The sequence below is a fragment of the Acidovorax sp. CCYZU-2555 genome (genome assembly GCF_018413525.1).
Lineage (GTDB): Bacteria > Pseudomonadota > Gammaproteobacteria > Burkholderiales > Burkholderiaceae_C > Comamonas.
The window spans coordinates 1-46,950 of record NZ_JAHCDD010000045.1; the positions used below are offsets into that span (position 1 = coordinate 1).

Annotated in this window: 40 protein-coding genes and 1 tRNA gene; 20 read left to right on the forward strand and 21 right to left on the reverse strand. The window is 66.5% G+C overall.

Going from position 1 to position 46,950, the window contains the following annotated elements; genetic code table 11:
- Positions 1 to 83: 83 nt before the first annotated feature.
- Positions 84 to 1,070 carry a Bug family tripartite tricarboxylate transporter substrate binding protein gene (locus tag KHY18_RS16150; RefSeq protein WP_213301950.1) on the reverse strand — a complete coding sequence of 329 codons (987 nt, stop codon included), beginning with the start codon at positions 1,068 to 1,070 and terminating at the stop codon, positions 84 to 86.
- A gap of 166 nt (positions 1,071 to 1,236) precedes the next feature.
- On the reverse strand, positions 1,237 to 2,142 hold the full coding sequence (locus KHY18_RS16155) for a LysR family transcriptional regulator (protein WP_213301953.1): 906 nt from the start codon (positions 2,140 to 2,142) through the stop codon (positions 1,237 to 1,239).
- Positions 2,143 to 2,353: 211 nt separating this feature from the next.
- On the opposite strand from KHY18_RS16155, the gene KHY18_RS16160 reads away from it, so the two are divergent.
- The 6 genes from KHY18_RS16160 to KHY18_RS16185 all read left to right on the forward strand — a co-directional run bounded on the left by KHY18_RS16160 (position 2,354) and on the right by KHY18_RS16185 (position 9,505).
- Positions 2,354 to 2,749 carry a Zn-ribbon domain-containing OB-fold protein gene (locus KHY18_RS16160; RefSeq protein WP_213301956.1) on the forward strand — a complete coding sequence of 132 codons (396 nt, stop codon included), beginning with the start codon at positions 2,354 to 2,356 and terminating at the stop codon, positions 2,747 to 2,749.
- Positions 2,746 to 3,939, forward strand: coding sequence for a thiolase family protein (locus tag KHY18_RS16165; RefSeq protein ID WP_213301959.1), 1,194 nt, complete (start codon positions 2,746 to 2,748; stop codon positions 3,937 to 3,939). The genes KHY18_RS16160 and KHY18_RS16165 overlap by 4 nt, the downstream gene beginning before the upstream one ends.
- 1 nt (position 3,940) lies before the next feature.
- Positions 3,941 to 5,545, forward strand: a complete 1,605-nt coding sequence (locus KHY18_RS16170; RefSeq protein ID WP_213301962.1) for a class I adenylate-forming enzyme family protein — start codon at positions 3,941 to 3,943, stop codon at positions 5,543 to 5,545.
- A gap of 100 nt (positions 5,546 to 5,645) precedes the next feature.
- Entirely contained in the window at positions 5,646 to 7,046 is a 1,401-nt protein-coding gene (locus KHY18_RS16175) for an MmgE/PrpD family protein (protein ID WP_213301965.1), read from the forward strand.
- Complete coding sequence (locus KHY18_RS16180; protein WP_213301968.1) at positions 7,043 to 8,197, forward strand: acyl-CoA dehydrogenase family protein; 1,155 nt, start codon at positions 7,043 to 7,045, stop codon at positions 8,195 to 8,197. Before KHY18_RS16175 ends, KHY18_RS16180 begins: the two co-directional genes overlap by 4 nt.
- 138 nt (positions 8,198 to 8,335) lie before the next feature.
- Positions 8,336 to 9,505 (forward strand): glycerophosphodiester phosphodiesterase, encoded by a 1,170-nt coding sequence (locus KHY18_RS16185; protein ID WP_213301970.1) that lies wholly within the window; start codon positions 8,336 to 8,338, stop codon positions 9,503 to 9,505.
- Between the two features lie 140 nt (positions 9,506 to 9,645).
- On the opposite strand, the gene KHY18_RS16190 is transcribed toward KHY18_RS16185, so the two are convergent.
- From KHY18_RS16190 to KHY18_RS16225, 8 genes are all read right to left on the reverse strand, one after another.
- Positions 9,646 to 9,721, reverse strand: a tRNA-Thr gene (locus tag KHY18_RS16190).
- 12 nt (positions 9,722 to 9,733) lie between these two features.
- On the reverse strand, positions 9,734 to 10,741 hold the full coding sequence (locus tag KHY18_RS16195; protein ID WP_213301972.1) for a class 1 fructose-bisphosphatase: 1,008 nt from the start codon (positions 10,739 to 10,741) through the stop codon (positions 9,734 to 9,736).
- Positions 10,742 to 10,805: 64 nt separating this feature from the next.
- The gene (gene pepN / locus KHY18_RS16200) at positions 10,806 to 13,538 is read right to left on the reverse strand and encodes an aminopeptidase N (RefSeq protein WP_213301974.1); all 2,733 of its coding nucleotides are present in this window, start codon (positions 13,536 to 13,538) and stop codon (positions 10,806 to 10,808) included.
- Between the two features lie 12 nt (positions 13,539 to 13,550).
- A protein-coding gene (gene prfB / locus KHY18_RS16205; RefSeq protein WP_213301976.1) for a peptide chain release factor 2 occupies positions 13,551 to 14,655 on the reverse strand; the annotation gives its coding sequence in 2 pieces (ribosomal slippage) (positions 13,551 to 14,573 and positions 14,575 to 14,655; 1,104 coding nt in all).
- A gap of 141 nt (positions 14,656 to 14,796) precedes the next feature.
- Positions 14,797 to 16,545 carry a methyl-accepting chemotaxis protein gene (locus tag KHY18_RS16210; protein ID WP_213301980.1) on the reverse strand — a complete coding sequence of 583 codons (1,749 nt, stop codon included), beginning with the start codon at positions 16,543 to 16,545 and terminating at the stop codon, positions 14,797 to 14,799.
- 250 nt (positions 16,546 to 16,795) lie between these two features.
- On the reverse strand, positions 16,796 to 18,070 hold the full coding sequence (locus KHY18_RS16215) for an acyl-CoA dehydrogenase family protein (protein ID WP_213301983.1): 1,275 nt from the start codon (positions 18,068 to 18,070) through the stop codon (positions 16,796 to 16,798).
- Positions 18,071 to 18,100: 30 nt separating this feature from the next.
- Positions 18,101 to 19,192, reverse strand: coding sequence for a phosphotransferase (locus tag KHY18_RS16220; protein WP_213301985.1), 1,092 nt, complete (start codon positions 19,190 to 19,192; stop codon positions 18,101 to 18,103).
- A 20-nt stretch (positions 19,193 to 19,212) separates the two neighbouring features.
- A complete protein-coding gene (locus tag KHY18_RS16225; RefSeq protein WP_213301987.1) occupies positions 19,213 to 19,932 on the reverse strand; it encodes a Crp/Fnr family transcriptional regulator in 720 nt (239 codons plus the stop codon).
- Between the two features lie 336 nt (positions 19,933 to 20,268).
- On the opposite strand from KHY18_RS16225, the gene KHY18_RS16230 reads away from it, so the two are divergent.
- Entirely contained in the window at positions 20,269 to 22,482 is a 2,214-nt protein-coding gene (locus KHY18_RS16230) for a hypothetical protein (RefSeq protein ID WP_213301989.1), read from the forward strand.
- Positions 22,483 to 22,499: 17 nt separating this feature from the next.
- Here KHY18_RS16230 and thiE read toward each other — a convergent pair whose 3' ends face one another.
- From thiE to KHY18_RS16250, 4 genes are read right to left on the reverse strand one after another with little or no spacing between them, the layout of a single operon-like run.
- Complete coding sequence (gene thiE, locus KHY18_RS16235) at positions 22,500 to 23,429, reverse strand: thiamine phosphate synthase (RefSeq protein WP_213301991.1); 930 nt, start codon at positions 23,427 to 23,429, stop codon at positions 22,500 to 22,502.
- 13 nt (positions 23,430 to 23,442) lie between these two features.
- Positions 23,443 to 24,270, reverse strand: a complete 828-nt coding sequence (locus KHY18_RS16240) for a thiazole synthase (protein WP_213301993.1) — start codon at positions 24,268 to 24,270, stop codon at positions 23,443 to 23,445.
- A 29-nt stretch (positions 24,271 to 24,299) separates the two neighbouring features.
- Positions 24,300 to 24,497 (reverse strand): sulfur carrier protein ThiS, encoded by a 198-nt coding sequence (thiS, locus tag KHY18_RS16245; protein ID WP_213301995.1) that lies wholly within the window; start codon positions 24,495 to 24,497, stop codon positions 24,300 to 24,302.
- 25 nt (positions 24,498 to 24,522) lie between these two features.
- A complete protein-coding gene (locus KHY18_RS16250; protein WP_213301997.1) occupies positions 24,523 to 25,614 on the reverse strand; it encodes an FAD-dependent oxidoreductase in 1,092 nt (363 codons plus the stop codon).
- A gap of 505 nt (positions 25,615 to 26,119) precedes the next feature.
- Here KHY18_RS16250 and KHY18_RS16255 point away from each other — a divergent pair.
- The 10 genes from KHY18_RS16255 (at position 26,120) to thiD (ending at position 37,390) form a co-directional block, all read left to right on the forward strand.
- Positions 26,120 to 26,773, forward strand: a complete 654-nt coding sequence (locus KHY18_RS16255; protein ID WP_213302000.1) for a GntR family transcriptional regulator — start codon at positions 26,120 to 26,122, stop codon at positions 26,771 to 26,773.
- Between the two features lie 35 nt (positions 26,774 to 26,808).
- Positions 26,809 to 28,398, forward strand: a complete 1,590-nt coding sequence (locus KHY18_RS16260; RefSeq protein WP_213302002.1) for a gamma-glutamyltransferase family protein — start codon at positions 26,809 to 26,811, stop codon at positions 28,396 to 28,398.
- A 205-nt stretch (positions 28,399 to 28,603) separates the two neighbouring features.
- Positions 28,604 to 30,247: an ABC transporter substrate-binding protein gene (locus KHY18_RS16265; protein WP_213302004.1), complete on the forward strand. Its 1,644-nt coding sequence runs from the start codon at positions 28,604 to 28,606 to the stop codon at positions 30,245 to 30,247.
- Positions 30,248 to 30,252: 5 nt separating this feature from the next.
- Positions 30,253 to 31,200, forward strand: a complete 948-nt coding sequence (locus KHY18_RS16270; protein WP_213302006.1) for an ABC transporter permease — start codon at positions 30,253 to 30,255, stop codon at positions 31,198 to 31,200.
- Positions 31,201 to 31,236: 36 nt separating this feature from the next.
- Positions 31,237 to 32,127 carry an ABC transporter permease gene (locus tag KHY18_RS16275; protein ID WP_213302008.1) on the forward strand — a complete coding sequence of 297 codons (891 nt, stop codon included), beginning with the start codon at positions 31,237 to 31,239 and terminating at the stop codon, positions 32,125 to 32,127.
- Between the two features lie 2 nt (positions 32,128 to 32,129).
- A complete protein-coding gene (locus KHY18_RS16280) occupies positions 32,130 to 33,161 on the forward strand; it encodes an ABC transporter ATP-binding protein (protein ID WP_213302010.1) in 1,032 nt (343 codons plus the stop codon).
- A complete protein-coding gene (locus KHY18_RS16285) occupies positions 33,158 to 34,198 on the forward strand; it encodes an oligopeptide/dipeptide ABC transporter ATP-binding protein (protein WP_213302012.1) in 1,041 nt (346 codons plus the stop codon). Before KHY18_RS16280 ends, KHY18_RS16285 begins: the two co-directional genes overlap by 4 nt.
- A gap of 11 nt (positions 34,199 to 34,209) precedes the next feature.
- Positions 34,210 to 35,610 carry an ethanolamine ammonia-lyase subunit EutB gene (locus tag KHY18_RS16290; RefSeq protein ID WP_213302014.1) on the forward strand — a complete coding sequence of 467 codons (1,401 nt, stop codon included), beginning with the start codon at positions 34,210 to 34,212 and terminating at the stop codon, positions 35,608 to 35,610.
- 14 nt (positions 35,611 to 35,624) lie between these two features.
- Positions 35,625 to 36,431 carry an ethanolamine ammonia-lyase subunit EutC gene (gene eutC, locus KHY18_RS16295; RefSeq protein ID WP_249729168.1) on the forward strand — a complete coding sequence of 269 codons (807 nt, stop codon included), beginning with the start codon at positions 35,625 to 35,627 and terminating at the stop codon, positions 36,429 to 36,431.
- 65 nt (positions 36,432 to 36,496) lie between these two features.
- A complete protein-coding gene (gene thiD / locus KHY18_RS16300) occupies positions 36,497 to 37,390 on the forward strand; it encodes a bifunctional hydroxymethylpyrimidine kinase/phosphomethylpyrimidine kinase (RefSeq protein WP_213302019.1) in 894 nt (297 codons plus the stop codon).
- A gap of 135 nt (positions 37,391 to 37,525) precedes the next feature.
- Here thiD and KHY18_RS16305 read toward each other — a convergent pair whose 3' ends face one another.
- Entirely contained in the window at positions 37,526 to 37,987 is a 462-nt protein-coding gene (locus KHY18_RS16305) for an SH3 domain-containing protein (protein ID WP_249729171.1), read from the reverse strand.
- A 774-nt stretch (positions 37,988 to 38,761) separates the two neighbouring features.
- Here KHY18_RS16305 and KHY18_RS16310 point away from each other — a divergent pair.
- Entirely contained in the window at positions 38,762 to 39,205 is a 444-nt protein-coding gene (locus tag KHY18_RS16310; RefSeq protein WP_213302022.1) for a hypothetical protein, read from the forward strand.
- Positions 39,206 to 39,228: 23 nt separating this feature from the next.
- On the opposite strand, the gene KHY18_RS16315 is transcribed toward KHY18_RS16310, so the two are convergent.
- Positions 39,229 to 40,017, reverse strand: coding sequence for an SDR family NAD(P)-dependent oxidoreductase (locus KHY18_RS16315; protein WP_213302025.1), 789 nt, complete (start codon positions 40,015 to 40,017; stop codon positions 39,229 to 39,231).
- 105 nt (positions 40,018 to 40,122) lie between these two features.
- Here KHY18_RS16315 and KHY18_RS16320 point away from each other — a divergent pair, with 105 nt between their 5' ends.
- A complete protein-coding gene (locus KHY18_RS16320) occupies positions 40,123 to 41,391 on the forward strand; it encodes an MFS transporter (protein ID WP_213302028.1) in 1,269 nt (422 codons plus the stop codon).
- 77 nt (positions 41,392 to 41,468) lie between these two features.
- Here KHY18_RS16320 and KHY18_RS16325 read toward each other — a convergent pair whose 3' ends face one another.
- From KHY18_RS16325 to KHY18_RS16345, 5 genes are all read right to left on the reverse strand, one after another.
- Positions 41,469 to 42,254, reverse strand: a complete 786-nt coding sequence (locus KHY18_RS16325; protein ID WP_213302030.1) for a peptidylprolyl isomerase — start codon at positions 42,252 to 42,254, stop codon at positions 41,469 to 41,471.
- Between the two features lie 73 nt (positions 42,255 to 42,327).
- Positions 42,328 to 42,600 carry a BolA family protein gene (locus tag KHY18_RS16330; protein WP_213302032.1) on the reverse strand — a complete coding sequence of 91 codons (273 nt, stop codon included), beginning with the start codon at positions 42,598 to 42,600 and terminating at the stop codon, positions 42,328 to 42,330.
- Entirely contained in the window at positions 42,597 to 43,160 is a 564-nt protein-coding gene (locus KHY18_RS16335) for a septation protein A (RefSeq protein ID WP_213302034.1), read from the reverse strand. Before KHY18_RS16335 ends, KHY18_RS16330 begins: the two co-directional genes overlap by 4 nt.
- Before the next feature lie 82 nt (positions 43,161 to 43,242).
- The gene (gene msrB, locus KHY18_RS16340; RefSeq protein ID WP_213302036.1) at positions 43,243 to 43,656 is read right to left on the reverse strand and encodes a peptide-methionine (R)-S-oxide reductase MsrB; all 414 of its coding nucleotides are present in this window, start codon (positions 43,654 to 43,656) and stop codon (positions 43,243 to 43,245) included.
- Positions 43,653 to 45,146 carry a protein adenylyltransferase SelO gene (locus KHY18_RS16345; RefSeq protein WP_213302038.1) on the reverse strand — a complete coding sequence of 498 codons (1,494 nt, stop codon included), beginning with the start codon at positions 45,144 to 45,146 and terminating at the stop codon, positions 43,653 to 43,655. Before KHY18_RS16345 ends, msrB begins: the two co-directional genes overlap by 4 nt.
- Positions 45,147 to 45,293: 147 nt before the next feature.
- On the opposite strand from KHY18_RS16345, the gene KHY18_RS16350 reads away from it, so the two are divergent.
- On the forward strand, positions 45,294 to 46,934 hold the full coding sequence (locus tag KHY18_RS16350; protein ID WP_213302040.1) for a 3-(methylthio)propionyl-CoA ligase: 1,641 nt from the start codon (positions 45,294 to 45,296) through the stop codon (positions 46,932 to 46,934).
- Positions 46,935 to 46,950: the final 16 nt, after the last annotated feature.

A 46,950-nucleotide genomic window follows, 5' to 3' on the forward strand; every position in this document is an offset into this window, starting at 1 on the left:
TGATTGTCGTTGCCGGCGATGCGGCCGGTGTGCGGCAGGCGGCGCGGCGCGGCCGGCTAGGCGCGGCCGGCTACCCTGCGGGATCACTCGAGCCGGATGTTGGCGTCGCGAATGATCTTCGCGTAAATCGCCGCGTCATCGCGCACCAGGCGCGCGAACTTCTCGGTGGGAATGCCGCCGGCCACCATGCCCAGGCCGTCGATCTTCTCGACCACATCCGGCAGGTGCAGGATGCGATTGCTTTCTTCGGCGAACTTCCTGGCGATGGGCGCGGGCACGCCGGCCGGCAGGAACAGCCCGAACCAGCCCACGGGCTCGAACTGCGGATATTTCAACTCGGCGAACGTCGGCACGTCGGGCAGCAGCTTGTTGCGCTGCGTTCCCGTGACCGCGAGCACGGTCAGCGAATCGAGGTGCGGGCGCACGGTCGCCATGTCGATCAGCGCCGCCGACAACTGGTTGCCGCGCAGGTCCTGCAGCAGCGGCGCCGCGCCCTTGTAAGGCACATGCACCAGGTCGAGCCCGGCCTGCAGGTTCAGCAGCGAGCCCTGGATATGCGAGGAGGTGCCCACACCGTACGAGCCGTAGTTGTACTTTCCGGGCGAGGCCTTCACCAGCGCGATGAACTCCTGCAGCGTCTTGGCGGGCGTCGATTTGGGCACGGCCAGAACCGAGTTGGTGCTGGCCACCAGCGCCGCGGGCTGCAGGTCCTTGAGCACGTCGTAAGGCAGTTTGGGCATCAGCGCCGGCACCTGGACGATGGCGGTGATCGCCAGCAGCACCGTATAGCCGTCGGGCGCGGCCTTGGCCACCATGTCGTTGCCTATGGTGCCCGAAGCGCCGGGCTTGTTTTCGACAATGACCGTCTGGCGCCATGCCTGTCCCAGCTTGGCCGCCATCATGCGACCGAGGATGTCGGTCGCGCCTCCGGCCGGGTACGGCACGATGAGGCGGATGACCTGCGAGGGGTAGGTGTCGGCCGGCGTCTGCGCCAGGGCGCGGTTGCCAGAGAGGCCTGCGGCAGCCGTGGCGGCGACGAAGGCGCGACGTGAAATGGCGCGTTGAGTCATGTTGTCTGTCTCCTGCTTTTTTGGACGTCATGCGGTGCACAACGCCGGCAGTTTGTGCCGCATGGCCCGCGCGCACCATGGCCGCAGCGTTGCGCGCCATTGGCAGAAAGTGACAAACCGCTTGCCGTGGGTGTTAACCCCGAGCCTGCTCCAGGCCCGCTGCAGACTACAGCAGGCGCTCTTCGAAATTGAAGTGTGCGAGGTGGGCGATCAGCGCCGTGGCGAGCTTGGGCATGGCCATGTTGGCCCGGCTCACGACCTTGCTTTCACGCCGTGCCCAGCTGTCGCTCAGCGCCACGACCTGCAGCTTCATGGTGCGTGCATGGCGCTGTGCCGACGAGCGCGGAATGATGCCTATGCCCACGCCCGCGGCCACAAGTTGGCAGATCGACTCGAAGCTGCTCACCTGGATGCGGAACTCGAGATTGCGGCCTATGGCTTTCGCCAGCGGCGGCAGGAAGTTCGCGAGCGCGCTTTCTTCGGCCAGCGAGATATGGTGCTCGTCCAGCGTCTCGGCAAAGGCCACGCAGGCCTTGGCGGCCAGCGCATGGCCTTGGGGCACGGCGACCACCAGGTCTTCGCCGACGAAGTCGTGTACGTCCAGGCCCTGGGTGTCGACATCGCCGGCAACGATGCCGATGTCGGCGCGCGCTTCGTGGATGTCGAGCACGATCTGCTGGCTCAGGCGCTCGCGCAGGTCGATCGCGACGTCGGGGTGGCGCTGCAGAAAGCTCGCCAGCGCCGCCGGCAGCGCGCTGCTGATCGCCGTGGTGTTGGCCAGGATGCGCACATGGCCCTTGACGCCGTTACCGTACTCGCGCAATTCGCTCTTGAGGTGATCGACCTGCTGCAGCACCAGCCGCGCATGGTGTTGCAGCGCTTCGCCGGCCGGGCTCAGCGCCACGCCTTGCGGGTTGCGGTACAGCAGCTTGCTGCCGACATTGTCTTCCAGTTGCTTGATGCGCGCGCTCGCCGCGGCCAGCGAAATGCAGGCGCGTTCCGCGCCCTGGCGCAGGCTGGAGGCCTCGGCGACAAAGACGAAGAGACGCAGGTCAAAGAGGTCGAAGTGCATGGAGGCAAACGTGGCCGGAAGTGCGCAGATTCTACGGCGAGGCAGCGGCCGCGCGCTGCGCGGCGCGATTCCGAACACCCCCTTCAGCAATCGCGAATTGCGCCGCGCGCAGCGCCTGGGCACGATGACTGCATGCCATCCACGCGGGCTTACAGACCGCCGATGCGAGCGCGTCCCGCCGATTCATTTTCCAACGCCAAAGCCACGCACCATGAACCCATCACCCTCTGCGCCCGCCACGGGCGTGCAATCCTGGCACCAGGCCGAACTCGACCAGGGCCGGTTCCTGATCCAGCGCGGCAGTGTCGACGGTCGCCATGTGTACTACCCGCGCGAGTTCAGTCCGTTCGACGCCAGCGTGCCCGAATGGGTCGCGCCGCGCGGCACGGGCACGGTGTATGCGGTGACCACGGTACGCCGCAAGGCCGAGGCGGGCGGCGACTACAACGTGTCCATCATCGAGCTCGACGAAGGCGTGCGCCTGATGAGCCGCGTCGAGAACATCGCGCCGGCCGACGTCAGGATAGGCCTGCGCGTCCAGGCCCGCGTGCAGCTGGCCGAGGGCCGCGGGCTGGTGGTGTTCGACCCCGCGGGAGACGCCGCATGAGCCGCGTTCACCTGCCTGACGGGCTCAAGGCCTTGCGCGGCAGCGCCGCGATCGCGGGCGTAGCCACTTTCGGCTGCGGCGAGACGCCGGGCTTCACGGACATGGAGCTGCTGGCCCAGGCCGCGCACCGCGCCGTGGCCGACGCCGGGCTGCGCATGAGCGATATCGACGGCCTCTGCACCGCGAGCGCCAGCTCGACCATGTGGCCCATGCCGGTCATCGAGTACCTGGGCCTGCGGCCGCGCTACATCGACGGCACCATGCTGGGCGGCAGCAGCTTCATCGCCCACCTGCTGCCGGCGATGATGGCGCTGCAGTCGGGCCAGTGCAACGCGGTGCTGGTCTGCTACGGCAGCGCGCAGCGCAGCGCGACGTTCGGCCGGCGCGAAGTCGTGGCCTCGCGCCGCTTTCTCGACCCCCAGCCCTACGAGATGCCTTACGAGCCCATGCTGCCGCTGTCGGCCTACGCGCTGGTGGCCTCGCGCCACATGCACCAATACGGGACCACGCGCCGCCATCTGGCCGAAGTGGCGGTGGCCGCGCGCGCCTGGGCCGCGCTCAACCCCGAGGCCTTTGTGCGCGACCCGCTGAGCATCGACGAGGTGCTCGCCAGCCGCATGGTCAGCGACCCGCTGAGCGTGCGCGACTGCTGTCTGGTGACCGACGGCGGCGGCGCCTATGTGCTGGTGCGCGCCGAGCGCGCGCGCGATCTGCGGCGCAAGCCGGTCTACGTGCTGGGCAATGCCACGGCCGTGTGGAATCGCCAGGTGTCGGCGATGCACGACCTGACCACCACCTGTGCCCAGGAGTCGGGCGCGCACGCCTTCGCCATGGCGGGGCTGGCGCCCAGGGACATCGACGTGGTGCAACTGTATGACGCCTTCACCATCAACACGCTGCTGTTCCTCGAAGACCTGGGCTTTTGCGCCAAGGGCGAGGCCGGCGCCTTTGTCGAGAACGGCGGCATCGCGCCCGGCGGGCGGCTGCCGGTGAACACCAACGGCGGCGGGCTGTCCTGCGTGCATCCGGGCATGTACGGCATCTTTGCGCTCATCGAGGCGGTGCGCCAGCTGCGCGGCGAAGGCGGCGCGCGCCAGGTGGCGGGCGCGACCACGGCGCTGGCGCATGGCAACGGCGGCACGCTGTCGAGCCAGGCCACGGCCGTGCTGGGCCTCGAAGAGGTGCTGTGAGATGAGCGCCGATACCGTGTCTGATCCTGTCGTCGGCTGGCCGGCGCCCTTGCGCCAGGCCTTGGCCGCGCCTTTTGGCAGCATCCCCGAGATGGTGGCGCTGAATGCGCGCCTGCGTGGCGATCATGCGGCGCTGGTGCTCGATGGCGCCCAGGGCTTGCAGGTGCTCGGCTACGCCGCGCTCGATCGCCAGGTCGAACGCGTGGCGGCCGCGCTGCGGCGCGACGGCTTGCGCGCGGGCGACTGCATCGCGCTGTGCGCCGCCACATCGCTGCCCTATGTGGTGACTTACCTCGGCGCCGCGCGTGCCGGCGTGGTGGTCGCGCCGCTGCCGCCCTCGGCCACGGCCGCGCAACTCGCGGGCCTGGCGGCGAACGCCGGCGCGCGCTGTCTGTTCACCGATGCCGAAGTCGCAGCGCTGTGGCCTGCCGACGCCGCGCTGGCGCGCGTGCTGCTCGACGACGGCGCGCCCGGCAAGCGCTGGTCTGACTGGCTGGCCGAGCCCGGCGCCGTGCCGGGTGCCGGCGCCGCGCAGCTCTCGCCGCAGGCGCCGTTCAATATCATCTATTCGTCGGGGACCACGGGCGTGCCCAAGGGCATAGTGCAGTCGTGCGGCATGCGCTGGGCGCAGCTGCAGCGCGCGCCGGCCAGCGGCTTCGGGCCCGACGCGGTCACGCTGCTGGCGTTGCCGCTGTACTCGAACCTCACGCTGACCAACCTGCTTGGCGCGCTGGGCCTGGGCGGCACCGTGGTGCTGCTCGCGCGCTTTGATGCGGGGCGCTATCTGGCGCTGGCCGCGCAGCAGCGCGCCACGCATTCGGTGCTGGTGCCGGTGCAGTTTCGGCGCCTGTTGGACCACACTGATTTTGCGCGCACCGATCTGTCGGCGCTGCGCCGCAAGTTCAGCGCCGGCGCGCCGTTCGCGGCCGCGCTCAAGGCCGAAGTGCTGCGCCGCTGGCCGGGCGAGCTGACCGAGTACTACGGCCTGACCGAAGGGGGCGGCCGCACCGAACTGCCTGCGCACCGCTTCCCCGACAAGCTGGGCACCATAGGCCGGCCCAGCGCCGGCAACGATATCCGCGTGATCGACGAGCAGGGCCGCGAACTCGGGCCGCATGCGGTCGGCGAACTCGTGGGCCACTCGGCCACCATGATGAGCGGCTACCACGGACTGCCCGAGCAGACGCGCGCCGCTGAATGGTTCGATGCCCAGGGCAAGCGCTTCATCCGCACCGGCGACATCGGCCGCTTCGACGCCGACGGCTTCGTGGTGCTGGTCGACAGACGCAAGGACATGGTGATCTCGGGCGGCTTCAATCTCTACCCCAGCGATCTCGAAGCCGTGCTGCAGCAGCACCCCGCCGTGGCTGAAGCGGCGGTGACCGGCGTGGCTTCGCTGCGCTGGGGCGAGACGCCCGTGGCCTTTGTCGTGCTGCGCCGCGGCGCGGACATCGACGCGCCGGCGCTGCGCGCCTGGGCCAATGAGCGGCTGGGCAAGTCGCAGCGCCTGGCCGATCTGGTGCTGGTTGCGCAACTGCCGCGCAGCGAAGTCGGCAAGGTGCTCAAGCGCCAGCTGCGCGACGGCTTCGACCGCCCGGTGCCCTGATCGGGGCACAAGAAATGAACAGTGCAGATGCCGACCTGACGCGGCGGCATCCGCCAATCCGATCCCGCGCTGCCCCTTCTGAAAAACAAAGGCTTCTGTAATGACCGATCACGACCATCCTTCGCGCACCCTGGCGGCGTTTGCCGCCGGCCTGGGCTTCGACGACATTCCGGCGCCGGTGCTGCGCCGCGCCGAAGACCTGTTTCTCGATTGGCTGGGATCGACGCTGGCGGGCAAGGGCGCGCGCCCGGTGGAGGCGATCGCGGCCTTCGCGCGCGCCATGGGCCCGTCCGATGGGCCCAGCGAAATACTTGTCTCGCGCACGCGCTCCAGCCCCATGTTCGCGGCCATGGTCAACGCCGCGGCCTCGCATGTGGCCGAGCAGGACGACGTGCACAACGGCTCGGTGTTCCATCCCGCGGCCGTGGTGTTCCCGCCGGCGCTGGCGGTGGCCCAGGCCATGGGGGCCTCGGGGCGAGATCTGTTGGTGGCCTGTGTCGCGGGCTACGAAGTCGGCATTCGCGTGGGCGAGTTCCTGGGGCGCTCGCATTACCGCATCTTCCACACCACGGCCACGGCCGGCACCATTGCGTCGGCCGCGGCCGTTGGCCGGCTGCTGGGGCTGGACGCGCAGCGCATGCTGCACGCATTTGGCTCGGCCGGCACGCAGGCCGCGGGCCTGTGGGAGTTTCTGCGCGACGCCGCCGACTCCAAGCAGCTGCACACCGCCAAGGCCGCGGCCGACGGCCTGGCGGCGGCCTACCTGGCGCGCGACGGCTTCACCGGGGCCAGGCGCATTCTCGAAGGCGCCCAGGGCATGGGCGCGGGCATGTCGCGCGACGCCGATCCCGCGCGGCTGACCGATCGCCTGGGCCAGCGCTGGGCGCTGGCCGAGACTTCATTCAAATTCCACGCCTCGTGCCGCCACACCCACCCCGCGGCCGATGCATTGCAGCAGGTGATGCGCACGCATGGCCTGCAGGCCAGCGACCTGCAGCAGGTGACGACGCTGGTGCACCAGGGGGCGCTCGACGTGCTGGGCCCGGTGGTCGAGCCGCTGTCGGTGCACCAGAGCAAGTTCTCCATGGGCACGGTGCTGGGGCTGATCGCGGTCTTCGACCGCGCCGGCCTGGCCGAGTTCGACGCCCACTTTCTCGATGCGCGCGTGGTCGAGGTGCGGCGCAAGGTCCGCATGCAGCTGGATGCCGAAGTCGACGCCGCGTATCCGCAGCGCTGGCTGGGCAAGGTCGAGGTGCTGACGCGCGACGGCCGCCACCTGCACGGTCGCGTCGATGAGCCCAAGGGCGACCCCGGCAACACGCTGCAGCGCGACGAGATCGAAGCCAAGGCGCGCCAGCTCGGCGCCTACGCCCAGGGTGCGAGCGCGGCCGAAATGGACGCGGCCGTCACCCGCGTGTGGCAACTGGCCGATTGGCCGCGCGTGGCGGCGCTGCTGCCGAGCCCCCCAATTTCCTTTCCACAGACCCAGGAGACCCCATGATCCGAGATCCAGAAACCCTCGATGCATTGCTTGATAGCGTGCGCCGCTTCGTCAAGGAGCAGCTTGTGCCGGCCGAGCAGCAAGTCGCCGACACCGACGAAATCCCCGCCGATATCGTTCGCGGCATGAAGGAGATGGGCCTGTTCGGCCTGACCGTGCCCGAAAACTATGGCGGCCTGGGCCTGACCATGGAAGAGGAGTCGCTGGTGATGTTCGAAATGGGCCGCACTTCACCGGCCTTTCGTTCGCTGTTCGGCACCACGGTGGGCATAGGCTCGCAAGGCATACTGATAGACGGCACGCCGGCGCAGAAGGACAAGTACCTGCCGCGGCTGGCCAGCGGCGATCTGATCGCATCCTTCGCCCTGACCGAGCCCGAAGCGGGCTCCGACGCCGCCTCGCTGCGCACCAGCGCCCGCCGCGATGGCGACCATTACGTGATCAACGGCACCAAGCGCTTCATCACCAACGCGCCGCATGCGGGCATCTTCACGCTGATGGCGCGCACCGACCCGGCCAACAAGGGGGCAGGGGGCGTATCGGCCTTCATCGTCGAGCGCAACACGCCCGGAATCACCATAGGCAAGCCCGACAAGAAGATGGGCCAGCGTGGCGCGCACACCGCCGACGTGATCTTCGACAACTGCCGCGTGCCCGCGGCCAACATCATCGGCGGCAAGGAAGGCATGGGCTTCAAGACCGCGATGAAAGTGCTGGAGAAAGGCCGGATCCACATCGCCGCGATCTGCGTGGGCGTGGCCGAACGCATGCTGGCCGACGCCCTGGCCTATGCCGTGGAGCGCCGCCAGTTCGGCCAGCCCATCGCCGAGTTCCAGCTGGTGCAGGCCATGCTGGCCGACAGCCGCATGGAAGTCTACGCCGCGCGCTGCATGGTGATAGACGCCGCGCGCCGGCGCGACAACGGCGAGAACGTCGCCACCGAAGCCTCATGCTGCAAGCTGTTCGCTTCTGAAATGTGCGGACGGGTCGCGGACCGCGCGGTGCAGATCTTCGGCGGTTCCGGCTATGTGGCCGATCACGGCATCGAGCGCTTCTACCGCGACGTGCGCCTGTTCCGGCTGTATGAAGGCACGAGCCAGATCCAGCAGCTGGTGATTGCGCGGAACATGATCCGGGAAGCGGCGGTCTGAGAATTGTTGGGCCCGGGCGCGGAGATCGCGCGGGAGAGCCGGGTCCCCTAGTGACTTACCCGTGGTCGGGTCTGCTGTCATGGACGCGTCACAGGTGTCGACCTACCATGCGTCCTTCTACAACGGAGGAGACACACCATGGCGATGAAACTGACGGTGCTGGCCCTGGCCACCACCACACTGCTTGCTGCCTGTGGCGGATCGGACGGCATCGACTACAACACGCTGAACGGCGAGCGTCCGCTGGTGGTGGGCCATCGTGGCGCCGCCGGCTACCGGCCTGATCACACACTTGAAGGTTACAAGCTGGCGATCGAGATGGGCGCCGACTTCATTGAACCCGATCTGGTGGCCACCAAGGACGGTGAGCTGATCGCGCGCCACGAGCCCAACATCACCGGCACGACGGACGTGTCCAGCCGCGCCGAATTTGCGAGCCGCAAGACCACGCGCATGGTGGACGGCGTGGCCGAGACCGGCTGGTTTGCCACCGACTTCACACTGGCCGAGATCAAGACGCTGCGCGCCATCCAGCCCCTGGCCGAGCGTGATGCGTCGTACAACGGGAAGTTCAGCATTCCCACGCTGAAGGAAGTGCTGGACCTGGCCAAGAGCGAAGGCACACGCGTGGGCCGCACCATCGGCGTATACCCCGAAACCAAGCACCCCACCTACCACGTGGACGCCGGCCTGAAACTCGAAGACCGCCTGCTGGCCATTCTTGCCAGCTACGGCTACACCCAGAAAAGCTCGCCGGTCATCATCCAATCGTTCGAAGTCTCGAACCTGAAGTACCTGCGCACCAAGACCCAGGTGCGTTTGTCGCAGCTGATCGACGGCGACGATGTGGCGCTGGGCGGGCAGGTCACTCTGGCCGCGCCCTTTGACAAGCCATATGACTTTGCCGTTGCGGGTGACAAGCGCAATTTCATCACCATGCTGACCCCTGCGGGCCTGGCCGAAATCAAGACCTACGCCGATGGCATTGGTCCCTGGAAGCCTTACCTGATCTCGTCCAAAGGCGTGGACGCCAACGGCGACGGCAAGGCCGATGACGTGAACAAGGACGGCGTGGTGGACGACCGCGACCGCACCATGCTGCCGGCCACGTCGGTGCTGAAAGACGCCCATGCCGCAGGCCTGGTGGTCCACCCCTTCACCTTCCGCAACGAAGCCAAACGCCTGGCATCGGACTTCAAGGGCGATCCTGCAGCGGAATACAAGCTGTTCTTCGAGCTGGGAGTGGACGCGGTGTTCAGCGACTTCCCTGACACCGCAGTCAAGGCGCGTACGAACTTGGGCCGCTGAGGATAAGGGAGGCTGGGCTTGGACCCAGCTGTTGCGCCAGGCCGCTGCCGTCCCTGCGGGGGAGATGGACGGCCGGTGCCCGCCACAGCGCGGCAGAAAAAAGAAAAGCCCCTGACTCTTGCGAATCAGGGGCTTCTATTTGGTGCCGGAGAGATGAATCGAACACCCGACCTTCTCATTACGAATGAGCTGCTCTACCGACTGAGCTACACCGGCTGAAGACTCAAATTATATACCAGAATGATAGCTGGTCACGCGATCGACTTCATTTTTTGAGCCAAGGATCACGCTCACGCGTTCGTGCAGCTGCGTGGGCTGCAGTTCGAGGATGCGTTGCTTGCCGTTGGTCGAGGCGCCGCCGGCCTGTTCGACGAGCCAGCTCATGGGGTTGGCTTCGTACATCAGGCGCAGCTTGCCGGCCTTGTTGGGCTCGCGCTGGTCCCAGGGGTACATGAAGATGCCGCCGCGCATCAGGATGCGGTGCACGTCGGCGACCATGGAGGCGATCCAGCGCATGTTGAAGTTCTTGCCGCGCGGGCCTTCTTCGCCGGCCAGGCATTCGTCGACATAGCGCTTCACCGGTGCATCCCAGTGGCGCATGTTCGACATGTTGATCGCGAATTCCTGGGTGTCGGCGGGAATGCGGATGTTTTCGCGCACCAGCACGAACGAACCCTGTTCGCGGTCCAGCGTGAACATGGCGACGCCGTCGCCGACCGTCAGCACCAGCGTGGTCTGCGGGCCGTAGATGCAGTAGCCGGCAGCGACCTGCTCGAGGCCGGGCTGCAGGAAGTCGGCGTCGTGCACGCCAGGGTGGCCTTCGGGCTTCTTGAGCACGCTGAAGATGGTGCCGATGGAGACGTTGACGTCGATGTTGGACGAGCCGTCGAGCGGATCGAACATCAGCAGGTATTCGCCCTGGGGATAGCGGTTGGGCACCACGTAGATGCCTTCCATTTCCTCGGAGGCCATGCCGGCGAGGTGACCGCCCCATTCATTGGCTTCGATCAGCACTTCGTTGGCGATGATGTCGAGCTTCTTTTGCACTTCACCTTGCACGTTCTCGGAGCCGGCCGAGCCCATCACGTCACCGAGTTCGCCCTTGTTGACGGCGAAGCTGATGCGCTTGCAGGCGCGTGCGACGACTTCGAGCAGCAGGCGCAGTTGGGGAGGGATGCGGCCGTCGACGCGTTGCTGTTCGACGAGGTAGCGGGTCAGGCTGGGACGTTTGCTCATGGCGGAAATCCAATAATTACAAAAAAAGGTGCGCCGCGGACGCCCGTGAGGCGTCCGCGGTCATTCAGTCTGCGAGTGCGCGCGTCACGACTTCGCGCACGTCATTGCTGAGGTCGGGGCGTGCGGCGACGCGCGCAATCGCTTCGCGCGCTGCCGTGCGGTAGGGCTCGGCGAGTTTCTTCCAGCGGTCCAGGGCGCGCGCCAGGCGGGCTGCGACCTGCGGGTTGATGGCGTCGAGCTCGATCACGCGCTCGCTCCAGAAACGGTAGCCCGCGGCGTCCAGGCGGTGGAAGGCGCCCGGGTTGCCGCTGCAGAAGCTGAAGATCACGCTGCGTGCGCGGTTCGGGTTCTGCAACTGGAAGTCGGGGTGCAGCATCAATTGCTTGACGGCCGGCAGTATCTGGCCGCCGCGGTCGGTGGCACCCGCTTGCAGCGCGAACCACTTGTCGAGCACCAGCGCCTCGGTCTTGAACAGCGCATGAAAGCGCGCGAGCGCGTCGCCGGCCAGCGGATGGCCGCTGTTGACCAGCGCCGAGAGCGCCGCCATGCGGTCGGTCATGTTGGCCGCGTCCTTGAACGCCTGGTAGGCGCGGCCGGGCCAGACAGCGTCGCCGGTCTGGCGCGCGTCGAGGCACAGCATGGACAGCGCCACGCCGGTCAGCGCGCGCCGGCCCGACGACACCGGGTCGGGCTTGTAGGCGCCGGTGTCCTGGTGGTTCTCCCAGGCCCAGGCCCAGTCGCCCTGCAAAGCGGCGGCCAGTTGCTGGCGCAGCGTTTCGCGCACTGCGTGCACGCGCTGCGGGTCGACCACATCGAGCTGTTCGGAGAGGTAGCTTTCCGAGGGCAGGCTCAGCACCAGTTCCTTGTACGCCGCATCCAGCGTGGGATGGCGCAGCACGTTGCGCATGGCATCGACGAAGGGCGCGGGCAGCAGGTTCTGCGCAATCTCGCCGTTGGCCTGGACGACCACCGCCGGATTGTTGATCGCGCCCAGCGCAATGCGCAGCGCCAGGCGCTGGCCGGCTTCCCAGCGGTTGAACGCATCGCTGTCCTGCGCGAGCAGGGTCAGCAGCGCGTCGTCGCTGTATTCATATTGCAGGCCCACGGGCGCGGTGAAGCCGCGCAGCAGCGAAGGCACGGGTGCTTGCGCGACGCCGCTGAACACGAAGTTCTGTTCGGTTTCGGTCAGCACCAGCAGGCGGCTGGTGGACGGGCTGCCGGCCATGCCGGCGGCGTCGAGCAGTTGCACGGTCTGGGCCGCGCCGTCCTCGGTCAGCAGGCCGACTTCGACGGGAATCACGAACGGCAGCTTTTCGGGCTGGCCGGGCGTGGGCGCGCAGCTTTGGCGCAGCGTGAGCGTATAGGTTTGGGCCGCGGCGTCGTAGACACCGCTGGCCGCGACCTGGGGCGTGCCCGCCTGGCTGTACCAGCGCTTGAATTGCTCCAGGCGCAGGCTCAGTTCGCTGCCCGGGTTGGCGTCGGCGATGGCCTGGGCGAAATCGTCGCAGGTCACGGCATGGCCGTCATGGCGCTCGAAATACAGCGCCATGCCCTTGGCAAAGCCTTCGCGGCCCACCAGGGTGTGCATCATGCGCACGACTTCCGCACCTTTTTCGTAGATCGTGACGGTGTAGAAGTTGTTGATCTCGAGGTAGCTGTCGGGCCGCACGGGGTGGGCCATGGGGCCTGCGTCCTCGGCGAACTGAACGGTGCGCAGCACGCGCACGTCTTCGATGCGCTTGACGGCGCGCGCCGAAGGCGTGCCGGCCAGGTCCATGCTGAACTCCTGGTCGCGGAACACCGTGAGGCCTTCCTTGAGGCTCAGCTGGAACCAGTCGCGGCAGGTGATGCGGTTGCCGGTCCAGTTGTGGAAGTATTCGTGGCCGACCACGCTTTCGATGTTCGCGTAGTCGACATCGGTGGCCGTGGCCTGGTTCGCCAACACGTATTTCGTGTTGAAGATGTTCAGGCCCTTGTTCTCCATCGCGCCCATGTTGAAGTCGCTGGTGGCGACGATCATGAAGCGGTCCAGGTCCAGAGACAGGCCGAAGCGCGCTTCGTCCCAGGCGACGCTGGCCATCAGCGAGTTCATCGCGTGCTCGGTCTTCTCGAGATCGCCGGGGCGCACGTAGACCTGCAGCAGATGTTCCTTGCCCGCGCGGCTGGTGATGCGCTGCTCGCGCGCCACGAGCTGGCCCGCGACCAGCGCGAACAGGTAGCAGGGCTTGCGGTGCGGGTCTACCCACTTGGCGAAGTGCCGGCCTTCGTTGCCCGCGCCTTGCAGGTCGCCGCTGTCGACCAGGTTGCCGTTGGACAGCAGCACCGGGAACAGCGTCTTGTCGGCGCGCAGCGTCACGGTGTACATCGCCATCACGTCGGGGCGGTCGAGGAAGTAGGTGATGCGGCGGAAGCCTTCGGCTTCACACTGCGTGAAGAACGTGCCTTCGCTCACATACAGGCCCATGAGCTTGGTGTTCTTCACCGGCGCGCAGGTGGTGAAGATCTCCAGCTCGACAGGCGCCTCGCCTTCGGGCAGGTTCTCGAGCACCAGCGCGTTGCCGTCCATCTTGAATGACGTGCCCTGGCCGTTGACCATCACGCGCGCGAGGTTGAGCTCGTCGCCGTCCAGGCGCAAGGCCTTGGCCGGCACGTCGGGGTTGCGGCGTACGCGCATGCGGTTGAGCACGCGGGTCTTGGCCGGGTCGAGATCGAAAGTCAGATCCACGGTGTCGATCCACCAGGCCGGAGCCTGGTAGTCGGCACGTTGTGTGGTTTTCGCTTGTCCTTCACGCAGCATGATGTTCCTCCCTTATATGCCTTGCTTGAGCGAGGCTTCGATGAACGCGTCGAGATCGCCGTCCAGCACTTTTTGCGTGGCGGAAATTTCGACGTTGGTGCGCAGGTCCTTGATCCGGCTGTTGTCCAGCACGTACGAGCGGATCTGGTGGCCCCAGCCCACATCGGTCTTGGTGTCTTCGAGCTTTTGCTGCTCTTCCATGCGCTTGCGCATCTCGTAGTCATACAGACGCGAGCGCAGACGCTGCCAGGCCACATCGCGGTTGCTGTGCTGGCTACGACCGTCTTGGCATTGCACCACGATGCCGGTTGGCATGTGTGTCAGACGCACGGCCGAGTCGGTCTTGTTGATGTGCTGACCGCCCGCGCCCGAGGCACGGTAGGTGTCGGTGCGCACATCCGAGGGGTTGATGGTGATCTCGATCGAGTCATCAATCTCGGGGTAGACGAACAGCGAGGCAAAGCTGGTGTGGCGGCCGCCCGACGAATCGAACGGGCTCTTGCGCACCAGGCGGTGCACACCGGTTTCGGTGCGCAGCAGGCCGAACGCGTATTCGCCTTCGACGCGGATGGTCGCGCTCTTGATGCCGGCGACGTCGCCCGGCGTTTCTTCCTGCACTTCGGTCTTGAAGCCCTTGCGCTCAGCGTATCTGAGGTACTGGCGCAACAGCATGCTGGCCCAGTCGCAGGCTTCGGTGCCACCGGCGCCGGCCTGGATGTCGATGAAGCAGTTCAGCGGATCGGCTTCATGGCGGAACATGCGGCGGAACTCCAGCTCTTCGACGAGCGGGCGCAGCTTCTCGGTTTCGGCTTCGATGGTGCGCAGACCGTCTTCGTCGTTTTCCTCGCGGCTCATCTCGAACAGCTCGGTGTTGTCGGCGAGTTCGTTGGCGAGCTTTTCCAGCGTCAGCACGACGCCGTCGAGCGACTTCTTTTCCTTGCCGAGTTCCTGGGCCTTCTTGGGGTCATTCCAGACAGCGGGGTCTTCGAGCGAGGCGTTGACGGTCCTCAGACGTTCGTATTTGGCATCGTAGTCAAAGATACCTCCGTAAATCTGCCGCACGTTGCGTCAGATCTTCGAGGGTATTGCCGATGAGGTTGATGCGTTCTGCTTCCATGATGCGTCCTGTGTGTTCTTGAGAATTAATCGTCGATTTTCTCATGCACAGCGCTCATTCCAACGCAAAGCCCCGGGACCGGGGCTTTTGGAGGCGATTTAAGCCGGAAAAAATGCGGGGCGGGCGGCCGCACCGCAGGCCTTAGAAGCTTTCCCAGTCGCTTTCGTTGCTCACGGCCTTGGGGGCTGCGGGCTTGGGAGCGGGCGCTGGCGCCGAGGCGACGCGGGGCGCAGCGGCCGCCGGTGCCGCTGCGGGGCGGGCCGGCGCATTGACCGCGCGGGGCGCGGGAGCGAGTTTGGGCGGCGCCTCAACGACGGGGGCCAGCGCGACCTGGCTCTGGCCCTGGCCCAGATCGAACACGCTCACGACCTTGGACAGCGCCGTGGCCTGGCCTTGCAGCGCGCTGGTGGCGGCCGCGGCTTCCTCGACCAGGGCCGCATTCTGCTGCGTCATCTGGTCCATCTGCGTGACGGCCTGGTTGATCTGCTCGATGCCCGCGGTCTGCTCGTGGCTTGCGGCCGTGATCTCACCCATGATGTCGGTCACGCGGCGCACGCTGCTGACGATCTCGTCCATGGTCTTGCCGGCCTGATCGACCTGGCCGTTGCCTTCTTCGACCTTGATGACCGAAGCGTCGATCAATTGCTTGATTTCCTTGGCGGCCGCGGCCGAGCGCTGGGCCAGCGTGCGGACTTCGGAAGCGACGACTGCAAAGCCACGGCCCTGGTCGCCTGCGCGCGCGGCTTCGACGGCGGCGTTCAACGCAAGAATATTGGTCTGGAAAGCGATGGAGTCGATCACGCCGATGATGTCGACGATCTTGCGCGACGAGGCATTGATGTCCGACATGGTCTGCACCACCTGCGACACAGCGGCGCCGCCGCGCACGGCGACCTGCGACGCGGCGCTGGCGAGTTCGTTGGCCTGCTGTGCATTGGCTGCGTTCTGCTTCACGGTCGACGTCAGTTCTTCCATCGACGCCGCGGTTTCTTCCAGCGAGCTGGCCTGCTGTTCGGTGCGCGCCGACAGATCCTGGTTGCCCATGGCGATCTGGCTGCTGGCCGTGGCGATCGAGTCCGTGCCCTGGCGCACCTGGCCGACGATCTGCTGCAGGCTGCTGTTCATGTCCTGCAGGGCCTGCAGCAGCTGGCCGGTTTCATCGCGCGAATGCACTTCGATGCGGCTGCCGAGGTTGCCGGCGGCCACTTCCTGGGCGAGCTTGACGGCGTGTTGCAACGGGCGCGAGACCGCGCGTGCAATGCCCAGTGCCAGGGCGAAGCCCAGCACCACCGAGCCGACCAGCAGCGCGCTGATCCACAACTGCGCGCTTTCGAACAGGTCGTCGCCCGCCTGGTTGAAGGCTTCGGTGCGCGCGGCGTTGATGTCATCGAGCGCGTCGAGCTTGGACTGGATGGCCAGCGTGACTTTGAGCGAATCGCCGCGCAGCGCGTGGGCGGCCTGTTCACTCTGCAGATCACGCGACATCTGCAGGATCTGCGCGGCATGCTTGGCATAGCTGCCCAGTTCGGTGCCAATCTCGGAGAGCAGCTGCTGCTCCTTGGGCGTCTTGGCGAACGCGGCGTAGGCGGCGTGCTGCTTGGTCACCGTTTCCCAGAGCACGGGCATCGATTTCTCGTAGCCGGCGGCTTCATCGGGCGTGGCGGCCAGCAGATGCTGGGTCATTTGCGCGCGGTGGCGCTGCAATTGGTACTTGATGTCCTGGAGTGTGCGCGCCGCGGGCAGTGCCTGGCGCGTCAAGTCTGTCGCGGTCTGGTTTACGCGGTCGAGCTGGAGCAGCGCGAACAGGCCGACGCTGGCCGACAGCAGCAGCAGGACGGCAAAAGAGACAAGCAGCTTGTTGGCCAGCTTCAGGTTTTGAAAGAACGTCATGGGGGAGGAGGGTAGCGGTCAGGCCGCGGCGCAGTGCAGAAAAGGAAAAATGGCAGGAAAGGCGCGGCCATCTGTCTTGATCTGCCGCATCCTTGCCCGGATTATCGGAAGGTCCCAGCCAACCCTTAGTCGAATAAGAGGGGTTTTCCTCGAAAGTTACAAATTCATGGGCAGGCCCGGTCCCGGAAGATGGAGCGGGCATGAAAAAACCCGGCGCGCAGGCCGGGTGGTCAAGATTTTGGTGGTATGGCTAGCCGCCGCGCGTCACCGGTACTTCGGCGTTCTGGCCGTAGCTGCCGTATTTGCCCAGCTCCCATTTGGCCAGCGCGCTGCGGTGGACTTCATCGGGGCCGTCGGCAAAGCGCAGCGTGCGCGCGGTCGCATAGGCGTAGGCCAGCGGGAAGTCGTCGCACATGCCGCCGCCGCCATGCACCTGGATCGCCCAGTCGATGACCTGGCAGGCCATGCTGGGCGCGACCACCTTGATCATCGCGATCTCGGTGCGCGCCACCTTGTTGCCCGCGGTGTCCATCAGCCAGGCGGCCTTGAGCGTGAGCAGGCGCGCCATGTCGATCTTGCAGCGGGCTTCGGCGATGCGCTCCTGGGTCACCGACTGCTGGGCCACGGTCTTGCCGAATGCGGTGCGCGAGGTGGCGCGCTTGCACATCAGCTCCAGCGCGCGCTCGGCCAGGCCGATCAGGCGCATGCAGTGGTGTATGCGTCCCGGGCCCAGGCGCCCCTGGGCGATCTCGAAGCCCCGGCCTTCGCCCAGCAGGATGTTGGAGACCGGCACGCGCACATTCTCGAAGTACATCTCGACATGGCCGTGCGGCGCGTCGTCGTAGCCCAGCACGTTGAGCGGGCGCACGATGCGTATGCCGGGCGTGTCGGCCGGCACCAGCACCATGCTTTGCTGCGAGTGCTTGGCGGCTTCGGGGTCGGTCTTGCCCATGGTGATGAAGACCGCGCAGCGCGGATCGGCCGCGCCCGAGATCCACCATTTGTGGCCGTTGATCACATATTCATCGCCCTGGCGCTCGATGCGCGTGGCGACGTTGGTCGCGTCGCTGGACGCCACGTCGGGCTCGGTCATCGCGAAGGCCGAGCGTATCTTGCCTTCGAGCAGCGGCTTGAGCCAGCGCTGCTTGTTGGCTTCGTCGCCATAGCGGGCGATGGTTTCCATGTTGCCGGTGTCGGGCGCCGAGCAGTTGAAGGCTTCGGAAGCCCAGGGCACGCGGCCCATGATCTCGGCCAGCGGTGCGTATTCCTGGTTGGTGAGGCCCGCGCCGTCATAGCCCGAGGCCGCGGCGCTGTCGACGGGCAGGAACAGGTTCCACAGGCCGGCTGCGCGCGCCTGGATCTTGAGCTTTTCGACAGTCTGCAGCGCCGACCAGCGCTTGCCCGCAGCGGTGTTGGTCGCGAGTTCGGCCGCGTAAGTGGCTTCGGCGGGGTAGATGTACTCCTCCATGAAACGCAGCAGCCGCGCTTGCAAGTCCTTGGTCTTGGCCGAGTATTCGAAGTCCATGCGTTCTCCTTGGTGATTTCCGTCGGCGCTTCAAGCGCCGCTCTTGAGCGCGAACGACCAGGCCAGTTCGGCCATGGGCCGGGCGGTGTCGCCCGACGCCTTGGCCTGGGCGCTCGACGCCGTGCCGGCCTCGACGCGCTTGGCGATGCCTTGCAGGATGGCCGCGATGCGGAACATGTTGTAGGCCAGGTAGAAGTTCCAGTCGGCGCGCAGCGCCTCGGGCGTGGTGATGCGCGTGCGCTCGCAGTAGCGGCGGATGTAGCTGTCTTCGTCGGGAATGCCCAGCGACGCGATGTCCATGCCGCCTATGCCGCGGCCCAGCGCGGCCGGAATATGCCAGCTCATGCAGTGGTAGCTGAAGTCGGCCAGCGGGTGGCCCAGGGTCGAAAGCTCCCAGTCGAGCACTGCGATCACGCGCGGCTCGGTGGGGTGGAACATCAGGTTGTCGAGGCGGAAATCGCCGTGCACGATGGACACATGGGCTTCGTCGCGCGCGCTCGCCGGCATGTGCGCGGGCAGCCAGGCCATCAGCTGGTCCATCTCGGGAATCGGCTGGGTCACCGACGCCAGGTATTGCTTGCTCCAGCGTCCGATCTGGCGATCGAAATAGTTGCCGGGCTTGCCGTAGGTGGCCAGGCCGCGTTCGGCGAACTTCACCGAGTGCAGCGCGGAAATCACGCGGTTCATCTCGTCGTAGATGGCGCCGCGTTCGGCCGGCGTCATGCCCGGCAGCGACTGGTCCCAGAGCACGCGGCCTTCCATGTACTCCATCACGTAGAACGCGCGGCCCATCACCGATTCGTCCTCGCACAGCGCGAACATGCGCGGCACGGGAACGTCGGTGCCCTGCAGGCCCTTCATGACCGCGAACTCGCGCTCTATCGCATGCGCCGAAGGCAGCAGCTTGGCCACCGGGCCGGGCTTGGCGCGCAGCACATAGCTTCGCCCGGGCGTGATCAACTTATAGGTCGGGTTGGACTGGCCGCCCTTGAACATCTCGAGGCTCAGCGGGCCCGCAAAGCCCGTGAGGTTGCGTGAAAGCCATTCGGACAGCGCGGCGGTATCGAACGCGTGCTGCTCCGAAAGGGGGCGGGTGCCTACGAAATGGTCGAAAGTGCTCATGGGTCAGCAAGTCCTTGTCGTCAGTGGTCGGATTCCGCGATGCGCAGCAGCGTGGGCCGGTCGCGCACCACCAGGCCGCCTGGCTCGATGCGGATGATTTCTTCGCGCTCCATGGCCTTGAGCTCCTGGTTCACGCGCTGGCGCGAGGCGCCCAGCAGCTGGGCCAGCTCTTCCTGCGCCAGTTGCAGGCCGATGCGGATTTCCTGCCCGTCGGAAAGGCTGGGCACGCCGTAGCTGCGCACCAGGTGCAGCAGCTGCTTGGCCAGGCGCGCGCGCAGCGGCAGGGTGTTGAGGTCTTCCACCAGGCCGTAAAGCTGGCGAATGCGCCGTGCATGCAGGCGCAGCATGGCTTCGGAGAATTCGGCGTGGGTGCCAAGAATCTTCTTGAAGTCGGCCTTGGAGACGCACAGGATGGTGGTCTCGCCGTGCGCATACGCATCGTGCGTGCGCCGGTCGCCGTCGAAGATCGCCACATCGCCGAACCAGATGCCCGGCTCCACATAGGTCAACGTGATGAGCTTGCCCGAGATCGAGGTGGAGCTGACGCGCACCGCGCCCTTGGCGCAGGCAATCCACTCTTCGGGGGGCTCGCCGCGTGCGCAGATCAGCGTGCCGTCCTTGTAACGTTTGACATATGCGCATCGAAGTATGTCGTGCCTGAGTGAAGGAGAAAGAGACGTAAACCAGCGACCGGAGTTGATCGCTTCACGTTCTTCGATAGTAAGAATCGGGTCGTCCATGGCCTGTCTTTTTCGTGACTGATGACAGACTCATTGTCGCGTGCGGGACCGGGCCCGCGGAGCGGGGAATTCGACTGGTTGTCGCATGGGTGTCTGCTTTTTGGGCGCAGTTGGCGTATTCCAAGGGGAAACCCTTGGGGCTGCGCGCACAGCACGGTGTCGTGGAAAAATGGCCCAAAACCGCCGCCCCGTGTGGCTTTCGAGCCTTGTATGCCAAAATTCACCCAGGGGGAGCTGCTTGTGAAAATTTGTTATACGTTCGGAGGGGTTGGGCTGTTTGCGTTGTCATTGACCGCGTCGGCACTATCTCTAGGACAAAGCCAGGGCCAGGTGGTGTTGGGTGCACCACTGGATCTGGTGTTCCAGTTGCAGCCGGACGCCGACATGGATGCCGCTTCTTCGTGTGTCACCGGCGAAGTACTGCTCGGCGAGCGGCGCCTCGACAGCAGCCGCGTGAACATCACGCCTTTGGCACGCCGCCCAGGCCTGCCGGCCTCGGTGCGCCTGCGCGCCTCCGTGGTGGTCGATGAGCCCGTGGTCGTGGTCAAGCTGACCGCAGGCTGCCAGGGCCTGACCTCGCGCAGCTATACGTTTTTTGCCGAACTTCCCGAAACAGTCGCTGCCAGCGGCGCGGCGCTCGACATCAGGCAACTGAGTGCGCTGCCCGCACCGCCGCCTGTCGCTGCGCCCGCGCCGCGTGTGGCCCCGCCACCCGCGCCCCGGCGCGAGCCGCCGGTGCGCAGCGCCAATCCCGCCAATCCCGTCGCTGCCGCCGCCAAGCCGCCCCCCGCGCCCAAGCCGCGCCCGCCTGTGTCCAAGCCTGCAGCACCTGCCGCGCCCGCGGCTGTGCCGCCGGCGGGCGAATCCGGGCTGCGCCTGGAGCCGCGTCTGCGCATCGACTCGCGCCTGCGCATGGAGCCGCTCGATATCTGGACCGCGCCCGCAGCGGGCGCCGCGGCGCCTGGTGCCGATGGGGCCCTGCAAGCCGTTTCCAATGCCGAGGCCGATGAACGCGTGCTGGCGCTCGAAACCCAGATCCAGTCGATGAAGGCGCGCGAGACCAGCCAGAACGCGAACCTGGCGCGCATCAACAGCCAACTCGAAGCCCTGCAGGCCGCGAGCCAGGAAGGCAGCCCCTGGACCATGCCGCTGCTGGCGGCGCTGGCGATCGCGCTGGCCTTGCTCGCCTGGCTGCTGCTGCGCCTGCGCAGCCTGTCGCAGACACCGCCCAGCGGCTGGATGCACTCCGCCGGCGATGGCAACAGCGCGCCCATGCACGGCGCAGGCGATGTCGACACGGTTTTCGGCAAGTCCACTGCCGTGCCCAACGCCGCCGCCGCATCTGTGGCGATGGGCGCTGCGCTGCGCGCGCGCCAGGACGACCCCGCCAGCGAGTTTGCGCCGTCCACCTTCCACACCGAGCCCAGCGCGTTTGCGTCGAGCCGCTCGCGCGATGTGGTCAAGCCCGAAGAACTGTTCGACGTGCGCCAGCAGGCCGAGTTCTTCACTTCGGTCGGCGAATATGAACAGGCGATATCCGTGATGCGCCAGCATATTGCCGAGCACGAAGACTCGTCACCGCTGGCCTATCTCGAATTGCTGGGGCTGTTCTATCAACTGAGCCGCAAGGCCGACTACGAGGCCTTGCGCCAGCAGTTCGAACAGTACTTCTCGGCCAACGTGCCGGAAATGGCGCAGTTCGCGCAGCGCGGCCGCTCGCTGCTGCACTACCCGGAACTGCTTGCCAACATCGAGGCCATGTGGCCCACCGAGGAAGTCGGCGAGCTGCTTGAAAGCTATCTGTTCCGGCACCAGGGCAACAGCGGCGTGGTGTTCGATCTTGAAGCCTTCGACGACCTGCTGCTGCTGCAGGCCGTGGCGCGCACCACGCCCGCGGGCGCACGCGGCCAGGCCAGCGGACGCCGGCGCACCACGCCGGCCGTGGCGCCGGTCGAAACGCCGCCAGCAGCGACGCCTGCGGTCGTGGCCGCGACTGCGGCTGCCGCGGCCAGCGTGCCTGCCCTTCCTACGCTCGGTGAGGTGCCCTGGGCCACGCTGGACCGTGCCAGCCCCACCGCGCCCCCGCTGGTGCCGCTGCCGCCAGCGCTCGACACGCAGCCGCTGTCGCTCGAGATTCCTTCGCGTTTCGATGTGCCCGAGGGCCCGTTTGCGCGTGCCGAGCCCCTGAGCCCGGACACCGAAGCCGGCGATGTTCCCGCGGCATCATCGCTGCTGGACATTGACCTGAGCGATGTCGGCCGCTGGCAGCCGCTCGACCTGCCGGAAGTCGAGCCTTTGCCTTTCGACCTGGAGGAGTTCCCGAAGCGGCCCATCGTCGGCTCGCTCGCGGAACCGAACGTGGGCTTCAATGCCATAGATCCCAAGCAGTCGCTGCCCGAAGACCTCGAACTCACGCCCTGGGAAGATGAGTCGTCACCCGACAGCATCTTCTCGGCCTGGAACGCGGCGCGCACCGATCGGGTGATCGGCAAGCCCGTGACGGAAGACGATAAAAAAGACAAGCCCGAGCCCGGCAGTGGACCCGGCTGAAGTGACTGCTGCGTTGCTCAGCCCCAGGCGGCCTGCAGCGCCTGCGCTGCGGCTTCGGGGTCGGGCGCGTTGATCAGTGCGCGCACCACGGCGATCGAGCCCGCGCCCGTGGCCAGCACCTCGGGAAACTGCTCGGCGCCTATGCCGCCTATCGCCACCAGCGGGTACCGGCCCATCAATCGCACATAGGCCGCGAGCCGTGCCACGCCTTGCGGCGCCGTGGCCATGCGCTTGAGCGTGGTCGGGAACACCGCGCCCAGCGCGATATAGCTGGGCCGCACGGCCTGGGCGCGCACCATCTCGGCATAGCCATGGGTGCTCACACCCAGGCGCATACCTGCGGCGCGCATCGCATCGAGCGCGGTCTGCGCCAGCGCGTCGAGATCTTCCTGGCCCACATGCACGCCATAGGCTCCCGCATCGAGCGCGGCCTGCCAGTGGTCGTTGATGAACAGCAGCGCGGATGTACCTTGCACCGCGGCCACGGCGGCGCGCACTTCGCGCGTGATCGCGTCGGCGTCTTCGGATTTGAAGCGCAGCTGCACCGTGGGCACGCCGGCGCGCGCCATGCGGCCCACCCATTGCGCGTCGGGCAGCACGGCGTACAGGCCCAGCGATCGCGGGCAGGCCGCGAATGCCGGGGGCAGGGCGGCGTCGGCTGCAATCAAGCCGAAGTCACGGCCGTCGTCGGGCCAGTGCGCGGCGTCGAAGCGGCCCGTGCGCTCGGTCTGCGCCTGCCAGGCAAGCGCCAGGCATTCGGCGTCGACCGCGATGAAACCCAGTTGCGCGCAGGCCTGCAGCGCGGCCAGATACGCGGGCTCGCTGCTTGTTGCCGGCGGCACGGGCTGGGGCGGCAGCGCGCTGCGGTCGCTGCCTTCGGGCGCGAAGGCAGCGGCGTGGTGGTCCAGAATGGATTGGGCCAGGGCGGCGATGTCGGTGGTGGTCATTGCGTCTCCCGCTTCAGGGGCCGTCGTGGTGCCAGAACGGCGTGCCCAGCACGGGCGTGCTGGGCTGGGCCGATTGCTGCTCGGCCATCGCGCCCGCATGCCAGGCCGCGCGGCCCGCATGCGTGGCGTCGGCGAAGGCGCCGGCCATGGCGACCGGGTCCTGCGACAGCGCGACCGCGGTGTTGAGCAGCACGCCGTCGAAGCCCCATTCCATCACCTGGCAGGCGTGCGACGGCCGGCCCAGGCCGGCGTCGACGATCATCGGCACCGTGAGGCGCTCGCGCAGCGTCTGCAGCGCGTAGGGGTTGACCGGGCCGCGGCCCGTGCCTATGGGCGCGGCCCAGGGCATCACGGCCTGGCAGCCGACATCGACCAGGCGCTGGCACAGCACCAGATCTTCGGTGCAGTAAGGCAGCACCTGGAAGCCGTCCTTGATCAGGATGGATGCAGCCTCGACGAGGTTGAGCGTGTCGGGCTGCAGCGTGTAGTCGTCGCCTATCAGTTCAAGCTTGATCCAGGGCGTGTCGAACACTTCGCGCGCCATCTGCGCCGTGGTCACGGCTTCCTGGATGCTGAGGCAGCCCGCGGTGTTGGGCAGCACGGGCACGTCGAGGCGGCGCAGCATGTCCCAGAAGCCCGCGCCGGTTTCGGCGGCCTGGCTGCCCTGGCGGCGCAGCGAGGCCGTGAGCATCGCGGGGCGCGAGCGCTTCACGGCGGCTTCGAGCACGGCCGGCGAAGGGTAGCGCGAGGTGCCCAGCAGCAGGCGGCTGTGGAAAGTCTGGCCGTAAAGGACCAGCGGATCGGCGCTGACCGCGGTATCGGAGGTGGTGGTGGTGTTCATCTTGGCAAACTCGGTAAATGTGGAGCGGCTCAGCCGCCGGTCACGGGCGACACGACTTCAACGCGGTCACCTTCTTGCAGCGGCCGGGTGGCGTACTGCGCGCGCGGCACGAACTGGGTGTTGACTGCCACGGCGTAGGGCGGGCGCAGCGACTGCAGCGCCAGTGCGTCGGCCAGGCTTGCGCCTTCGGCCAGGGCCAGCGGCTGTTGGTTCAGAAGAATGTTCATGGGGCAAATTTCGGCAAGAGAGGACTCACTGGTGCACGGGCACGTCGAAGCGGCGCGCCAATGCGGAGTCGCCCGTGGTCAGCAGTTCCAGCACCACGTCGAGCAGGGCGGGAGAAATCATGAAGCCATGGCGGTACAGGCCGTTGACTTCGAGCACGCGTTCGGCGAGACGGCGTACCGCGGGCAGGTTGTCGGGCAGCGTGGGGCGGCACTGGCTTGCGATCTCGACGATGCGCGCTTCGGCGAAACCCGAGTGCACGGTATAGGCCGCGCTCAGCAACTCCAGCGTGGAGCGCACGCTCGCGGGCGACATGTCGTCGGACTCGATTTCGGTCGCGCCGATCACGAACAGGTGGTCTTCCTTGGGCGCGATATACAGCGGGTAGCGCGGGTGCACCAGGCGCGTGGGCCGCTGCAGCGTGACTTCGGGCGCATGCACGCGCACCACTTCGCCGCGCACGCCGCGCAGCTGCGGCCAGGCCGTGCGCGCGCCCAGGCCGCGGCAGTCGAGCACCCAGTCGGGCTCGCCCGGGGTGCCGGGCGCGAAGTCGCTCAGTTCCTTGGGCGTTTCCCAATGCATTTGCACGCCCAGGCGCTCCAGCGTGGCGAGCAGCGCGGCCAGCAACTGGCGGTTGTCGAGCTGGCCTTCGTCGGGCAGATAGACGCCTTGCGTGAAGCGATGGGTGGTTGCCGGCTCGATCGCGTGCAGGTCCTGGCCCGACAGCGTCTGCAGCGCGGGCAGCGTGGCGTTGATGCGGCGGTTCTTCTCGAACAGCGCGCACAGGCGCTGGGCGTCGCCCGCGTCCTGGCGGTGCCACAGCACCAGCGTGCCGTTCTGCTGGAAGTAAACGTGGCCGTCGAGTTCGGCAATGATCTGCGGCCAGCGGCCCAGCGCGTGCTGGCCCATGCGCACCACGCCGGGCTCGGTCACGGCCGACTCGGCCAACGGCGCGAGCATAGCCGCGGCGACGCGCGCGGCCGCGCCATCGGCCTGCGGGCCATGGGCGTCGTAGAGCGCAATCCGGTGGCCCTGGCGCGCGAGCGAGCAGGCCAGCAGTCGGCCCATGAGACCCGCGCCCAGAATGGCGATGCGCGAGGAAGGTTGAAGGCAAGGCATGGGAAATCCCGTCGATAAGTCCCGTCAATACGGCAGGGACAAAAAAGGCGTGACCACGCTTTGCAGGAAACTCCCCACGCCAGTATGACCTGGATCGGGTAGCGGGGCGGCAGCACAGGCTGCGGTTGGGTGCCCCAGGGTGTTTCTCAGTCGCGCATCGCGGCTTGCGGTTGCGCTGGGCAACCGGGCCGGTAATGGGACACCCCTGTTTCGTCCGTTGAAGTCGAATTACAGCACAAGCGGCGCGACCCCGGCGGCCGCGCATCTTTGCCGCGGCTGGCGGCAGCCCTTGAATTGGTCAGGCACGCCCGATTTGAATGCATGGTCTGCCCGCAGGCGGTGCACGCCTTGCCGCTTCGGTGCGCATCGGCTGCAAAAAGCACGCCATTTCACCGCAACAAACCTGGCACGCAATGTGCTGAGTTGCCTGCATGAATACTTGGATGCAAAGTTACAAATTGACGCAGGTTCTGGCAATGGGCGCCGGCACCACGGGGGCTGCCTGATGGACACCGCCTTCACCAGCGCCGAGCAGGAGGCCTATGACTACGTGCTGCAGCGCATTCGCAGCGGAGCCTATCCATCGGGCGAACGCCTGATCGCCGAAGACATCGCCAATGCGATCGCCGTGAGTCGCATGCCGGTGCGCGTCGCATTCCGGCGCCTGGCGACCGAAGGCCTGCTGGTGCTGCGGCAAAACCGCGGCGCCGTGGTGCGCGGCATCAATGTCGCGGAAATGCGCGAAGTGTTCGAGATGCGCGCCGTGCTCGAAGGCCATGCCGCGCAGGTCGCGATGGCGCATGTGGGCGAGCAGGAAGTGTGGGAGCTGTCCAAGCTGCTCGAACGCATGGACGCGAGCGCCGACGCGCAGCAATGGGTCACGCACCACCGCCATTTCCACGAATACATCAGCAATCTCAGCGGCCGGTCCCGGCTGATCGCCCAGATCTCCGCGCTGCACTCGTTTGTCGAGCCGCACATGCGGCTATGGATGGAGCACTCCGACAAACCGCGCGACGAGCCGCCCGACCACGACGCGCTGCTCGACGCGTTCCGCCGCCGCGATGCCGAAGGCATTGCCCGCATGGTGCACGACCACATCGTCGCCACCATCGCGCCGCTGGAACGGCTGATGACCCGCGACAAGCCGATTTCCTGACGCGATTCCTTTCGATCCACCAACGACTCTGAACCATGCGCAATTTCGAACTTCCCGGTCGCTCCATCGTGATGGCCCGCAACGGCATGGCCGCCACCTCCCACCCCGCAGCCACGCTGGCCGCGGTGAACGTGCTGCAGGCCGGCGGCAATGCGATGGACGCGGCCATTGCGGCCTGCGCCGTGCAAGGCGTGGTCGAGCCCGGCTCCACGGGCATAGGCGGCGACTGCTTTGCGCTGTATGCGCGCGGCGGCCGTGACGATGTCGTGGCCTTCAACGGCTCGGGCTGGGCGCCGGCCGCGGCGTCGCTGCCGGCGCTGGCCGCGCAGGGCGTGGGCGAATGGACCCGCCAGTCGCCCCATGTGGTGACCGTGCCCGGCGCGGTCGATGCCTGGGCCACGCTGGCCGCCGACCACGGCACGCGCCCGCTGGGCGAGTTGCTGCAGCCCGCGATCGCTTTCGCCGAAGACGGCTTTGCCGTGGCGCCGCGCTGCGCCAGCGACTGGGCCGGCCAAGCCGAGCTGCTGCGCCAGGACCCCGAAGCCGCGCGCATCTACCTGCAAGGCGGCGCGGCGCCGGCCGCGGGCGCGGTGCACCGCCTGCCCGAACTCGCGGCCACGCTGCGGGCCATCGCCGCAGGGGGGCGCGACGCGTTCTACCAGGGCGAGATCGGCCGCGGCATCGTGGACTTTCTGCGCGCGCGCGGCGGCCTGCATACCGCCGAGGATTTCGCTACCTATCGCGGCGAATACGTGACGCCGGTGCGCACGCGCTTTCGCGGCCTGGACATCCTCGAATGCCCGCCCAACGGCCAGGGCGTGATCGCCTTGCTGCTGATGAACATCCTGTCGGGCTTCGAGGCCGGTGGCGATCCCACTTCGCCCGAACGCCTGCACCTGGAGATCGAAGCCACGCGCCTGGCCTATGCGGCGCGCGATGCCTGGCTCGGCGATCCGCGCCAGGGGCCGGTGGATGTCGAGCGTCTGCTGTCGATGGAATTCGCCGACGAACTGCGCGCGCGCATCGACCCCTTGCGCGCCGCCGAACAGGTGCCCGTGCCCCAGGGCACGGCGCACAAGGACACGGTCTATATCTGCGTGGTCGACAAGGACCGCAATTGCGCGAGCTTCATCAACTCGATCTTCCACCCGTTCGGCAGCGCCCAGGTCGCGCCCGGCGGCGTGCTGCTGCACAACCGCGGCCAGAGCTTCTCGCTCGAAGCCGGCCACCCCAACGCCATCGCGGGCCACAAGCGGCCCATGCACACCATCATTCCCGGCATGGCCGTGCAGGACGGGCGCGTGCGCATGCCGTTCGGCGTGATGGGCGGGCAGTACCAGGCCATGGGCCATGCCCATCTGATTTCCAAGGTGGTCGACTACGGCCTCGATCCGCAGACCGCGATCGATCTGCCGCGCGTTTTTCCCCTGCCCGGAACGCGCGACGTCGAAGTCGAAAGCACCGTGCCCCAGGCCACGCGCGCTGCGCTCACCCAACTGGGCCACACGCTGATAGCGCCCGAAATGCCCATAGGCGGCGCCCAGGCCATCTTGATCGATTGGGAGCAGGGCGTTCTGCTGGGCGGGTCCGACCCCCGCAAAGACGGCTGCGCCCTGGGATATTGAATGCACCCCCTGAGCCGCTCACGCGGCTTCCCCCTCTCACCGTCGGTGGAGGGGGGCGCCCGGCTAGGGACGGCACCCTCGCGGCGGGGCGGCCCTTGCTCGGTGCCCCTGAGCTGGGCCATGCCAATTCAATGACCGTTTGCTGCGCGAGCACCTGCTGAATACCGATTTTCTTTCCCTTCACTTCACCCCAGGAGCCTCTTCGATGATCAAGGTCAATTTCAAGCACCAGCTTGCTGAACGTCTCGCCGCGGATTTGGGTCGGCGCAACTTTCTCGGTGCCGGGCTTTCGGCGGCAGCGGTGGCCGCGGCGGGCGGCGCCGCGCTGTTCGGCCCGAACGTGGCCGAAGCCGCCGAGCCCAGGCGCGGCGGCACGCTGAAGTGGGGCCAGGTGGCGCAACTCGATACGCTGGACCCGCATTTCACGGGCTCTCTCGCGGCGATCAAGATCCACAACAACATCTTCAACGGCCTGCTGAAGATCGTCTATGACGGCAAGCGCGTGACGTTCGAGCCCGATCTGGCATCGAGCTGGGAGATGACCGACGACAAGACCCATATCTTCAAGCTGCGGCCCAACGTCAAGTTCCACGACGGCGACGCCTGCGACGCGGCGGCCGTGAAGTGGAGCCTGGAGCGCGTGAAGAACCCGGCCACGGGCTCGCCCCATGCCTGGATGGTGGGCGCGATGGAAGGCGTGGACATCATCGATCCGCTGACGCTGCGCATCCGCTACAGCGAGCCGTTTGCGTTCTTCCCCGTGGCGATGAACGGCGCGACCGGCCGCGCCGGCACCATCGTCTCGCGCCGCGCGGTCGAAAAGCACGGCAAGCAGTTCGGCCGCAATCCCGTGGGCACGGGGCCGTTCAAGTTCGTGCAGTGGCGCGAGAACGAGATGATCGAGCTGCAGCGCAACCCCGATTATTTCGAGGCCGGCCTGCCTTACCTCGACAAGATCCACATCCAGCTGATCAAGGAACCCACGGCCGCGGTCGCGGCGCTGATCTCGGGCCAGATCGATGCGCTCGACACCTGTCCCTTCCAGTTCATGCCGCAGCTGCATTCGAACAAGAACCTGCAGGTGTTCGGCGAAGTCGAAGGCAACTACAGCTTCCTGGGAATGAACGCCAAGCGCGCGCCGTTCGACGACGTCAATCTGCGCCTGGCCGTGGCCTACGCCATAGACCGCGAACTGCTGGTCAAGCAAGGCTATTTCGGCGAGGCGATTCCCGCCTATACGTTCATGTCGCCGCCGATGACGAACTTCTACGACCCGGGCATAGCGAAGTCGGGCCGCGGTCAGTTCTTCGACCTGAACAAGGCCAAGGCGTTTCGCGCCAAGGCCAAGCAGCAGGGCGAGATCAGCGCGGTCTATGTGTCCACCGAAGCGTTCACGTCGAATGGCGGCACGGGCAGCCGCAACGCCCAGCTGATCATTCCCATGCTCGCCAAGATTGGCATCAAGGCCAAGCTCGAACTGATGGACCCGGCGGTGCTCAACAAGCGCACGATCGCCGGCGACTACGACTTCTACGACGCGTCCTGGGAAGGCGACCTGGACCCCGATGAAGCGATTCGCCCCGAATGGTCCAGCGGCGCGCCCTGGAACCGCGTGGGTTACGCCAATTCCGCGTTCGACGCACTGGTGCTCAGCGCTTCCAAGCTCAAGGACGCGCCCGCGCGCAAGAAGATCTACACCCAGGCCGAAGACATGCTGCTGCAGCAGGACGCGCCGATTGCCTTGCTGGCGCACATGAAGGTCTCCAAGATCTTCAACAAGCGCGTGCAGGGCTTCAAGTATGTGCCCGCGCATCTGATGAACATGCACACCGTGAGCCTCAAGGCCTGAGTCCCATGATCCGCGCACTGTTCTCCAAATTGATGCAGACGCTGCTGGTGCTGGTGGGCGTCTCGATTGCCGCGTTCTTCTTTCTCAAGCTCGCGCCCGGCGACCCGGTCGCGCTGATGCTGGGGGCGGAATATTCGCCCGCGGCCTATGCCAAGCTGACGCGTGAATTGGGGCTGGACCTGCCGTGGCCCCAGCAGTATCTGCACTGGTTGGCAGGCTTCGTGCGCGGAGAGTGGGGCACGGCCTACATCAGCCATGCCGATATCTTTCAGCAGGCAGTGTACGAGGCCTTGCCGATCACGCTGACGCTGTCGGCGCTGTCGTTGGCCGTGGCCCTGCTGCTGGGCGTGCCCGCGGGCGTGCTCGCGGCGCTGCGCCGCGGTGGCGCGCTCGATCTGTTCGTGTCCTCGCTGTCGGTGCTGGGCTCGGCGATCCCGAGCTTCTATCTGGGCATCGTGCTGGTCTGGGTGTTCGGCGTGAACCTGGGCTGGTTTCCGGCCATGGGCTTTGTGCGCCCCTGGGAGGATTTCGCCTCCGGCATGCACCACCTCGCGCTGCCCGTCATTACGCTGGGCACCTATTACGCGGGCCTGATCGCGATCACCACGCGTTCCAGCCTGATCGACGTGATGGGCAATCCCTTCATCGACGCGGTGCGCGCGCGCGGCGAGCCGATGTGGCGCGTGATCTGGGTGCATGCGATGCGCAATGTGCTGATGCCGCTGACCACGGTGATCGGCCTGCAGCTCGGCGGCCTGCTGCGCGGCGCCGTGATGACCGAAGTGGTGTTCGCCATCCCGGGCCTGGGCATGCTGATCACCACCGCCGTGCTCAACCGTGAGTACGGCGTGGTGCAGGCCGGCGTGATGCTCACGGCGCTGTTCTTCGTGCTCGTCAACCTGCTTGTCGACCAGACCTACCAATGGCTGGACCCCCGTCTGCGCCGGCGTTGAGCCAGGCGTTCCACACGACCCCCACATTGGATTCCCATGGCTGTCATTCCATCTCCTTCTTCGATTGCCGCGCCGCCGGCATCCGCCGCGCCGCGCCGGCGCTGGTGGCAACCCATACTGCGCGAACGCTCGGCGCTGATCGGCGGCGCCATCGTCGCGGTGTTCGCGCTGCTGGCGCTGTTCGCGCCCTGGCTCGCGACGCATGACCCCATCGCCCAGGACTTCTCCGCGGCGCTGCAAGGCCCCAGCGCCGAACACTGGCTGGGCACGGACTCTTTCGGCCAGGATCTCTATTCGCGTCTGCTCTACGGCGCGCGCTACGCGCTGGGCATAGGCATGGGCTCGGTCGCGCTGGGCCTGCTGGGCGGGCTGGTGATCGGTCTCACGGCCGGTCTGGTCGGCGGGCGCGTCGAATGGGCGCTGATGCGCGTCGTCGACGCCATCCTGGCGTTTCCTGAAGTCATTCTGGCCATCGCCTTCGTCGCCGTGCTGGGCATGGGCGCCGACAAGCTGGTCTATGCGCTGGCGGTGTCGTTCGTCGGGCCGTTCGCGCGCATCGTGCGCTCCGACGTACTGCAGGTGAAATCGCTGCCGTTCATCGAGGCCGCGACGCTGATGGGCGTGCCGCGGCTGCGCATCGTGCTGCGCCATCTGCTGCCGCATGTGGCGTCGTCGCTGCTGGTGCAGGCCGGCATACGCATCAGCACCGCCATCCTGCTGCAGTCGGGGCTGTCGTTCTTCGGCCTGGGCGTGGTGCCGCCCACGCCCGACTGGGGGCTGATGATCGCCGAGGGCCGGGGCTTCATCACCATGGCCTGGTGGATCTCGACCTGGCCCGGCGTGGCCCTGGCCGTGCTGCTGATCGGCCTGACGCTGCTGGGCGACGGCCTGCGCAATGCCTTCAACCCCAGATCCCGCAGAGGCTGACCATGAAAATCGATATTGGCATTGACTTCGCGGCAGCGGCCGCCGACGGCCCCGCGCCGGCGCCGTTGCTCGACATCCAGGACTTCACGCTGCGCCGCGGCAAGAATGCTTTTCTGGACCGCGTGAACATCGCGCTCGCGCCGGGCCGCACGCTGGGCCTGCTGGGCGAGTCGGGCGCGGGCAAGTCGACGCTGGCCATGGCCTTGATCGGCCTGCTGCAGGCGCCCGCGGTGCAGATGGAAGGCAGCATACGTTTCGACGGCCAGGAACTTGTCAACCTGCCCGAGAAGGCGTTCCAGAAAATGCGCGGCAGCCGCATAGGCCTGATCTTCCAGGACGCGTCCTCGTCGCTGGACCCTTGCTTCACCATAGGCAGCCAGGTCTGCGAGCCGCTGCGCCGCCACCTCAAGCTCAGCCGCGCCCAGGCCGTGGAGCGCGCGGTGGAACTGCTGGGCAGCGTGGGCATTCCCGATGCGCGCGCCCGCCTTTCGGCGTTTCCCCACCAGCTGTCGGGCGGCATGCAGCAGCGCGTGATGATCTCGATCGCGCTGGCCTGCAACCCCGAGCTGCTGATCGCCGACGAGCCCACGAGCGCGCTCGACGTCACCATCCAGGCGCAGATCATGGAGCTGATTTTGACGCGCGTGCGCGCGCTGGGCTCCAGCGCCATCTTCGTGCTGCACGATCTCGCGCTGGCCTCGCAGGTCTGCGATGACATCGCCGTGATGTACGCGGGCCAGATCGTCGAGACCGGGCCGGCGCGCGCCGTGCTGGGCAATCCGCTGCACCCTTACACCGTGGGCCTGCGCCGCTGCGTCGTCGAACTCGATTCGCAGCGCCTGCAGCCGCTGCCGGGAACTGTGCCCGCGGCCGCCGACATGCCCGCGGGCTGCCGCTTCGCCACGCGCTGTGCGCATGCCCAGCCGCGCTGCATGACCCAGCGTCCGCCGCTGACGACGCTGCGCGGGCGCAGCCTGGCCTGCTGGGAAATCGAGCACATCATCGACCAACCGTCCCAAGGAGTCAGCGCGTGACCATTCTGTTTGAACTGCAGGACGTGGAAAAATCCTATGCGGTGGGCCTGGGCCCGCGCAAAGGCCTGTTCGGCGGCCGCGCGCCGCGGCGCCTCAAGGCGCTCGACGGCGTGCGCCTGAGCATTGCCCAGGGTGACTCGATCGCCATCGTCGGCGAGAGCGGCTCGGGCAAGTCGACGCTGGTGCGGCTGATGCTGGGGCTGGAGCCGCCCAGCGACGGCCGCCTGCGCTACCAGCGCACCGAGCTGGCGAGCCTCGACAAGCCCGGCCGCCAGCGCTTTGCCAAGGAAGTGGCCTTCATCTACCAGGATGCGCGCGGCTCCATGAACCCGCGCATGCGGGTGCGCGACATCCTGATCGAGCCCATGCGGCTGTACGGCCTGTGCGCGCCGGCCGAGGAGGCCGAACGCGTCGCGCGGCTGCTCGAGCGCGTGGGGCTGTCGGCGGCCATGGCCGACCGCTTTCCCGCGGAGCTGTCGGGCGGGCAGGTGCGGCGCGTGGCGGTGGCGCGCGCGCTCGCGGCCGAGCCCACGACCATCGTCGCCGACGAATCGGTGGCCGGCCTCGACGTGTCGGTGCAGGCGCAACTGCTCAATCTGCTGCGCGATCTGTGCGAAGACATGGGCTTGACGCTGATCTTCATCACCCATGACCTGGGCGTCGCGAGCTATCTGTGCGAGCGCGTCGCGGTGATGTACCTGGGGCGCATCGTGGAAGAGGGGCCTACCGGCGAAGTGATGCGCGCGCCGCTGCACCCCTACACGAGCGCGCTGATGCGCGCGTTTCCGAGTTTCGACCGGCCCCTGAAAGCCTCGCTCAGCGGCGAAGTGCCCAGCCCCATCGACCTGCCCCGGGGCTGCCGTTTCGCGTCGCGCTGCCCCGATGTGCGCCCGGGCTGCCGCCTGGAAGATCCGGTGCTCACGCGCCGCGGCGAGGGCGAAGAGCGCACCGTGGCCTGCCTGTTTCCCATCGGTGTGACGGCGGTGCAAGGCGTTGCGCTATCGGCCCAGATGCCGACAATGGAAGCACACTGCTGAAAGCTGCCCCCATGCCCGTGTACCACCAGACCATCGGCGTGCGCCGATATGTCTTCGACAGCCTGGCGCAATTGCTCGCGCGTGCCTCGCCCGAACGCTCGGGCGACCAGCTCGCGGGCGTCGCCGCGCAGTCGGCCGAAGAACGCGTCGCAGCGCAGATGGCGCTGGCGCAGGTGCCGCTCACGCAGTTTCTGCAGGAGCTGCTCGTTCCCTACGAAGCCGATGAAGTCACGCGGCTGATCGTCGACACCCACGATGCCAAGGCATTCGCGCCCGTGGCCGGCATGGACGTGGGCGGTTTGCGCGACTGGCTGCTGTCCGACCATGTCGACAGCGCGACGCTGGCCGCGCTGGCGCCGGGCCTGACGCCCGAAATGGTGGCCGCGGTCTCCAAGCTGATGCGCAACCAGGACCTGATCCAGGTCGCGCGCAAATGCCAGGTGACCACGCGCTTTCGCAGCACCATAGGCCTGCCGGGGCGGCTGTCGACGCGGCTGCAGCCCAATCACCCCACCGATGCCGCGGCCGGCGTCGCCGCCAGCGTGCTCGACGGCCTGATGTACGGCTCGGGCGATGCGACGATAGGCATCAACCCCGCGACCGACAACGTTCCCCAGGTCATGCGCCTGCTCGAGATGCTGGACGCGGTGATTCAGCAGTACGGCATTCCCACGCAGTCGTGCGTGCTCACGCATGTGACCAACACCTTGCAGGCGATGGAGCGCGGCGCGCCCGTCGATCTGGTGTTCCAGTCGATCGCTGGCACCGAGACCGCGAACCGCAGCTTCGGCATAGACCTGGCGCTGCTGGCAGAAGCGCAGACCGCCGCGCTGTCGCTGCAGCGCGGCAGCGTGTTCGATGGCGGCGAGCGCGGGCGCAATGTGATGTATTTCGAGACCGGTCAGGGCAGTGCGCTGTCGGCCAATGCCCACCATGGCTGCGACCAGCAGACCATCGAAGCCCGCGCCTATGCGGTGGCGCGGCAATTCAATCCCCTGCTGGTCAACACCGTGGTCGGCTTCATCGGCCCCGAGTACCTGTTCGACGGCAAGCAGATCATTCGCGCGGGCCTCGAAGACCATTTCTGCGGCAAGCTGCTGGGCCTGCCCATGGGCTGCGACATCTGCTACACCAACCATGCGCAGGCCGACCAGAACGACATGGACGTGCTGCTGACGCTGCTGGGCGTTGCGGGCTGCACGTTCGTGATGGGCATTCCGGGCTCCGACGATGTGATGCTGAACTACCAGAGCACCTCGTTTCACGATGCGCTGTATGCGCGCCGCGTGCTGGGGCTGCGGCCCGCGCCCGAGTTCGAGGCCTGGCTCGAGCGTTCGGGCGTGTTCGTTCCCGGCGCCCATGCGCGCCTGGCCGACGCCGGCGCGGGCCCGTTCGCGCATCTGCTGTCATGAACGAGGAGGGCCGCATGGATTGCGTTGTCATCACCAACCCCTGGGAACACCTGCGCCGCCACACGCCGGCGCGCATCGCGCTGGGCCGCAGCGGCATCAGCATTCCCACCGCGCAGCAGCTGGCCTTTCAGCTGGCCCATGCCCAGGCACGCGATGCCGTGCACCGCCCGCTCGACATGCGCGCCACGGCCGATGCCATCGAAGCGCTGGGCGTGCCCACGCTCAGCGCGCACAGCGCGGCGCCCGACCGGGCCAGCTATCTGCAACGCCCCGACTGGGGCCGGCAACTCGATGACGCGTCGGCCCAGGCGCTCGCGGCCATGCCTGGCGCGCAGGCGCCCGACCTGGCCATCGTCGTCGCCGACGGTCTTTCGGCGCTGGCGATAGAGCGGCATGCGGCGCCGTTTCTCGCGGCCTTGCTCGCCGAGTTGCAGGCCGATGCGCGCGCCTGGCATATGACGCCCGCGGTGCTGGTAGAGCAGGGGCGCGTGGCCATTGGCGACGACATAGGCGAACGGCTGGGCGCGCGCATGGTGATGGTGCTGATAGGCGAGCGGCCCGGCCTGAGTTCGCCCGACAGTATGGGCATCTACCTGACCTGGGCGCCGCGGCGCGGGCGCAACGACGCCGAGCGCAATTGCATCTCGAATGTGCGGCCCGAAGGCCAGGACTACCCCGAAGCCGCGCGCCGCGCGGCCTGGCTGCTGCGCGCGGCGCGCGCCGGCGAGCGCACGGGCGTGGCGCTCAAGGACGAAAGCGCGCCGGTACTGCGGCTGGAGCACGACGACGCGCACGACTTCACTTTGACGCAAGCCCGTTAGAGCAAGTCTGCGACAGCCGCGTGACGAAGCCGCGGGGAGGGCGCCAGATGCGCCATAATTTTCCCATGACCATCCCTGACCCGGCGCAATCCGCCCAGGCGGCTTCCGGCCTGCCTGCTTCCGCCCCCGAACGCAGCGCGCGCTATCTGCGCGTGCTCTCCATTGCCGGCTCCGACAGCGGCGGTGGCGCGGGCATCCAAGCCGACCTCAAGACCTTCAGCGCGCTGGGCTGCTACGGCATGACGGCGATTGCCGCGATCACCGCGCAAAACACCTGCGGCGTGCGCGCCATCCATGCCGTGCCGGCCGATATTCTCAAGGCGCAGATCGATGCCGTGGTGCAGGACATAGGTGTCGACGCCGTCAAGATCGGCATGCTCGCCACGCCCGAAACGGTGCGCGTGGTGGCCAACGCCATACGCGAATACCAGTTGCCGCATGTGGTGCTGGACCCCGTGATGGTGGCCACCAGCGGCGATCGTTTGGTGGCCGCGGAAACCGCCGATGCGCTGGTGAGCGAACTGTTCCCGCTGGTCGAGCTGATCACGCCCAATCTTGATGAAGCCGGCTGGCTGCTGGGCCACGCCATAGACGGCATCGAGGCGCTGGACGCTTCGGCGCGCCAATTGCTCGCGCTGGGCGCGCCGGCCGTGCTGCTCAAGGGCGGACATCTGCCCGGTGACTGGGTGGTCGACCTGCTGGTCGACGCGCATGGCGTGGGCCACAGGCTCGAATCGGCGCGCATCGTGACCCACAACGGCCACGGTACGGGCTGCACGCTGTCGTCGGCGATCGCCGCCGAACTGGCCTCGGGCGCGGCCCTGCCCGAAGCCGTCGCGCGCGCGCGCAACTACATTCTGGGCGCGATCGCCGCGGGCGCCGACGTGCGCACCGGCAGCGGCCATGGTCCCTTGAACCATGGCTATGCGCCGCTGGCGCAGAAAATCGTGCGCGGCTGAAACGGCGCTCTTGGAGCGGCTGACACGGCCCAGCAAATCGAAGATTTGCGGTTGAGGTTAGGCGCGGTGCCGCAGACAGTGCGCGTAGCACGGCAAGGCAACGCAACGACGCCTCAAGGGTTGTGTCAGACGCTCTTACCAGCCCCAGCCCAGGCTTTTGGCAATCCAGCCCTGCTGTCCGTTTTCTCGTCGTACCTGGGCCCAGCGCCCCGATTTCTTGAGCGTGCGCACCACTTCGTGCTGCTCCAGCGTGGCGACGCGCTTGAATTTCGTGCCCGGGCCCGTACGCATGTTCGCGGTGGGGGCGGTGATGACCATGTGCGGCGTCTTGGCCGTCAGCGGCGCATGCACCCAGCCCAGGCTGGACTCGAAGTCGCGCACCTTGAGCCACTTGCCCTGGCGTTGCGTGACCTGCAGCGGATAGCCGCGACCCAGCTCCCACAAGGTGTCAGAGCGGGTGTTCGGTTTTTCGCGCACGTTCACCGTGGAGCCCTTGATGCTGACGAATTCGGCGGCGCTGGCCATGGAGGGCGCAAGCGCGCCCAGTGCCAGGCTGGCAGCGGCAATGAAATGCGAGAAACGGCGGGTCAAAGACAGCACGGAAGCGGCTCCTTGGGATAGGTCAGAGGGTGGAAAAAGCCTGTCTGAGTCGGTGCGCAAGAGCGAAGTTCCGGAAAACTTCAAAAAAGTGAGCTAGAAACCATTGATGGCAATGAAATGTTTAACAAATTTCGGGTGTTAAACCATTGCTCATATGAACTTTACGCTATCAAATTTGAAGTAAAAAAGGGCAGCCGCGTGTGCAACGGTGCCGGCAAATGACGCGTCAGCTGTTGCTGACTGCACACTGCGCCGCGAAATTTGCCTGGCGCTGCGGATCATGCGGCGGACAGAACGCGCTGGAAGCGCTTGAATAGATGCGAAAAACGCCTGGCGGACTTACTGTCAGACATGTCTCTTACGTTATCTACAGCGGTTGCGCAGCGCGCGCGCCACGCGCATCTCCTGAAAATAGGGATCAGTCCGCTTCACGTTCCGGCCGCGGGTCGCGTATGGGCGGCGCCGTGGTCGGGCTGGGCGGTGGATCGCCTATGGGTGTTTCCCCGGGAAGTTCGGGGGGCAAGGACGGGGGTGTGGGTGGATCAGTAGGTTGTGGGCGGTGCATGCAGCTTCCTTATTGCAGGATGAAAACGCAGGTTCAACATTGCAGACAATGCTATGTATTTCGAAAAAAACAAGCAGTAATTGAAACCGTATGAAACTTACGCGTTCGTTACTCGACAGTGCTGCGGAATATCTGTTAGAAATAGCCCATTGACGACTATTCGTAACCAACTCGGACGAACTCGGCTTACATTCAAGGAGGTCAGCTTGTTTTACGAGTTTGAGCGTCGTGCAGTCGCTTTTCTCAAGCGCATTGAAAGCATGGCGCCTTGCACTTCCCGGCAGCAGGCTTATGACAGCCTGCTTGCGTACTGGCACGCGGTGGAGTCCAACTACCACGACGACCAGGCTTATCTGGACGGCTTGCTGCATACCCAGATGTCGGCGGAAAACAATTGGCATTGTCTCGACGGCAATCCCTGTTATTGGCAGAGCCCGAAAGCGCCGCAGTTGCGCATTTATATTCATGACGACGGCGCGATCGTGATTCAGCGACTGGGCGGCACGCGCGAAGACCGCATTCTGTTTGCGCTCAATTCTGCCCAACCGGTTTTTCATCCGTCCAAACCCGAGTCGCAGGGCACGGGTTTCGCCAACGCCGTTCAAATCGCGGCGTCACCGTCGCCCGAGTCCTCTTTCTCCAAAATATAGATATTGCGTGGCTGGCGCTGCGGTCAGCGCTGTGGCTGATAGCGCTCGGCGGCATGCGCCTGTCTAATGTCCGACAGCAGTCCTTGGCGTGCACCGTCGAGCGCATCCCAGCGTACGGGCGCATGCAGCGGCGGAATGGTGACCAGTTCGCGGCGGTCAAAGCCGATCAAAGCCGCATCGACCAGTTCGCCGACTTCCATCACTTCGGGCAGGGCGTTGACGTCCATGCCTGAACGCTGCCAGATTTCGGTGCGCGTCGCCGCGGGCAGCACTGCCTGCACGTAGACGCCCTTGGACGACAGTTCCACACTGAGGCCTTGTGACAGGAACAGCACAAAGGCCTTGGTCGCGCCGTAGATCGACATGCCGAACTCGGGCGCGAAACCCACGACCGAGCCGATGTTGACGATCGCGCCCGTGCCTGCCTGCGCAAAACGCGGCGCGACCGCTGCCGCCAGGCGCGCCGGCGCCGTGGTGTTGAGCGCGATCAGGCGTTCGATGCCGTCGCCGGTCTGCTGCACAAAGCTGCCCGTCTGGGCCATTCCCGCGTTGTTGATGAGGATGCCTATGCGCGCGTCATCGCGCAGCCGCGCCTCGACCACGGCCAGGTCGGCAGACTGGGTCAAGTCGGCTTGCAGCACGTCGACTTTCACGCCGTTTTCCTCCTGCAGGCGCTGTGCGAGCGCATCGAGCCTGGCCTTGTCGCGCGCGACCAGCACCAGGTCGTGGCCCCGGCGGGCAAAGCGTTCGGCGTAGGTGGCACCTATGCCGCTGGAGGCGCCGGTGATCAGCACGGTGGGGGAGGTGGTCATGGTGGCTTCCTTGAAAAAACAGGTGGATGGACATCCGTCTTTGCTGTGATATATTTGCAGCTACAACAGTTGTATATGCAATCATATGCGAAAACGGAGCCTCCAATGCAAGTCACGCCGAATTCCAGATCTCGCCCAGCGGGCGATGCCGCGCCCGTCAAGGTGTCTTACGCCCTGTGGCTGGTGCTGCTCGCCGCGGCGGGCACGTTTGCGCTCACCATGGGCGTGCGCCAGACCATGGGCCTGTACCTGTCGTCGGTGAATACCTCCACGGGCCTGGGCATTGCCAACATCAGCCTGGCGTTTGCGTTCGGCCAGCTCTGGTGGGGCCTGACCCAGCCTTTTGCGGGCGCGATTGCCGACCGCGTGGGCACGGCGCGCGTGTTGATTGCGGGCGTGGTGCTGATTGCGATCGGCACGGTGATCACGCCGTTCATGACAACCACCTGGGGGCTGATCCTGGCCATAGGCGTGCTGGCCGCGGGCGGCGCGGGCATGGCCGGGCCGTCGGTGCTGATGGCCGCGAGCACGCGCATGGTGCCGGCCGCCCAGCGTGGCCTGGCCACGGGCATCGTCAACGCGGGCGGATCGTTCGGCCAGTTCGCGCTGGCGCCGGTGGCGATGGGCCTGACCGCTTCGCTGGGCTGGATGGCCTCGATGCAGTGGCTGGGCGTGCTGGTCTTGCTCGCGCTGCCGGCCGCATGGATTCTCAAAGGCAATTCGAACGCCATCGCCGCGGCCGCCGCAAGCGCCTCGGGCGCGGCGGTGCTCACGGCCCGCCAGGCGCTGGCGCGTGCCGTCGCCACGCCCAGCTACGGCCTGCTCGCCGCGGGCTTCATGGTCTGCGGCTTCCATATCGCGTTTCTCGCCACCCATCTGCCGGGCGTGATCGAGAGCTGCGGCATGCCGCCGGCGATCGCGGGCTGGGCGCTGGCCTTGATCGGCCTGTTCAATATCGTGGGCAGCCTGGGCATGGGCTGGGCGGTGGGGCGCTGGCGCATGAAGAGCCTGTTGTCGCTGCTCTATGCGACGCGTGGCCTGGCCGTGCTGGCCTTTGTGCTGGCCCCCAAGACGCCGGCGGTGGTGCTGGTCTTCGCGGCCGTGATGGGCGTGACGTTCCTGTCGACGGTGCCGCCGACGGCGGGATTGGTTGCGAAGATGTTCGGGCCGGCGAACATGGCCATGCTGTTTGGCGTGTTGATGCTGGCCCACCAGATCGGCGGCTTCTTCGGCGCGTTCCTGGGCGGCCAGGTGTTCCAGGTTACGGGCAGCTATGACTGGGTCTGGTACATCGACATTGCGCTGGCCGCGGGCGCGGCGCTGATCCATCTGCCGATCCGCGAGGCCAGGCCGGCGCGGCTCGCTGCGGCTTGAACCCCATCGAACTGCAGACACAAAAAAAGCGGCCTGGGCCGCTTTTTTTGGATTCAACGCATGGGCGTTGGCCGTGTTTATTCGACCTTGGCCTTGGCGCGCAGGCTTTCCTGGAACTGGATCAGCTTTTGCTGTTCCAGTTGCTGGGCGACCTGGGGCTTGACGTCTTCGAGCTTGGGCAGTTCGGCCTGGCGCGTGTCGTCGAGGCGGATCACGTGGTAGCCAAACTGGCTCTTGACCGGAGTCTGGGTGTAGCTGCCTTTTTGCAGCTTGATCATGGCTTCGGTGAACTCTGGCACGTAGCTGTTGGCATTGGCCCAGTCCAGATCGCCGCCGCGTGCGCCCGATCCCGGATCCTTGGATTGCTTCTTGGCGATCTCGGCGAAGTTGCCACCCTTCTTCAGCGAGGCGATGATGGCCTTGGCTTCGTTTTCGGTGGGCACCAGGATGTGGCTCGCGCGGTATTCCTGGCCTTGGTTGGCGGCGACGAACTTGTCGTACTCAGCCTTGATTTCGGCGTCGGTGACGGCGTTCTTCTTCTTGAAGTCTTCGAACAGTTCGCGGATCAGCACGGTCTGGCGAGCGAGTTCCATTTGCGACTTGTATTCAGGCGAGGCTTCCAGGCCCAAACGGCTGGCTTCCTGCATGAAGACTTCGCGGGCGATGACTTCTTCCTTGATCTGGCCTTCGATCTCGGGGGAGATGGGACGGCCGGAGCGCTCGATCTGCTGCTTGAGGAGTTCAACGCGTTCCTTGGGAACGGGTTTGCCATTGACGATGGCCAGATTTTGCGCGGAAGCGCCCAGGGCAACACCACCCAACACGGCAGCCGTCACCAGGCTGGACAAGAACTGTTTATTCATGCGAAATTCCGAAAGAAAAAAGAGGTACGTTTTAGTGTTCAACGTTGCCATGCCTCAAGAGGCATGCATGTAGTCAAAGCACTTCAATGGCGATGGCATGAACACCCTGGTCAATGAAGTCTTGCAGCGCATCATACACAAGGCGATGGCGTGCCACGCGCGAATGGGCGGCAAATCCGGGGGCCGCAATGCGCACCCGAAAATGGGTGCCGAAGCCGGTGTCGTTGGCGCCCACATGGCCTGCATGCTGGGCGCTTTCATCGATGACTTCGAGCTGCGTGGGCGCAAGCCGCGCGCGCAGCGCGGCTTCCATGGCGCTGGCGCTGATTTCGGGCAGGGCGCTCATGGCAATTCCTTGGGCGCGGCGGCTTCGGCGCCGTCTTCCTTGAGGTAGCGGCTCAAGTACAGCGCCTGGGCGATCACGAACACCAGCATCAGGCCCATGCCGCCGAACAGCTTGAAGTTGACCCAGGTGTCGGTGTCGAAGTGAAAGGCGATCCACAGATTGAGCGCGCCCATCACGGCAAAGAACGCGGCCCAGGCCCAGTTGAGCTTGAGCCAGACGGGCTCGGGCAGCTGCAGCTGCGCGCCCATGACCGAGCGCAGCAGGTTCTTGCGGAAGATGAGCTGGCCCACCAGCAGCGCGCCGCCCATGAGCCAGTACAGCACCGTGGGCTTCCACTTGATGAAAGTTTCACTTTCGGCGAGCAACGTGGCGCCGCCGAACAGCACGATCACGCCCAGGCTGACCCATTGCATGGGCTCGACGCGGCCGTTGCGCACGCGCAGGTAGGCAATCTGCAGCACCGTCGCGGCGATCGCCACGGCGGTGGCCGTATAAATTCCCCAGACCTTGAAGGCCACAAAGAACAGGATGATGGGAAAGAAGTCGATCAGTAATTTCATGGGGCTGTGGGGCCAGAGGGAGAAATGGCGGCGGCCGCTGGCGCAGCGGCCCGGGGGCAGGGGCCGCCATGGCGGCCCGGGTTCAGGACGTGCTGGGCGAAAAGTCCAGCGACGCCGAGTTCATGCAGTAGCGCAGCCCCGTGGGTTGCGGTCCGTCTTCGAAGACATGGCCCAGATGCGCGCCGCACTGCGCGCAGACGGTTTCTGTGCGGCTCATGCCATGGCTGTGATCGACGATTTCGCGAATGGTTCCGGGAATGGCCTGCGAAAAGCTGGGCCAGCCGCAGCCGGCGTCGAATTTGGTGTCGGCGGAGAACAGCTTGGCGCCGCAGCAGATGCAGTGGTAGCTGCCGTCGGCCCAGTGCTGCTCATATTTGCCGCTGTAGGGCCGCTCTGTGGCCGCATGGCGGGTGATCTGGTAGGCGCCTGGTTCCGCGCCTTTTTCCTGCAGCGCGGCATGCCATTGGGCGTCGGTTTTCTGGATTGGAAAGCTCATGATGAACAGCTGATGGCGATGGATGAAGCCCATTCTGGCGCAAATCCGGACCATTGCGCGTGTTCGGGATGGGTGTCGTAGGGGCGTTCGAGGACTTGCAGCAGTTGCTGCAGCACGCTGAAGTCGCCGGCGCCGGCCGCGCGGATCGCGAGTTCGCCCAGGTGATTGCGCAGCACATAGCGCGGATTGCTGGTGCGCATGACGGCGACGGCGCTGCCCGCCTCGCTTTGCACCAGCCGTTCGGAATAGGCCAGCAGCCAGCCGTCCCAGCCTTCGCGATCGAGAAAAAGATCGCGCACGGGCGTGAAGTCGCCGCAGGCCACGGCATCGGTCAGGCGCAGCCAGAACACGGTGTAGTCGACGCGGCTCGCGGCCAGCAGGCCCAGCAATTCTTCGATCAGCGCGCCGTCGCTTTCGCTGTGGCGCGTGTCGTCCTGGCGATGCACCAGGCCCAGCTTGGCGCGCATGCGCGCGAGAAACGAGACCGCATAGACGGTTTTGTAGGGCGCGAGTGCCGCGAGCGCGGTTTCCTGGTCTTCGATCAGGGGCATCAGCGCCTGGGCCAGGCAGAACAGGTTCCAGTAGGCGACCTGGGGCTGGCGGTTGAACGCATAGCGGCCCTGGGTATCGCTGTGGTTGCAGATGTGGCCTGGATCGAAGGTGTCGAGAAACTGGAACGGGCCGTAGTCTATGGTCAGCCCGAGAATGCTCATGTTGTCGGTGTTCATCACCCCATGGCAAAAGCCCACGGCCTGCCAATGGGCCAGCAACTCGGCCGTGCGTTCGCTCACGGCCTGCAGCAGGGCGGCGTAGGGGTTCTTGGCGCCGCGGCAGGCGGGGTAGTAGTGATCGATCACATGGTCGGCCAGCGCACGCAACTCGGGTATCTGGTCGCGCGCCGCGAAGTGCTCGAAGTGGCCGAAGCGAATGAAGCTGGGCGCGAAGCGCGTGACCACGGCCGCGGTCTCCATGGTTTCGCGCTGCACGGGCTGCGGCGAGCCGGTCACGCACAAGGCGCGCGTGGTCGGTATGCCCAGCGCGTGCATGGCTTCGCTGCAGAGGAATTCGCGGATGCTGGAGCGCAGCACGGCGCGGCCGTCGCCGCCGCGCGAGTAGGGCGTGCGGCCCGCGCCCTTGAGTTGGATTTCGAGCTTCTGCGCGGTTTCGCCCAGCAGGATGGCGCGGCCGTCGCCGAGCTGACCAGCCCACAGGCCAAACTGGTGGCCGCTGTAGACCGACGCCAGCGGCTGGCTGCCCGCGAGCAGCTGGTTGCCGCTGAATGCCTGCAGCGCTTCGTCGCTGGCGAGCCATTCAGGCGTCAGGCCCAGCGCTTGCGCCGCAGGGGTGCTTGCCGCGACCCAATAGGGCGCGGGCACGGGCGTGGGCTGCAGATGCGTGAAGAAAGCCGGGCCCAGCGCGGCAAAGCCGGGCTGCCAGCCCCAGTCGGGACGGGAGGTGGATTCGGGACGCGCGGGGTCGTTCGGGTTCATGCCTCAATTGTCGCCCAGTGCGCAGACCAGGGTGGGCGTCAGGCCATACCACGGCAGCCCGGCGCGCGCGGAACATTGGTGACAGTGCGCATGGGCGGCGCGGAAATCGCGCGGTAGGATGGAGCGATATACACCTGGAGACCATTCATGCTGGGACTGATGCAGAGCCAACCGTTGCTGATTTCGTCGCTGATCGATTTCGCCTCCCGCCACCATGGCGACGCCGAAATCGTCTCGCGCCGCGTCGAGGGCGATGTCCACCGCTACACCTACCGCGACCTGTCGGCGCGCTCCAAGCAGCTCGCCAATGCGGTCGAAGCCCTGGGTGTGGCGCATGGCGAGCGCGTGGCAAGCCTGGCCTGGAACGGTTACCGCCACATGGAGATGTACTTCGGCGTCAGCGGTGCGGGCCGCGTGCTGCACACCATCAATCCGCGCCTGCACCCCGACCAGATCGCCTGGATCGTGGGCCATGCCGAAGACCAGGTGCTGTGCTTCGATCTGACGTTCCTGCCCCTGGTGCAGGCCGTGCATGCGAAGTGCCCCACGGTGCGCAAGTGGGTGGCGCTGTGCGACGCCGACCGCCTGCCCGCGGACTCGGGCATTCCCGGTCTCAGCAGCTACGAGGTATGGATTGGCGCGCAGTCTGCCGAATACGTCTGGCCGCAGTTCGACGAGAACACCGCGTCGAGCATGTGCTACACCAGCGGCACCACGGGCAATCCCAAGGCCGCGCTCTACAGCCACCGCTCGACCACGCTGCACGCCTATGCGGCCGCCTTGCCCGACGTGATGAATCTGTCGGCGCGCGACGCGGTGCTGCCTGTCGTGCCCATGTTCCACGTCAACGCCTGGGGCGTGCCGTACTCTGCCGCGCTCACGGGCGCCAAGGTGGTGTTCCCCGGCCCGGCGCTCGACGGCAAGTCGCTGTACGAATTGATGGAAGCCGAAGGCGTGACCTATGCGGCAGGCGTGCCCACCATCTGGCAGATGCTGCTGGGCTACATGCAGCCCAACCAGCTGCGTTTCAGCACGCTCAAGCGCACGGTGATCGGCGGCTCGGCCTGTCCGCCGGCGATGATTCGCACTTTCCAGGACGTCTTCGGCGTCGAAGTGCTGCATGCCTGGGGAATGACCGAAATGAGCCCGCTGGGCACGCTGTGCACGCTCAAGAACAAGCAGCTTGCGCTGCCCGAAGACGAGAAGATGAAGATCCTGCAGAAGCAGGGCCGCGCCATTTATGGCGTCGACATGAAGATCGTCGACGGCGAAGGCAAGGAGCAGCCCTGGGACGGCAAGAGCTACGGCGATCTGCTGGTGCGTGGGCCGTGGATCATCGACAGCTATTTCAAGGGCGAGGGCAGCCCGCTGGTGCACGACGAACAGGGCCGGGGCTGGTTTCCCACGGGCGACGTCGCGACCATTGACGAAGACGGCTTCATGCAGATCACCGACCGCAGCAAGGACGTGATCAAGTCGGGCGGCGAGTGGATCAGCTCGATCGACATCGAGAACATCGCCATGGCCCACCCGGCCGTGGCCATGGCGGCCTGCATCGGCATGTTCCACCCCAAGTGGGACGAACGCCCCATCGTCGCCGTCGCGCTCAAGGCCCAGGCCGTCGTCACCCGCGAGGAGCTGCTGCAGTTCTTCGAAGGCAAGACCGCCAAATGGCAGATTCCCGATGACGTGGTGTTCGTCGACGCGATTCCGCTGGGCGCCACGGGCAAGATGCTCAAGACCCGGCTGCGCGAGCAGCTGGCGGGGTACAAGCTGCCGGGGCTTTGAGCGCGGGGCATTCAAG

Bases quoted from the DNA above. Each gene is read 5' to 3' on its own strand.
- KHY18_RS16150 (WP_213301950.1), bottom strand. From the start codon at position 1,070: ATGACTCAACGCGCCATTTCACGTCGCGCCTTCGTCGCCGCCACGGCT.
- KHY18_RS16155 (WP_213301953.1), bottom strand. From the start codon at position 2,142: ATGCACTTCGACCTCTTTGACCTGCGTCTCTTCGTCTTTGTCGCCGAG.
- KHY18_RS16160 (WP_213301956.1), top strand. From the start codon at position 2,354: ATGAACCCATCACCCTCTGCGCCCGCCACGGGCGTGCAATCCTGGCAC.
- KHY18_RS16165 (WP_213301959.1), top strand. From the start codon at position 2,746: ATGAGCCGCGTTCACCTGCCTGACGGGCTCAAGGCCTTGCGCGGCAGC.
- KHY18_RS16170 (WP_213301962.1), top strand. From the start codon at position 3,941: ATGAGCGCCGATACCGTGTCTGATCCTGTCGTCGGCTGGCCGGCGCCC.
- KHY18_RS16175 (WP_213301965.1), top strand. From the start codon at position 5,646: ATGACCGATCACGACCATCCTTCGCGCACCCTGGCGGCGTTTGCCGCC.
- KHY18_RS16180 (WP_213301968.1), top strand. From the start codon at position 7,043: ATGATCCGAGATCCAGAAACCCTCGATGCATTGCTTGATAGCGTGCGC.
- KHY18_RS16185 (WP_213301970.1), top strand. From the start codon at position 8,336: ATGGCGATGAAACTGACGGTGCTGGCCCTGGCCACCACCACACTGCTT.
- KHY18_RS16195 (WP_213301972.1), bottom strand. From the start codon at position 10,741: ATGAGCAAACGTCCCAGCCTGACCCGCTACCTCGTCGAACAGCAACGC.
- pepN (WP_213301974.1), bottom strand. From the start codon at position 13,538: ATGCTGCGTGAAGGACAAGCGAAAACCACACAACGTGCCGACTACCAG.
- KHY18_RS16210 (WP_213301980.1), bottom strand. From the start codon at position 16,545: ATGACGTTCTTTCAAAACCTGAAGCTGGCCAACAAGCTGCTTGTCTCT.
- KHY18_RS16215 (WP_213301983.1), bottom strand. From the start codon at position 18,070: ATGGACTTCGAATACTCGGCCAAGACCAAGGACTTGCAAGCGCGGCTG.
- KHY18_RS16220 (WP_213301985.1), bottom strand. From the start codon at position 19,192: ATGAGCACTTTCGACCATTTCGTAGGCACCCGCCCCCTTTCGGAGCAG.
- KHY18_RS16225 (WP_213301987.1), bottom strand. From the start codon at position 19,932: ATGGACGACCCGATTCTTACTATCGAAGAACGTGAAGCGATCAACTCC.
- thiE (WP_213301991.1), bottom strand. From the start codon at position 23,429: ATGACCACCACCGACATCGCCGCCCTGGCCCAATCCATTCTGGACCAC.
- KHY18_RS16240 (WP_213301993.1), bottom strand. From the start codon at position 24,270: ATGAACACCACCACCACCTCCGATACCGCGGTCAGCGCCGATCCGCTG.
- thiS (WP_213301995.1), bottom strand. From the start codon at position 24,497: ATGAACATTCTTCTGAACCAACAGCCGCTGGCCCTGGCCGAAGGCGCA.
- KHY18_RS16250 (WP_213301997.1), bottom strand. From the start codon at position 25,614: ATGCCTTGCCTTCAACCTTCCTCGCGCATCGCCATTCTGGGCGCGGGT.
- KHY18_RS16255 (WP_213302000.1), top strand. From the start codon at position 26,120: ATGGACACCGCCTTCACCAGCGCCGAGCAGGAGGCCTATGACTACGTG.
- KHY18_RS16260 (WP_213302002.1), top strand. From the start codon at position 26,809: ATGCGCAATTTCGAACTTCCCGGTCGCTCCATCGTGATGGCCCGCAAC.
- KHY18_RS16265 (WP_213302004.1), top strand. From the start codon at position 28,604: ATGATCAAGGTCAATTTCAAGCACCAGCTTGCTGAACGTCTCGCCGCG.
- KHY18_RS16270 (WP_213302006.1), top strand. From the start codon at position 30,253: ATGATCCGCGCACTGTTCTCCAAATTGATGCAGACGCTGCTGGTGCTG.
- KHY18_RS16275 (WP_213302008.1), top strand. From the start codon at position 31,237: ATGGCTGTCATTCCATCTCCTTCTTCGATTGCCGCGCCGCCGGCATCC.
- KHY18_RS16280 (WP_213302010.1), top strand. From the start codon at position 32,130: ATGAAAATCGATATTGGCATTGACTTCGCGGCAGCGGCCGCCGACGGC.
- KHY18_RS16290 (WP_213302014.1), top strand. From the start codon at position 34,210: ATGCCCGTGTACCACCAGACCATCGGCGTGCGCCGATATGTCTTCGAC.
- eutC (WP_249729168.1), top strand. From the start codon at position 35,625: ATGGATTGCGTTGTCATCACCAACCCCTGGGAACACCTGCGCCGCCAC.
- thiD (WP_213302019.1), top strand. From the start codon at position 36,497: ATGACCATCCCTGACCCGGCGCAATCCGCCCAGGCGGCTTCCGGCCTG.
- KHY18_RS16315 (WP_213302025.1), bottom strand. From the start codon at position 40,017: ATGACCACCTCCCCCACCGTGCTGATCACCGGCGCCTCCAGCGGCATA.
- KHY18_RS16320 (WP_213302028.1), top strand. From the start codon at position 40,123: ATGCAAGTCACGCCGAATTCCAGATCTCGCCCAGCGGGCGATGCCGCG.
- KHY18_RS16325 (WP_213302030.1), bottom strand. From the start codon at position 42,254: ATGAATAAACAGTTCTTGTCCAGCCTGGTGACGGCTGCCGTGTTGGGT.
- KHY18_RS16330 (WP_213302032.1), bottom strand. From the start codon at position 42,600: ATGAGCGCCCTGCCCGAAATCAGCGCCAGCGCCATGGAAGCCGCGCTG.
- KHY18_RS16335 (WP_213302034.1), bottom strand. From the start codon at position 43,160: ATGAAATTACTGATCGACTTCTTTCCCATCATCCTGTTCTTTGTGGCC.
- msrB (WP_213302036.1), bottom strand. From the start codon at position 43,656: ATGAGCTTTCCAATCCAGAAAACCGACGCCCAATGGCATGCCGCGCTG.
- KHY18_RS16345 (WP_213302038.1), bottom strand. From the start codon at position 45,146: ATGAACCCGAACGACCCCGCGCGTCCCGAATCCACCTCCCGTCCCGAC.
- KHY18_RS16350 (WP_213302040.1), top strand. From the start codon at position 45,294: ATGCTGGGACTGATGCAGAGCCAACCGTTGCTGATTTCGTCGCTGATC.